At 52.5% G+C, this 53,061-nt stretch carries 42 protein-coding genes; 20 read left to right on the top strand and 22 right to left on the bottom strand.

The window, feature by feature from the left end; genetic code table 11:
- Positions 1 to 335: 335 nt before the first annotated feature.
- From C3F13_19380 to C3F13_19390, 3 genes are all read left to right on the top strand, one after another.
- Complete coding sequence (locus C3F13_19380) at positions 336 to 983, top strand: cupin (GenBank protein ID PWB49606.1); 648 nt, start codon at positions 336 to 338, stop codon at positions 981 to 983.
- Positions 984 to 1,286: 303 nt separating this feature from the next.
- Entirely contained in the window at positions 1,287 to 1,607 is a 321-nt protein-coding gene (locus tag C3F13_19385; GenBank protein PWB49559.1) for a hypothetical protein, read from the top strand.
- Between the two features lie 30 nt (positions 1,608 to 1,637).
- A complete protein-coding gene (locus C3F13_19390; protein ID PWB49560.1) occupies positions 1,638 to 2,033 on the top strand; it encodes a dinitrogenase iron-molybdenum cofactor biosynthesis protein in 396 nt (131 codons plus the stop codon).
- 344 nt (positions 2,034 to 2,377) lie between these two features.
- On the opposite strand, the gene C3F13_19395 is transcribed toward C3F13_19390, so the two are convergent.
- From C3F13_19395 to C3F13_19415, 5 genes are read right to left on the bottom strand one after another with little or no spacing between them, the layout of a single operon-like run.
- Entirely contained in the window at positions 2,378 to 3,127 is a 750-nt protein-coding gene (locus C3F13_19395) for a hypothetical protein (GenBank protein PWB49561.1), read from the bottom strand.
- A gap of 40 nt (positions 3,128 to 3,167) precedes the next feature.
- Positions 3,168 to 4,967, bottom strand: a complete 1,800-nt coding sequence (locus C3F13_19400; GenBank protein ID PWB49562.1) for an aldehyde ferredoxin oxidoreductase — start codon at positions 4,965 to 4,967, stop codon at positions 3,168 to 3,170.
- A gap of 6 nt (positions 4,968 to 4,973) precedes the next feature.
- A complete protein-coding gene (locus C3F13_19405) occupies positions 4,974 to 5,384 on the bottom strand; it encodes a sterol carrier protein (GenBank protein ID PWB49563.1) in 411 nt (136 codons plus the stop codon).
- A 53-nt stretch (positions 5,385 to 5,437) separates the two neighbouring features.
- Positions 5,438 to 6,853, bottom strand: a complete 1,416-nt coding sequence (locus C3F13_19410; protein PWB49564.1) for an aspartate aminotransferase family protein — start codon at positions 6,851 to 6,853, stop codon at positions 5,438 to 5,440.
- 29 nt (positions 6,854 to 6,882) lie between these two features.
- Positions 6,883 to 8,469, bottom strand: a complete 1,587-nt coding sequence (locus C3F13_19415) for a hypothetical protein (GenBank protein ID PWB49565.1) — start codon at positions 8,467 to 8,469, stop codon at positions 6,883 to 6,885.
- Positions 8,470 to 8,820: 351 nt separating this feature from the next.
- Here C3F13_19415 and C3F13_19420 point away from each other — a divergent pair, with 351 nt between their 5' ends.
- A complete protein-coding gene (locus C3F13_19420) occupies positions 8,821 to 9,441 on the top strand; it encodes a DUF47 domain-containing protein (GenBank protein PWB49566.1) in 621 nt (206 codons plus the stop codon).
- A 21-nt stretch (positions 9,442 to 9,462) separates the two neighbouring features.
- Positions 9,463 to 10,446, top strand: a complete 984-nt coding sequence (locus C3F13_19425) for an anion permease (protein PWB49567.1) — start codon at positions 9,463 to 9,465, stop codon at positions 10,444 to 10,446.
- 19 nt (positions 10,447 to 10,465) lie between these two features.
- On the opposite strand, the gene C3F13_19430 is transcribed toward C3F13_19425, so the two are convergent.
- The 7 genes from C3F13_19430 to C3F13_19460 all read right to left on the bottom strand — a co-directional run bounded on the left by C3F13_19430 (position 10,466) and on the right by C3F13_19460 (position 18,385).
- Positions 10,466 to 11,041 (bottom strand): hypothetical protein, encoded by a 576-nt coding sequence (locus C3F13_19430; GenBank protein ID PWB49568.1) that lies wholly within the window; start codon positions 11,039 to 11,041, stop codon positions 10,466 to 10,468.
- A gap of 72 nt (positions 11,042 to 11,113) precedes the next feature.
- Complete coding sequence (locus C3F13_19435) at positions 11,114 to 11,893, bottom strand: phosphatase (protein ID PWB49569.1); 780 nt, start codon at positions 11,891 to 11,893, stop codon at positions 11,114 to 11,116.
- A 45-nt stretch (positions 11,894 to 11,938) separates the two neighbouring features.
- Positions 11,939 to 13,039 carry a hypothetical protein gene (locus C3F13_19440; GenBank protein PWB49570.1) on the bottom strand — a complete coding sequence of 367 codons (1,101 nt, stop codon included), beginning with the start codon at positions 13,037 to 13,039 and terminating at the stop codon, positions 11,939 to 11,941.
- Positions 13,040 to 13,130: 91 nt separating this feature from the next.
- A complete protein-coding gene (kbaY, locus tag C3F13_19445) occupies positions 13,131 to 14,006 on the bottom strand; it encodes a tagatose-bisphosphate aldolase (GenBank protein ID PWB49571.1) in 876 nt (291 codons plus the stop codon).
- Positions 14,007 to 14,220: 214 nt separating this feature from the next.
- On the bottom strand, positions 14,221 to 16,656 hold the full coding sequence (locus C3F13_19450) for a hypothetical protein (GenBank protein PWB49572.1): 2,436 nt from the start codon (positions 16,654 to 16,656) through the stop codon (positions 14,221 to 14,223).
- A gap of 115 nt (positions 16,657 to 16,771) precedes the next feature.
- Positions 16,772 to 17,581, bottom strand: a complete 810-nt coding sequence (locus tag C3F13_19455) for a hypothetical protein (protein ID PWB49573.1) — start codon at positions 17,579 to 17,581, stop codon at positions 16,772 to 16,774.
- A gap of 3 nt (positions 17,582 to 17,584) precedes the next feature.
- The gene (locus C3F13_19460) at positions 17,585 to 18,385 is read right to left on the bottom strand and encodes a hypothetical protein (GenBank protein ID PWB49574.1); all 801 of its coding nucleotides are present in this window, start codon (positions 18,383 to 18,385) and stop codon (positions 17,585 to 17,587) included.
- A gap of 193 nt (positions 18,386 to 18,578) precedes the next feature.
- Between C3F13_19460 and C3F13_19465 the strand changes: the two genes are divergently transcribed.
- The 11 genes from C3F13_19465 to C3F13_19515 all read left to right on the top strand — a co-directional run bounded on the left by C3F13_19465 (position 18,579) and on the right by C3F13_19515 (position 32,741).
- Positions 18,579 to 19,391: a DeoR/GlpR transcriptional regulator gene (locus C3F13_19465; GenBank protein ID PWB49575.1), complete on the top strand. Its 813-nt coding sequence runs from the start codon at positions 18,579 to 18,581 to the stop codon at positions 19,389 to 19,391.
- 3 nt (positions 19,392 to 19,394) lie between these two features.
- Positions 19,395 to 21,821: an FAD-dependent oxidoreductase gene (locus tag C3F13_19470; GenBank protein PWB49576.1), complete on the top strand. Its 2,427-nt coding sequence runs from the start codon at positions 19,395 to 19,397 to the stop codon at positions 21,819 to 21,821.
- A gap of 44 nt (positions 21,822 to 21,865) precedes the next feature.
- Positions 21,866 to 23,116 carry a hypothetical protein gene (locus tag C3F13_19475; protein PWB49577.1) on the top strand — a complete coding sequence of 417 codons (1,251 nt, stop codon included), beginning with the start codon at positions 21,866 to 21,868 and terminating at the stop codon, positions 23,114 to 23,116.
- Positions 23,113 to 24,066 carry a carbohydrate kinase family protein gene (locus C3F13_19480; GenBank protein ID PWB49578.1) on the top strand — a complete coding sequence of 318 codons (954 nt, stop codon included), beginning with the start codon at positions 23,113 to 23,115 and terminating at the stop codon, positions 24,064 to 24,066. Before C3F13_19475 ends, C3F13_19480 begins: the two co-directional genes overlap by 4 nt.
- A complete protein-coding gene (locus C3F13_19485) occupies positions 24,063 to 25,520 on the top strand; it encodes a trimethylamine methyltransferase (protein PWB49579.1) in 1,458 nt (485 codons plus the stop codon). Before C3F13_19480 ends, C3F13_19485 begins: the two co-directional genes overlap by 4 nt.
- 45 nt (positions 25,521 to 25,565) lie before the next feature.
- On the top strand, positions 25,566 to 26,504 hold the full coding sequence (locus C3F13_19490; protein ID PWB49580.1) for a metallophosphoesterase: 939 nt from the start codon (positions 25,566 to 25,568) through the stop codon (positions 26,502 to 26,504).
- A 136-nt stretch (positions 26,505 to 26,640) separates the two neighbouring features.
- Complete coding sequence (locus C3F13_19495; protein PWB49581.1) at positions 26,641 to 28,512, top strand: hypothetical protein; 1,872 nt, start codon at positions 26,641 to 26,643, stop codon at positions 28,510 to 28,512.
- A gap of 278 nt (positions 28,513 to 28,790) precedes the next feature.
- Positions 28,791 to 29,975, top strand: a complete 1,185-nt coding sequence (locus C3F13_19500; protein PWB49582.1) for an iron ABC transporter substrate-binding protein — start codon at positions 28,791 to 28,793, stop codon at positions 29,973 to 29,975.
- A gap of 7 nt (positions 29,976 to 29,982) precedes the next feature.
- Entirely contained in the window at positions 29,983 to 30,885 is a 903-nt protein-coding gene (locus C3F13_19505; protein PWB49607.1) for an acriflavin resistance protein, read from the top strand.
- Positions 30,882 to 31,658 (top strand): spermidine/putrescine ABC transporter permease, encoded by a 777-nt coding sequence (locus tag C3F13_19510; protein ID PWB49583.1) that lies wholly within the window; start codon positions 30,882 to 30,884, stop codon positions 31,656 to 31,658. Before C3F13_19505 ends, C3F13_19510 begins: the two co-directional genes overlap by 4 nt.
- Before the next feature lie 21 nt (positions 31,659 to 31,679).
- The gene (locus C3F13_19515; GenBank protein PWB49584.1) at positions 31,680 to 32,741 is read left to right on the top strand and encodes a spermidine/putrescine ABC transporter ATP-binding protein; all 1,062 of its coding nucleotides are present in this window, start codon (positions 31,680 to 31,682) and stop codon (positions 32,739 to 32,741) included.
- 88 nt (positions 32,742 to 32,829) lie between these two features.
- On the opposite strand, the gene C3F13_19520 is transcribed toward C3F13_19515, so the two are convergent.
- A complete protein-coding gene (locus tag C3F13_19520; protein ID PWB49585.1) occupies positions 32,830 to 33,684 on the bottom strand; it encodes a hypothetical protein in 855 nt (284 codons plus the stop codon).
- A 168-nt stretch (positions 33,685 to 33,852) separates the two neighbouring features.
- Here C3F13_19520 and C3F13_19525 point away from each other — a divergent pair, with 168 nt between their 5' ends.
- Genes C3F13_19525 through C3F13_19535 form a run of 3 tightly spaced genes read left to right on the top strand, consistent with a single transcriptional unit; the run spans position 33,853 to position 38,740 of the window.
- Positions 33,853 to 36,351, top strand: a complete 2,499-nt coding sequence (locus tag C3F13_19525) for a dihydropyrimidine dehydrogenase (GenBank protein PWB49586.1) — start codon at positions 33,853 to 33,855, stop codon at positions 36,349 to 36,351.
- A 16-nt stretch (positions 36,352 to 36,367) separates the two neighbouring features.
- Complete coding sequence (locus C3F13_19530; GenBank protein PWB49587.1) at positions 36,368 to 37,696, top strand: chlorohydrolase; 1,329 nt, start codon at positions 36,368 to 36,370, stop codon at positions 37,694 to 37,696.
- Positions 37,697 to 37,747: 51 nt separating this feature from the next.
- Positions 37,748 to 38,740, top strand: a complete 993-nt coding sequence (locus C3F13_19535) for an LLM class flavin-dependent oxidoreductase (GenBank protein PWB49588.1) — start codon at positions 37,748 to 37,750, stop codon at positions 38,738 to 38,740.
- Positions 38,741 to 38,860: 120 nt separating this feature from the next.
- Here the strand turns inward: C3F13_19535 and C3F13_19540 are convergent, their stop codons facing one another.
- The 9 genes from C3F13_19540 to C3F13_19580 all read right to left on the bottom strand — a co-directional run bounded on the left by C3F13_19540 (position 38,861) and on the right by C3F13_19580 (position 50,684).
- Positions 38,861 to 39,748 (bottom strand): hypothetical protein, encoded by an 888-nt coding sequence (locus C3F13_19540; GenBank protein PWB49589.1) that lies wholly within the window; start codon positions 39,746 to 39,748, stop codon positions 38,861 to 38,863.
- Positions 39,749 to 39,839: 91 nt separating this feature from the next.
- Positions 39,840 to 40,769 carry a cation-efflux pump gene (locus tag C3F13_19545; protein PWB49590.1) on the bottom strand — a complete coding sequence of 310 codons (930 nt, stop codon included), beginning with the start codon at positions 40,767 to 40,769 and terminating at the stop codon, positions 39,840 to 39,842.
- Between the two features lie 55 nt (positions 40,770 to 40,824).
- Positions 40,825 to 43,452: a hypothetical protein gene (locus tag C3F13_19550; protein ID PWB49591.1), complete on the bottom strand. Its 2,628-nt coding sequence runs from the start codon at positions 43,450 to 43,452 to the stop codon at positions 40,825 to 40,827.
- Positions 43,453 to 43,747: 295 nt separating this feature from the next.
- Positions 43,748 to 45,181 (bottom strand): hypothetical protein, encoded by a 1,434-nt coding sequence (locus C3F13_19555; protein PWB49592.1) that lies wholly within the window; start codon positions 45,179 to 45,181, stop codon positions 43,748 to 43,750.
- 87 nt (positions 45,182 to 45,268) lie between these two features.
- Complete coding sequence (locus C3F13_19560) at positions 45,269 to 45,700, bottom strand: hypothetical protein (protein PWB49593.1); 432 nt, start codon at positions 45,698 to 45,700, stop codon at positions 45,269 to 45,271.
- 48 nt (positions 45,701 to 45,748) lie between these two features.
- A complete protein-coding gene (locus C3F13_19565; protein ID PWB49594.1) occupies positions 45,749 to 46,603 on the bottom strand; it encodes a hypothetical protein in 855 nt (284 codons plus the stop codon).
- A gap of 285 nt (positions 46,604 to 46,888) precedes the next feature.
- Positions 46,889 to 47,386, bottom strand: coding sequence for a hypothetical protein (locus tag C3F13_19570; protein ID PWB49595.1), 498 nt, complete (start codon positions 47,384 to 47,386; stop codon positions 46,889 to 46,891).
- Between the two features lie 210 nt (positions 47,387 to 47,596).
- The gene (locus tag C3F13_19575; GenBank protein ID PWB49596.1) at positions 47,597 to 49,309 is read right to left on the bottom strand and encodes a hypothetical protein; all 1,713 of its coding nucleotides are present in this window, start codon (positions 49,307 to 49,309) and stop codon (positions 47,597 to 47,599) included.
- 40 nt (positions 49,310 to 49,349) lie between these two features.
- On the bottom strand, positions 49,350 to 50,684 hold the full coding sequence (locus tag C3F13_19580; protein ID PWB49597.1) for a hypothetical protein: 1,335 nt from the start codon (positions 50,682 to 50,684) through the stop codon (positions 49,350 to 49,352).
- Between the two features lie 437 nt (positions 50,685 to 51,121).
- Here C3F13_19580 and C3F13_19585 point away from each other — a divergent pair.
- Positions 51,122 to 53,061: hypothetical protein (locus C3F13_19585; GenBank protein PWB49598.1), on the top strand; the 1,940-nt coding region annotated here is incomplete at its 3' end.

Genomic DNA, 53,061 nt, shown 5'->3' on the forward strand with positions numbered 1-53,061 from the left:
GATCTACCGCATGCTTTCAACGCGATTAGCAGATATTTTTGTAAAGAAATCAGTCGACATGTAAAATAAAAATCCTCATTGACTGGGTTGGGTAAGCATCACAAATAGGGATGCGAATATCATAGTTTGTTTTCATCTTCAGACGGCTAAGAACTGCCGTCTGATTTTTTACCTTTGAATAGTTTTATCGTAGACACACACATTAAAATGGTACATACTATTGAAAAAATTACGAAATTGTACTATAATATTAGTTGTCACACTTGATTTAAGGAGAAATATTAATGGCAAACCATAGTAATACAAATGCGACTCCTTCTATAAGTAATCGGCAAATGCATCAACGTCGAAAAAGGAAAACTCAGCTTCCAGAATTAAATTCTAGCCATTCGACACCTCCTTTGATTGATGTAGGTCGTAATTTGCACAACCTTCGAAACAATCGTGGTTTGTCGATGCGCACACTGGCAGGGTTGAGTGGGCTAAACGTCAATACGCTAAGTTTGATTGAAAACGGGAAAACCTCTCCGAGTGTCAGCACGTTGCAACAACTTGCGAGTGCGCTTGCTGTTCCCATCACAGCTTTTTTCGAAACTGTTGTCACCAAGAATAACATTTCCTATCAGAAAACAGGGCAACGTCCACAAGCAGCATTTACTTATGGGACCGTAGCAGATTTAGGAGCGGGTCTGACACTGCGTGGTGGGCAGCCGTTGCTAGTCACACTCGAACCAAAGGCAAACAGTGGCTCAACCCCTATCGTTCACACTGGACATGAATTTGTTTTCTGCCTTGAAGGGAAGCTTGCTTATACCATTGAAGATCATACTTTTATGCTTGATCCAGGCGACAGCTTGCTTTTTGAAGCTCAACTACCTCACCTTTGGCAAAATGTAGGCGAAACCATCTCTAAATCATTGCTGATCATGTGTCCGGCAGACGAAAGTGATCACCCGGAAGATCGTCATTTTAAAGCTGAGTAACCTGCCTCATCAGCAATCGCTCCAGCCACAGGAAATTACGGCATCGTAAGGAGGTTACCAATGTCTCAGAAAAGTTTTTTTGTAATAATCTGTGTAGGAATGCTTTTTTTAGGAATAGGCTTTCTTATTTGGGTTATGACACCTTCGCCTGTGTTCGCTCAATGTGGCAGTAACCCACCACCTGACTCATCCTGTTACACCTGTCATGTCCAAGAAGACCCAGTTGCAGCGAATGGTGAATGGCATGGCGTTCATGCAAGGAAGGATTGCTGTGCAAAATGTCACGGGGGAAACTGCTCAACCATGGACAAAGACTTAGCTCATCAGGGTATAGTCGCCAACCCGGTGAGTGATATCTATACCAATTGCCATAGCTGCCATCCGGATGATTACCAAACGAGGGCTGATATTTTTGCAAATAAACTGGATATCATACCCGGTAGTATTGCGACACCTACGCCTGCCCCATCCGGAAAGGTATTGGCAGCTCCTCTGGTTATCCTTCCATCACCTGTATCGACGACATCATTTGCTTTGCCGCTACCGCTTATATTGGGCGGTTCATCAATTATCATTTTATTTATTTTGGGCATCATTATACTAATCACACGTTTACGTGGTTAATAAAATATATAGATAGACAGGAGTATCCTCATGAAAATTGCTGCAATCACTGATGATGGTCAGACTATCAGCCAGCACTTTGGACGTGCAAACTATTATTTAGTTGTAACGGTTGAAAATGGTCAGCTCGTAACTCGCGAAATGCGTGACAAATTGAGTCACACCCATTTTGCGAATGAGCCTCATACTTCATCACCAAGCCACGCGCATGGATTTGGTGCAGAGGAGCAAGGCCGCCATGCTCGTATGGCACAGGCTATTACCGACTGCCAAGTCTTGTTATGCCGTGGGATGGGCATGGGCGCTTACGAGAGCATGAAGGAGTATGGTATCAAGCCCATTGTCACCAGTATTGTAACCATTGACGAAGCAATAAAGGCTTACCTTGATGGTAGCATTGTAGATCACGTCGATCGCTTGCACTAAATGATTGGTGATTCAACAATCACTATTCAATCATCATGTCTCGCAATTGTTTGTTGGGCGTTCGATTCACCCTTGGACCACCAAAATGGCCTTGAGAAGCTTGACCGGACTGCTGTCAAGCTTCTTGTGTTTAATAGAGGATGAGGACAAATAAGCCCTTGACGCTCTCCAGCTGAGCAATATAAGGGCGGACACGTCAGTAATGGGAACTATCCACCCACACAGAACGCTGTTTATCAGGAAATTCTACGTTTCAATCTGAAATAATGCAATGGGGCTGCCCCAATTCCTATAGGACAGCCCCAAACATTTCAGGCTTATTTGCCTTGTTAACCCACGGTTGGTTATCCTTCCGTGCGGTGCATGCGTGCCACCAGTTGGTAGCGCCCCGCATGGAACACGATGCGGGTATATTCCACAGGTTGGCCCTCCCGGTCAGTTGAGGTGCGCACCACGCGCATCACCGGGGCAGCGGTGTTGATACCCAGCAGGCGGGCTTCATCTCTGGAAGCCGAATCGGCTGAGATCAGATCGAGGGATTCCTGCGGGTAGGCATGATAGTCCTTTTCAAGGACGGTATATAAGGAGTGGTTATTCATATTTAAGCTCGCCAGGGCAGGGAAGCGGTCGTGCGACAGATAAATTTCCTCGATGGCGAAGGGCAGACCTTTAGCCAGGCGCAGGTTCTTCAAGTGGATCACCGTCGCCGCGGGGGGCAAGTGAAGCCCTTGCCTGACCTCCTCGCTTGTAGGGATCACTTCTTGAAGCAGGACCTGGTTCGTAGGCTCAAGGGCTTCAATGGACAAGTCTTCGGTAGTGCTGAACAGCGGCCCGGTGACCATGAAGCGGTGTTTCATCACTGGCGCAACAAAGGTACCCTTGGCGCGCATACGGATCAACAGGCCTTCGGTAACAAGCTCGCGCATTGCGCGGTGCACCACCAGCCGGCTGATCCCCAATTGCTCGCTCAGGCTATACTCGCCGGGCAGACAATCGCCTGGCTTCAGCTCACCTGAGGCGATCAGGGCTTTCACCTTTTCCTTGAGCTGGTGATAATATGGAACCGCGGATTGCTTGTCTATGGTGATGTTCACCTTTTACCTCACCTGATGATCATTACTACCAATAATCGGGCTAGAGAACTTCGCCAAGCGGACGCCCGGTAAGTGGGTCCCAGCCCAGCTCTTCATAGGCACCAGCCAGCAGGGTGGGCATGTCTGGGACAATGCCTTGTGTGCCACCTTCATTGAGCGGCTGTAGAAGAAGCTCCGGCAGGCGGTCATTGGCTTTGGTCAACCCCAGCTTAAAATTCAGCAGGCGTTTGATATTGACGATGCGCTTGCCGAGGGGGATCAAATCCAACAAATCCAGGTTCCAACCCGTAGCAGCGTTGATAAGCTCAGTGAGCAGGCTGGCTGGTGGGTTTTCAAACTGGCACAGGATGAGTGAATTGTACAGGTTGCGCCAGGCCTGGGTACGGGCAGCCATGCGCCCCTTTTCAACCGAATTCTCCTGGCGGTCCCCGGGAGGCAAGCCGATTTCAATGCCTCCCTCTTGGCCCAGGTCGAGGGTGAACATGTCGCCTTCCATATGGCAGGCGCCTCGGGGCGAGAGGGCATAAGTGACGGCCATGCCCACATAGGCGCGCGGGTCGTGCATGGGCACCTCAAGCCGGTTGACGGTGGCCGAAAGCTCCGGAACACCTACCCAGTCTGCCAGGGCGGCATTGCCATCTGCCAGCACATCACCAAAACCCTCCCGGCGGGCAGTCATCTCGATCAGGCGGAAGACCAGCTCGGGGTCACCATAATGGATTTCCAGTCCTTCCGTGTCTTTGGCAGTCAGCAGGCCACGGGTAAATAGCTCGCAAGCCAGGCCAATCGTTACACCCATGCTGATGACATCCAACCCGTAGCGATTACACAGGTGACCGGCATGGATGACCGCCGGCAAATCGAAGATCATGAGCAATGAGCCAAGCGCTGCTACGGTTTCGTATTCGGGCCCATCCACCTTTGGGTCATTATAGAGGTCTGTGTGAGTCTCCCGGCCGCAAGCGATGACACACTTGTGGCAGGCAGTATTGCGGTTAAGGTACTTATCGGCTAGATCTACCCCGGAGAGATCATCGGCTTGAGAGTATTCTCCCAGCTGGAAATACAGAATGGGCATATCACCCAACATATGGCTCAGGTTTACACCACCGGCAGTGCCATACTGGCGCAGCGATTGGGCAAAGAAATCGTCTTTATATAACCCAAGGATGCGCTGGGTGAGGGCCTTGTAGTCCTTGGGTGCATAAAGCGGCACTTCCTCATGGCCACGTACTGCGATGGCTTTCAGGTTCTTGGAGCCCATCACCGCACCCAATCCGGTACGGGCGGCAAAACGACCGTGATCATTCGCAATCCCGGCCAGCCTGACCCGATTTTCACCTGCCAGGCCGATACAGCTCACCCGCACTCGCTCATCACCGAGCTCTTGACGTAGGTTTGCCTGGGTGGTGTACGGATCACTGCCCCATAAGTCGTTCGCCGGGTGCAAAGTTGCCTGGCCATCGATGATCGCCAGCCAGACAGGTTGATCGGCCCGGCCAGTGATGAGCACCCCATCGTAGCCAGCATAACGCAGCTCGGGTCCAAAAAAGCCGCCGCTATTGGCTTCTCCCCAAATACCCGTCAGTGGTGAGCGGGCACAAGCGCAATAACGACCGGCGGAAGTCAGGGAAGTGCCCACCAGAGGACCAGTAAGGAAGAGCAGGGGATTCTCAGAGCCAAGTGGATCGATGGTAACATCTAGGCGATCATAGAGATAGCGCGCCCCCAGGCCACTCCCGCCTACGAATCCACGGGTGTAGCCTTCGTCAAGAGCTTCATCCCACAGCCTGGAGTCTGTAAGATCCACCCGCAGGATCCTACCCATAAAACCGTTCATAAGTGATCAGGATCCAAAATCCGTATCGATCTGCGAGGCGATCTTGGTCAGCATGTAAGTGGCCTTGGGATTGCGCTGGACCTGGGCCATGCTGCCAACCAGCTTGAGCTTACCCGAGAATATCCCTTGTAAGGGGTCGAGCCTGCCTTCCATTACCTTCCGCCAGGTGCCAAACGGCGCAGAGGTGGTAAACAGGGCTTTTTTCTCGTCAGGGCTCTTGAGTAAGCGAGGATCTGAAGCCTTACCGTGTTGGAGGTTGATGTAAAAGTAGGTTGTAGCCTGATAATCCGCGTCGGGAAGGATAACGAAGATGTTATCACCCTCCCAGTTGGCAGCAGCCTGTGCATATTCTTGGCTGGCATTGAGTCGGTCGCATAATTCTTTGATCCATTCTTCTGTAGCAAATTTGATGGGCATCAGAGTTGATCCTTTCTGTTTATTCACCAGTGATTAGCTGTAATCTCGGCAAGTTATTCGATTTCATAACTGGCATCCAGGTATCCACTTAAGCCCAGGCGCATCATTTCGCGTCCATCGGGTGAGGCACCCATGCCGTATAGGAAGCCTGTTTTGGAAACCTCATAAGGTGGGTGCTTGGCAAACTCGACTCCGTTTTTGAGGTCATGGATGAACTTTTCGGCGATCCCAGGTTGAGTCTGCGGCAGCGTGATGCAAAAATGGAAACCGAGTGGGTCCTGACAGCCATTCATCCGCCAGCCTTTTTTGTACAGGTAGTCGTTCACAAAGTACGGATCGACCACATCGGAGGTTAATGCTATGAGGAAGGTCGACTTACCCATAATACGCATCTCGGGGATATCGGCAATTCCTTCGCGGATACGCATGGATGTGTCCATGATGGCTTTGGCGGCTTTCAGGTAGCCTTCTTCGCCCATGCACACCATGGCCGCCCACATCGCTGCTGCCAGACCTCCCGACCGGCTGCCCTGGTTGGTGGGGGAACAGTAAGCACCGCCCGGCCAGTCTTCCTGGGCAAAGTAAATATAGCGGCGGAGGTCCTTATTCCTGAAGTTGATGGTGGATGTGCCTTTAAGCGAATAGCCGTATTTATGTGTGTCGCAGGATATCGAGGTGACACCCGGCAGGCGGAAATCGAAGACCGGCACATCGTAACCGAGTTTTTCGATCCAGGGCAGGAGGAAGCCACCCAGGCAGCCGTCCACGTGCAAACCCAGACCATATTCCAACGCCAGGTCAGACATCCTGCTGATCGGATCAACTACCCCGTGCGGATACGTGCCAGCTGTTCCAGCCAGGGCAACCGTGTTGGCATTGATCTTGGCGTGCATTGCATCGACATCCGCTTCAAAGTCCGAGGTAACCGGCACGTGTACGATCTTCATCCCCAGGTAGTGAGCTGCTTTAACATGGGCGGGGTGAATGCTTGTCGGCGCGATGACCTCCGGTGAGCTGATCCCCTTGGTGTCCCTCCCCCATTCACGGTACGCGTATATGGCATTGAAGATGCTTTCCGTACCACCTGAAGTCACTGCGCCTGCTTCTTCATCCATCGGGTTGACCTTTGTCACCTCATCAGCATGCAGCATTTTCCCGACCATCGACAGCACTTCGGCTTCAAACTTGGTCATGCTGGGGCACAGGTCGCGCTGAAGCATGTTTACATAAGAGAACATGCTGAAGACTTTGTTCAGGAATTCATAATGCTCCATACCTCCGTGATACATCGTCCCAGAGCACTGCCCGGTTTGCCACTTCTTGTTTTCTTCGGTAGACATATACGCCAGCTCTTCCAAGACTTCCTCCTCGCTTGAGCCCTTCTCAGGGAGCCGGGAGTAAACCTCGAAAAGCTTGTTGTAAGGGTGCATCTCACCGAATAAGTCGAATGAATCTTGTTCGTCAGACACGGTATCTATCCTTTTAAATGGTCGTTAGTTTACAGATTATTGTTCAGCTTATGGTAGACCGGTTTCAAGCGATCCTTGGCTTCCAGTAACCGGTCGAATAAGTCGTCGTAAAGAGCTATTGTCTTGGTGTTTGGCTCGAAGATGCGGTCGAATTTGACCATGGCGGGGATGTCCTCCAGTTTCACCAGCCCCAGACGGTTGTAGGCTAGCAACCCCATCCCAAGCACATTGTGCAGGCGGGGATTGGCCTGGCGGTGCATGGGGATGCCCACCACATCTGCCATGACTTGCGCCCATACGTCAGATAGTGCCCCACCGCCGGTGAGCCGCCAGTATCTGAAGGTACGGCCAGAGAGTTTTTCTGCTGGCCCACGCAGCCAGCGCCAGTTCATGGACAGGCCTTCATACACAGCCCGCATGAGGTGACTGCGGGTGGTGCTGTGCGAGATGTTCAAGAAGCCGCCGCGGACAGCGACGTCTTCGCCGGGTGACAGGATGCCGTTGAACCAGGGCATAAAGAGCACACCTCCACTGCCAGGAGGAGCTTGCAAGGCTGCCTGGTCGGCGTGGGCGAACACTTCAGCGGGAACTGCGCCTGGGTTTAGCGTGTCCTGCGTGCAGAACAAGTTCTTTAAGCTGGTCTCAAGCACCTTGCCGTTATTCCCCAGGTCGGCCCAGAACAGGTAGCTGTCTTTGATCCCGGATGGTATGGTGCAAATGGTGTGGGTCAAATCACCTTTTTTGAAGGGTAAATGGAAGGCCATGTGCCCCGAATTTCCCATGCAGGCGGCTGGTTCGGCATCACCGATCGAACCGGCACCCACAGCCGAGGTGCTGTTGTCATTTACACCGCACACAACTACCGTCTCTGGGGAGAGGCCAAGCTCTGCCGCGGCTGCTGGGGTAAGATTTCCCAGGATGCCATCAATGGGGTGCAGGTCGGGAAGTTTCTCACGGTCGATGGTGCTCATCTTGATTAGCCAGGGGTCGTAATCCTGCTGATCGAGACGACGATTGTCGACGACCAGCATGGGCAGCACGGTATTCTGGGTGGCGGCAAACTTACCAGTCAGGCGCATGTTGATGTAATCGGTGGGTTCAAAGAACTTATAGGTGCGCTGGTAAATCTCTGGCCGCTCGTGCTTGATATATAGCATGTGGCCCAGCGCATCGGTAGGCGAGGGAGGAAAGCCGTGTTTATCAAGGTATTTAAGCAGGGTGGTCAGCTTGTATCCTTGAATGCTCGGGAAGCCTTTCACCAGCTCGTGGTTATGAGGCGCACCCCGTAGATCCATCCAAGACATAACATTCATCAGGGGTTGCCCCTGCTCGTCCACCGGCAGGGTGACAGACCACATACTGGTAACTGCCACGGCGATGATAGATTTCGGCGATACTCCCGAGGATTGCATCACCTTCTTCACACAGGTGGTGATGCTCGTCCACCACTCGGCCGGGTCATGCTCGGCGCCCCCACCTGGGAGAAAAAACAGCTGCACAGGGGCCGAGGTCCAGGCAGCGACACCACCTTCCCGGTCGACCAGACCAACTTTCGGGCCACCTGTCCCCAGGTCGATAACGAGGACAACCTCATCTGGATGTTTGCCTTCCATCATCGTTGAATCCTCCTGTCTGGTTATGTTAAACGGCTGGACGAACCTGTCTCTGGCGATTATATATCATATATGTATAAATGTATATACAAAGCACAGGGAACTGACTAATCAAGCGTATCCTGTCGTCAACATTGCCATCCTTCCTTGTGTGCTCATGAAGAATCTGACCGACGATTTGATAGGCTTTCCCACAAGTTTGTTCATGCCAACGATCTGGTCTGCGTCACCGACGCGCTAATGGAAAATCAAGGCAAGTTTGGAGCCTTCCTGTGCTATACTCTTTGAAATCTCATTTCAGCCGTTACATCAGGGTTACTCAAGCTAGTGCACCCCCGTTATTTGGAGAAAGTCATGAAACGATTTTTCAAGAAACGCCCGAACTTATTTATTGAGCACATCAGTAACCAGGCAAAGCTCACCCTGGAGGGACTGGATGCCCTGAAGGCTTACATGGAAACCCAGGATACAGCCGCGGCAGAATTATTGAAGGTGAAGGAGAAAGCTGCTGATGAAGCCCGGCGTATCTTGATCGACGACCTGAATAGGACCTTCGTCACACCCTTCGACCGGGAGGATATCTTTGCTCTCTCGCGAACCATTGACGATGTATTGGATTATGCCTACAGCACCGTGAGCGAGATGGAGATATTGAAGGTGGCGCCGACAGAGTATATGATAACCATTGCCTCACTGCTACGCGATGCCGCCAACGAGCTATACCTGGCGGTGTGCTGCCTGGAAGAGCACCCCGCAGTGGCCAACAACCATGCCCAGGGTGCCAAAGCCATGGAGAACCGGGTGGAGGGGGTGTACCGGGAAGCCCTGGCTGATTTGTTCAGGGGAGCCGAGGATATCAAGCATGTGGTCAAGATGATGAAATCGCGCGAGGTGTATCGCCACCTCAGCAACGCAGCCGACCGAGGCGATGAGGCTGCCAACGTGATCGCGGATATTGTAGTAAAGATCGCCTAAAAATACATATTCCAACTAATAATGTCTCCTATCCTCCTGGCTGTCATTGGGCTGGCGCTGGTGGCTAGCTTCATAACAGGCATTCACGATTCAAGCAACATTGCAACGATGATCTCATCCCGGGCGTATCCTCCTCGGCTTGCTTTATTCATTACGGCTGTGGCGGAGTTCCTGGGGCCGTTGGTGTTTGGCGTGCAAGTGGCTAAAACCATTGGTCGGAATATCGTCACACCCAATTCGATCACCATTCAGGTCATCCTGGCTGCTTTGACTAGTGCCATCCTGTGGATCTTGTTGACCTGGTTCCTGCGCCTACCGAGCAGTTATTCGCATGCCCTGGTGGGAGGCTTTGTGGGAGCGGTGCTGGTGGAGGCAGGCTGGCAGGCGATTCAGATGAATGGCCTGGTGACAGTCCTGATCAGCTTGTTTGTGTCTCCGATGATTGGATTCGCCATGGGCTGGTTGCTGCTCACCCTGTTGCTGCGGCTGAGCTGGAATGCCTCCCCCAAGGTTAATAACCTGTTCAAACGCAGCCAGCTGGTGAGCGTGATCGCCCTGGCACTTGGCCAGGGAGCCAATGATAGTGCCAAATCGATGGGCATGATCACGCTGGCCTTCATGATCGAAGGCTATTTGCACGTCTTCTTGGTCCTGCCGTGGGTACAGGTAATTTGCGCCCTGGCCTTGGCCCTTGGCACAGCGTTTGGGGGTATGCGCCTGATCCGCACTGTGGGAGGTAAGTTTTATAAGATCCGGCCTGTGGATGGTTTTGCCAGCCAGCTGGCATCAGCAGGGGTGATCATCGGTGCCTCGCTGCTGGGGGGGCCAGTCAGCACCACTCAAGTCGTCAGTTCAAGCATCATGGGCGCGGGAGCTTCGGAACGGATCAACAAGGTCCGCTGGGGGATCGGACGAAATATCGCCACTGCCTGGTTGCTTACTATCCCATCGTCTGCATTACTGTCGGCTGGTCTCTATTCGCTCTTTTCCCGCCTGATTCAGTAAACCGTCCTTCACTTCAAACCTATTGCCCAAGCCATGTATTCAGGGCGAGGCGATACCTGGGAGAATAAGCTTTTATCTGCTGCATGTCATTTGGGCGGCTCTGGAGCCAGGCAATGATGTGGATGAACCAGCTGCTTGATGGAATCTCGTGGCGTGAAATTAACCCATCAAGTTCTGCCAGCCGATAGTAAGCAATCCGCTCCACTTCCCCACGATCGAAATTCACCGTAGCCGGATTCACCTTGCCCCAGTAAAGCGAACAAATCTCAAGGTCGTTAATGCCGTACTGCATCGAGAACTTGACCATGGGATACAGACGTATGCGCTGAAGACCTAACTCCTCCCACAAGCCACGCCGAGCAGCCTGGAGGTAACTCTCACCAGCTTTTACATGCTCAGATACAGAACAATCCAAGGCCAAGGGGAACGCTTGCTGGAGCCTGCCACGCACCTGCACCAATAGTTCACCGTCGGGGGTGAAGAGTAAAACGTGGATACCCCGGTGGCGAAGACCCTGGCGGTGAACAACCGAACGCGTCTCCTGGGTAATTACCTGATCATTATTATTGACTACATCAAGCAGCTCATCAGACATAAGGATATTGTATTCGTTAAATACAAGGGCGCAAAATGAACTTTTGCGCCCTTTAGTTTTTTTAGGTCCTGACTACTTTGAGAAGTAATCCACCACCTGGCTCACATGCAAGACACCATCAAAGTTCAGAGTCTTGTCACCCTTGCTCAGCTTGCCTTTCTCACCATCGGGGTCACCCAGGCAGGTGACGATGATATCTCCAGAAGAGACATCCTCCTTCTCCGTGTAAGAATTGGTGGTCACCAGTACTTTTGCACCGGCAGCTTTGCCTGCCAGAACGCCATTCTTCGAATCTTCAACGATAAAAATCTCTTCCGGCTTCAATCCCAGGCGGCTGAGGGCCAGGTTGTAGATCTCAGGATCGGGCTTCTTCTTGCTGACCACATCTCCAGCCAGCACGATATCGAACTTGATATCTGAAAGAATCTTCTCAGTGACGGCTTTTGCGGCTTGCTCGTTGGAGGTGGTGCAAACGCCGATCTTCAAACCAGCTGCCATGGCTTCCTTCATGAAGCGATGGATGCCCGGGCGTAAAGGGAGCTTCTCCGATTCGATCAGCTCAACGAAAATGGCGGTCTTGCGCTTGTGCATCGCCTTGATCAGGTCATCCACCTGTTCAGGCGGAATGGGCTTACTGAAACCCTTGGTCTGCAGGTGATGCTTCATGCGTTCCTTACCACCCGCAACCTGCAGCAGCTCGTGGTAGTACTCCACCGACCACTCGTCGGTAAAACCAAACTCATTGAAGGTCATATTGAAGGACACCCGGTGACCATCACGCTCGGTGTCGATGATCACTCCGTCCTGGTCGAAGAACACAGCTTTAATCTTTCCCATAATCGCTCTCCTCATTTGTGTTGACCTGCAGGTTGGGGACTCTGCCGGTTTGTATAACACCTAGCTGGTCAAAAATTCGCGGACGACCTCGACAGCCATGCGGTTCTCTTCCTTGGTGCCAATGGTGATGCGGAACCAGCCGTCTGAGCCGTATTTTTCGGTTTCGGGGCGGAAGATGAGACCCTTCGATTCAGCAAAAGCCACCATATCTTTCCCCTTCTTGCCAGTTGCCCCACAGTCAAACAGGATGTAGTTGGCCTTGGACGGGAAGATGACCAGGTTGGGGACTTCACTGAGAGCTTCGGTGATGTAATCCACCTCGGCGTTGTTGAACTTCACGCGGAAAGCCAGCGCTTCTGTATCTTCCAGGGCAGCCAGGGCAGCCCACATGGGGATGGTGCCCACATTCCACGGGAGCAAGGCAGCTGAAATCTGACCGATCACATCCTTGTCACCCATGGCATAGCCAAAGCGCAAGCCTGCCAGGCCGTAAGCCTTGGAAAGCGTGCGGGTGACAAGCACGTTCTTATACTTCTTGGTCAACTCCACCTGTGACAGCTTCAACCCGGCATACTCGACATAAGCTTCGTCGACGATGAAGGGGATACCGGTCTCGGCAATGCGCACGAAGTCCTTGGCATCCATGAAATTCCCGGTGGGATTGTTAGGATTGGCGATCACGATGATCTTGGTTTTATCGGTGATAGCCTTGAGGATCCCATCGGCATCGTAGTGCATGTATTTATCCTTGTAAACCATGGGGACACTGACCATCTTGCCACCCAGGATGGTGCCGCGCAGCTTGTAAATGCCGAAGCAGGGTGTGTGCTGGATGACCTCTTCCCCAGGTGCCAGGAAACAGCGGAAGATATTGTCATAAACCTCGCTGGAGCCATTGCCAAGCATCACATTTTCGGGGCCAGCCAGGTTGTTGATCTCGGCAATCTTACCGCGCACCACCAAGCCCTGGTCAGGATAGCGGTTGGCCATCTTGGCATACTTGATCAGCGTCTCCAAAACTTTCTCGGACGGTGGGTTAGGGTTCTCATTGGACATCATGCGGTGTAGCTCGGGTTTTCGCCAGGCCAGCTCAATGTGACCTGAGACGTACATGGGGATGCCTTTCACCCAGGGAACATAATATTCGTCGATATTCTTCATTGCTATCTTTATACTCCTAGATAATTTTAATTTAAACTATCAAGCGTGGGTCGCTGTTGATCCATGCCTTATGTTCATTATTTTTGAATGGTTAAGCTTTACCCGCACTGCCAAGCATGTCAATCCAGTGGCTGACTGCCCCACGGATCGCATTCCTGACGGCTGCATCGACCTTGCCGGGATCGTATTCCTCGCGGTGCGTGTTGATGTAATCATACTGGGCATCGATCATGGTGCGTTTCAGTTCGGTCGACACATTGAATTTCGCCCCACCCATCTCGATCAGCTTCTTGATGTAATCTTCGGGTAAACCCGTACCTCCGTGCACCACCAGGGGGGTCTTGATCGTCTTGCCGTTGAGTAGCTGGTTGATCTCGCCCAGGCGCTCAAAATCGACCTTGGGGTTCTTGGTCTTGTATACACCATGGGCGGTGCCAATGGCAGGGGCAAAGATATCCAACCCGGTGCGCTCGACGAACTCAACTGCCTGGATGGGATTAGCCAGCTGGGTCTCATCTTCAGCTACCTTGATCTGGTCTTCAACACCGCTGACGGTGCCCAGCTCGCCCTCGACAGAAATGTTCCCAAGCTTGTGGCAATAATCGACCACCTCCTTGGTCTGCTGGATGTTCTCGTCAAAGGATTTCTTGGAAGCATCGATCATGATATTCGTATAGCCGGCATCCGCGCATATCTTGCAGTGTTCGACTTCCGTACAGTGGTCGAGGTGCAGGCAAATGGGGATCGGCGCAGATGAAGCGATGGTCTTATAGACTGCCACCAGCACATCAACCCCCAAGAACTTGGAAGGCTTGACCGAAGTCTGGATGATGAGTGGCGCTTTTTTGGCAACAGCTGCCTCGATCACCCCTTCCATCTGGTTGATATCGGTGATATTGAAGGCGCCAACGGCGTATTTCCCCTTGGCAGCTTCCACCATGATTTCTTTCGCGTTGACAATCGACATATTTACCTCCTTAGTAAATGGATGTCATGGATATTGGATAATAATGATTCCTACCTTATTGGCGCAGGTTCATTCTATCATGAATAAATCCTTCAAGACCAGTGAAACCCTTGGGGAAGGTTTCCACAGTGCTGAGCGTAGAAGGATGGTCGTTAAACTGCTCCACTGGGCTACTGGTGCGTCGAGACGTAGTGTTGAGCCCACCACTAACTGATTACGCTTTGATTCTTTCTCCCTTTGGATCCCACAAGGGTGACTGGACAACAACTGCACCCACCTGTTCTCCAAAGAATTCAACCTTAAATTCAGTGCGTGCTTTGGCATACTCAACGGGCAAGTAGGCATAGATGATGCTTTTTTCTACTGAATAGCCATATCCACCGGCAGCTACCCAGCTGATAGCCTTACCCTCCTTGGTGCGGATGGGTTCCTTACCAAGGGCAATGGTGCGGCTGTCATCGAGTGTCAGACAGCACAATTTACGAGTGACCCCGCTTTTCTTCTGGTCCAGCAGGGCTTCCTTGCCAATGAACTCCGCTTTGTCCAGCTTGACAGCAAAACCCAGGCCGGCTTCCAGGGGAGTGTAATCGGGGCTGATCTCGCTGCTCCAATATCGATAACCTTTTTCCAGCCTGAGTGTGTCGATGGCTTTGTATCCGGCAGCCACCAGTCCTTCGGGTTGGCCGGCTTCCCATAGAGTATCCCATAGGCGCAAGCCGAATTCCATGGGGCCGTAAAACTCCCAGCCGAGCTCACCCACATAGGTCACGCGGCTGGCCAGCACGGGTACATCCCCGACCATGATGTGTTTGGCGGTCATATAGGGGAAACCCTCGTTGGAGACGTCTGCGCTGGTCACCTTCTCGAGGATCTTGCGTGCCTTGGGCCCCCACAAACCGAGGCAGACGTAAGACGAGCTGACATCTTCAATGGATACTGATCCATCCTCGGGCATGTTCAAGCGTAGCCAGGAAAGGTCGTGTTGACCGAAGGCGGTGCCGGTGATGATGAAGAAGCGATCCTCAGCCAGGCGGGTAACAGTGAAGTCGCACTCGATGCCGCCGCGTTTGTTCAGGCACTGGGTATAGACGATGGTACCCACCGGTTGGTCAATATCGTTGGCGCACAGGTGGTTGAGGAAAGCCAGGGCACCTGGACCGCGCACCTCAAATTTGTTGAAGGATGTCTCGTCGAATAAGCCGGCATTTGCACGAGTCATCAGGTGCTCATAGCCGATGGCACGCGACCAGTTGTGGTGTGACCAGCCTTTCGGCTCGTGCCCATGGCGAGCCTTTTCTTCATAGGGCTTGAACCAGTTGGGTCGCTCCCAGCCGGTCTTCTCACCGAAATGGCAACCCAGGGCCTGCAGGCGGGTGTAGGTCGGCGATAAGCGCAAGCCACGCCTGGACAAGCGTTCTTCGCTAGGGTAATGGATGTCGTAATATTGGGTGTAGGTCTCGATCGTACGCGCCACCGTGTAATCCTGGCTGTTGTAGTTGGAACCGAAACGGCGGACATCCAGGCGCCAGACATCCCACTCGGGGTGGCCGTCGATGATCCACTCAGCCATGGTCTTTCCAATTCCGCCCGCGCCAGCCAGCCCATGGGCACAAAAGGCGCAAGCCACCCAGAAGCCTTTGACAGAGGTTGGACCCAGTAAGAATTCGCCATCAGGGGTGAAGCCTTCCGGCCCGTTTAACAGCTGGATTACCTCAGCCGTCTCAACGGCGGGGACGCGTTTAATGGAGTTTTCCATGAGTGGGGTGAAACGCTCCCAATCGGGGGGGAGCAGCTTGTATTTAAAATCACGCGGGATACCTTTCAAGCCAAAGGGAGCCGGGTTGCGTTCGTAACCGCCGGTCACCAAACCGCCCACCTCCTCACGCCAGTAAACGAGCAAATCGGGGTCACGCAGGGTGGGAAAATCATGCCCCACGCCCTCGATCGGGCGCGTGATGATATACAGATGGGCCATGGGGACCACGGGCAGATTGAGGCCGACCATTTTCCCGACCTCACCACCCCACTGACCTGCCGCATTCACCACGACTTCGGTCTGGATGGTTCCCTGATCGGTTACCACGGCGTTGACCCGTCCGTTCTTCAGGGTGATCTTTTCTACGTTGGTATCGGTGAAGAATCGTGCCCCGCGCTTCTTTGCACCCATGGCTAGGGCATTGGTGAGCCCGGTCGGATCAATCACCCCATCATTGGGGGTATAGGCGGCGCCGACCACGCCTTCCATATTCATGAGAGGGAACAGGTCATATGCTTCCTTGGGGGAGACGAGCTGCATGGGGACGCCAAAGGATTGGGCCATGCCCACCAGCCGCTTGATATCCTCTAATCGTTCGGGAGACGAGGCCAGGCGTAGGCCACCCACCTCACGCCAGCCGGTATCCTGCTCAGTTTCCTGTTTCAGGCGCCTGTACAGGTCGGTGCTGTAGTGCATCATGCGGGTCAGGTTGGCATCCGAGCGCATCTGACCAACCAGACCAGCTGAATGCCAGGTGGAACCGCTGGTGAGCTCGTGCCGTTCGAGGACGACGACATCCTTCCAGCCCATCAAGGTGAGATGGTAAGCGATACTGCAGCCGCCGACACCACCACCGATGATGACGACCTGGGCATGAGTGGGAAGATTAGACATAATCAACTACCTCCTTGAAGAAATAAGTGCAGATTGGATTGGATAAGCAGAAATTTCATTAATGTTCATCAAGGTCATGTTCACTATGACGGATTTCCGACAATGATCAATGTTTCTATTTCTGCCAGATTGAATCGGGTTTGGCCATTTCGGCCACAATATCGAAAGACGAGATGATACCCAATGGAAAAGCCTGCGGATTCTCTCTGTCGATCACCACCAGACGGTGGTAGTGTTTCTGGATCATCAAGCTGGCTGCTTCCTGCAAGGGAGCATGCATATCTATGGTGAGGGGCGGGTGCATAATGTCGCGCACGGTCAGGTGCTCATCGACACCGCTCACCACATAGGGCAGCAAATCCTTTCCGCTGACCACACCCTCCGGTTTGCCCTGAGCATTCACCACCAGCACGGAACGCCATCCCGCCTGGGTCATGGTGCGCGCCGCCGAGATAATTGGAGTCTTATCCCGGCAGACCAGGATGGAATCGGACATTACATCCGCCACGATCTCGCGGCGGTGTTTTTCTTCCTGGGCAATGCTGGCCACGAAGTCTGATAATGAAACGACTCCTACCGGCACAGAATCCTCGGTGACTAACAGGCGCTGGATGTCCTTATCGACCAGCATACGGGCAGCGTCGTCCACAGGCACGTCAGCATCGACGGTTTCAATGGGGGTTGACATCAGCTCACCGGCGGTCAGCTTACGCATGGTCTTTAACCCTTGGGCATCGGTTGCCAGCCATTCGCCGGCCAGTAAGTCATAATCGGATATGATGCCCTGGGGGATGTTGACCAGATCGACCACGATCAGGGCATGGATATGCTCCTGGGTAAGCAACACTGCCACCTGGCCAAGGGTTGCATCAGGCCGGCAGGTGTGCAACCCGCGGTGCATGAGATCACGGACACGTTTTTTCATGGCTTACTCCTGCGTATGAACTTCATCAACGTCTTTGTACCACTTCACCCGATCGCCAACCCTGGCGCGTAAGCGCCAGGCCATGGATTTAGGTTCCTTTTCAATGCGGGCCAGGGCGCTACTAACCTGTGAAGCGACCTTCTCTTTTTGGTCTGGCATGAGCTGGTCGTACCCCTGGGCTAATTTAGATACTTTCTCAAGGTTCATGGTAGTGGTTCGCCACAACCCCCAGTCGTTACTGCACAGGCTGGCAATGTGTTTAATGTTGATCGTCTCTTTATCCTGATCACCAAAGGGATGCTCAAGTAACAGCATGATGGTATCGATCACATCTTTTTCGTTAATCTGCACGATCTGCATTTTTTCGAGCAGCATCTCTGCCAGGGGTATGCTCGGGTTATCAACTTCCAGGCGGTTGTTCCAATAGATCACATGGCTGAAAGACAGCTTATCAAAGAACACATCGATGTGGATGCCGATTTCTGGCCGCTCAAAGATAGCTCGATCGCCTGTTGAGACGATGAACACCTCGCGGTTCTCCTGGTAACCCAGGCCGGCCATTAACACGCGGGTTTCCTTGGTCTGCTTGCGATACGCCGCAAAATCAATATCAGTATAGCGGCGACCCATGGCAGCCTGAAGATAACCGAACTGTGGGCAGTGCATCTGGAAGGCCAGGGAGCCGATCACGCGCATGACAATGCCGGCCGCACTGCTGGCGGTGAGAATGCGTTTTAACTCATTCTCGAACTTTTCCCGTTCTGCACGATCCTGCTCACCCATCCCGACAGAACTGTTTAACATACCTTGCTCCTATGCTGAGAAACTGGCGTTGAGCTTGCGTTGAACTTGGTGGTAAATTGCTGTACGATGGGAAAATATGATAGCTATTATAATAAAAAAGCCAAAATCTTGCAAATTTCTTCAGATTCTAATATAATCTACCATGCGAAATTTCAATTCCCTTCACAGAACAACCGAATGAATATGTAACACAATGAGTAAATCTCTCATTCCAGCTCAGCGGCGAGAGCGTATCCAGGGGTATCTAGCTATCCACAAGATCGTCCGGATGGACGAATTGTCTCGGATGCTGAAGGCCTCCGAAGCGACGGTGCGGCGCGATCTGGAATGGTTGGAGCGTGAAGGTGTGCTGGAGAGAACCCATGGGGGAGCCATCCTCAGCCAGCGCATGACCTTGGAGCCTGAATATCTCCAACGGGCATCCATTAATCCAGACGAAAAACGGCAAATCGGTGAGCTGGCAGCCTCGCTCATTAATGATGGTGAAATGGTATTTATCAATAGCGGGACGACCACCGCCCAGGTGATTCGTAATATCCGCGCGAATGGCGGAATCAGTGTGTTCACCAATAATCTGGTGGCGGTGCTGGAGGGTGGCGGGACGGGCTGCAAGCCGTATTTGCTGGGAGGCGAATTCCAGCCGCATTCCAACTCGGTGGCGGGGCGATTCGCCCTGGAGAATCTGCGCCAGGTGTATGCCGACAAGGCGTTCCTGGGGGTGGATGGGATCAGCCTGATCCACGGCTGCACTGTGCCATCCAGCGCGGAAGCAGAGATCATCCGGCTGATGATCGAGCGGACCAAGGGGGAGATCTTTATCGTGGCTGACCATACCAAGTGGGGCGTCGTGTCAAATTTCCAGATCGCCACCATCGATGAGGTTGATCATCTTGTCACCGATGCCGAGATCGATCCTACCACGCTTGAATCGTTGGATGCACATTTAGTTAAAATTCACATTGCGAATGGGAAGGACAACCATAATTCCATGGAAAGGCGGAAGTAGTAGATGAAAGATCAAGCACGTGTCGTCGTTATCGGTGGGGGGATCGTGGGAGCAAATATTGCCTATCACCTGGCGAAAATGGGCTGGACAGACCTGGTGTTATTGGACAAGGGCGAGATTGCCAGTGGGGAATCCTCGCACGCCGCAGGGCTGGTGACCCAATTTGCCACATCGCAGACCCTGATGCAGTTCCGTAAATACAGCATCGAGCTCTACAGCGGGCTGAAGCTGTTTGACCACGTCGGCAGCCTGCGGGTGGCTTCCTCGCCCGACCAGCTGGTTGAGTTGCGCCGTAGTGTGAGCCGCGCCAAGGCAATCGGCATGGATGTGGAGATCATCTCACCTGAAGAGGCGCTTAAGATCATGCCCCAGCTGAGCAGGGAAAACCTGTATGGGGCGATCTATTTGCCCAGGGATGGCCAGCTCGACCCCTACATCACGACGACCACCATGGTGCGGTTGGCGCGCGAGATGGGCGTGGAGGTAAAAACCTGTACGCGTGTGACCGGGTTTGAGCTCTCACCTAAAGGCGAGATCCAACGTGTGCTCACCACCCAGGGAGCCATTCGCACGGAGATTGTGGTCAACGCCGCGGGCATGTGGGCACCCCAGGTAGCTGCTATGGCGGGGTTGCACATCCCCACCACCCCGGTTGACCACCAGCACATTGCACTGAAGGCAGTCAGTGGTCATGAATTTGCAGCCAGCACACCCTGCCTGAGGGATCCGGATAACCTGGTCTACATGCGCCAGGAAGCAGGAGGCCTGGTGATCGGAGGCTACGAACCCGACCCACTGGCACGCTGGATCGATGGGGTGCCCTGGGAGCATGGCGATGCAACCCTGCCGGCCGATTACAACCGCTTTGAGCAACTACTGGAAGGCGCCATCCGGCGTATCCCCTTCCTGGAGCAAGCGGGCATCATCACCCTGGTGTGCCATCCTGGTGCCTACACCCCCGATTGCCAGCCCATGCTTGGCCCGATGGCTGGGGTACGCGGCATGTGGATCGCAGCGGGCATGTCACTTAATGGTTACGGTGGGGCTGGTGGGATTGGCAAGCTGATAGCGGAATGGATCATAGGTGGCGAAGCGACCCAGGATGTGTATGCCTACCGGGCAACGCGCTTTGCCAATTATTATTCAGACCCCGAATATGCCTGCGAGCGAACGCGGGAGTGCGTAAAATATTACTACCGCCTGAGATTTCCAAATGATGAATATGAGTGGGTACGCCCGCACCGGGTGAGCCCCGTCCATTACCGCCTGCAGGAGATGGGAGCAGTCTTCGGCGAAAAATTTGGTTGGGAACGCGTGAATTACTTTGAATCAGATAAACCCTGGCGACGGATGGGTGAAGATCAGCGCAAGTGGGGTTGGAAGCAGCCGCCGTATTTTGAGTGGGTTGGTAAAGAGCATCAAGCGGCGCGTGAAGGGGTTGCCTTGTTCGACCTGACCTCCTTCGGCAAGATCGAGGTAAGCGGTGCCGGTGCGCTGAGCCTACTGCAGCGGGTGGCAGATAGCAACATTGACAAACCTGTGGGCTCAGCGATCTATACCCAATTCCTGAATTCACGCGGTGGGGTCGAAGCGGATGTCACCATCTCACGCCTGGCGGAGGATTGCTTCTGGGTCATCACGGGCTCGGCTTTCATCGGGAATGACCTGGCCTGGCTGCAGATGTACCAGCAGGAAGGTGATGGACCAATTAGCATTCGCGACATCACCCAGGAGTACGCCTGCTTGGCATTATGGGGGCCTAATGCACGCTTGGTCTTACAAAATCTCACCAGCGACGACATCTCTAACGAGGGGATGCCCTACCTGCACGCCGGCATGATCCAGATCAATGGGGTCAGCATCTGGGCACAGCGGGTGAGCTATATCGGCGAATTGGGCTGGGAGCTGTACATCCCCAATAACCGGGCCACGCCGGTGTGGGATGCTTTAATGAGCGTCGGTCAGGAATACGGCATACAACCAGGTGGTTATAAGGTGCTCGACACTCTCAGGCTGGAAAAGGGTTATCGTTATTACACCGCCGATGTGACCCAGCTTGAAACACCGTTTGAGGCAGGATTGGGCTTCTGTGTCGATCTCTCCAAGGAAAGCTTTATCGGCAAGGATGCACTGGTCAGGCAAAAACTGGCTGGCCTGCAACGCAAGCTGTGCACCCTGGTGCTAGATGCGAATACATATACCCAGATTTATGGAGGGGAGGCGGTATATTACCAGGGTAAGGTCATTGCCCGGGTACGCAGCGGTGGGTATGGGTATACACTTAAGCAGAATATCCTGTATGCTTACCTGCCCGTGGAGCTAGCTAAAACCGGCACCGCCTTGGAGCTTGACCTGGTCGAAGGCCGCTACCCGGGAAAGGTGACCCCCATGGTGCTATTCGATCCCAAGGGAGAGCGCGTAAGGGCTTGATCCATTCTTAATAATTAGTATCTGTACCCGTGCGAGGTGTTCCTATGGAGACACAAGAAGCACAGAAAATAAAAGCACTGTTGGAAAGCCGCCAGCCAAACCATGGCCTGCCAAGACCGTTCTACCACGATGAGCTGCTTTACCAGGCGGAAATGGAAGCGATTTGGCGGCAAGGCTGGCTCTTCGCCGGGCATTCCTGCCAGATCCCCAACCCGGGTGATTATTTCCTTTACAACGTGGAAGGCGATTCGGTCATCGTCGTACGGGGGAATGACGGGCAGGTTAACGCCCTCTACAATGTATGCCGTCATCGTGGCAGCGTGATCTGCCAGGAAGCTGAAGGAAGTCTCAAGCGCTTCATCTGCCCTTACCACCAGTGGACCTACGACCTCAGCGGAAACCTGCTGCTCCAACGCGGCATGCAGGAGGACCTGGATAAATCGCAGCTTGGCCTGCACCAGGCCTATGCCAGGGAAGTGGAAGGGATGATCTTCATCAGCCTGGCTGAGACTCCGGTTGATTTCAACCCAGTAGAAAAGGCCATTGGCCCGGTTGCCAAACCTCAAGGTTTGGCACGTGGGAAAGTAGCTAAGATCATGGATTTTGATGTGAAGGCTAATTGGAAGCTGGTGTGGGAAAACAACCGCGAGTGCTATCACTGCAATGTAAACCACCCCCAGTACATCAAAGCCAACTTTGACCACTATAACGCCGATAATGCCATCCCACGCGTGGTTGAGCACCTGAAAAGGGTTACCACCCGCCTTGAATTCAAGCTGGCCGCCCAGGGCATGTCTCTTCGGGAGGAGACAGGGATGACTGAGTTCCCTGACCCCGAGCGTGGAATCTGGTATGCTGCCAACCGCACGCCATTAGTGGAAGGCTACGTCAGCGAATCGATGGATGGCAAGCAGGTTGCGCCCCTGATGGGTGATTACACCGATCCGGAGGTAGGCACCCTGCGCATCCGCTCCTTGCCGAATTTCTGGATTCACGCCAGCTGTGACCATAGCGTGGCGGTGCGCCTCACCCCGCGCGGCCTTGCCAATACCGATATCCGCATGATCTGGCTGGTGGACGGAAAAGCTCAGGAAGGCAAGGATTACGAGCTGGATAAACTATTGCCCTTCTGGTTATTAACTGCTCAGCAGGATTGGCACATCTGCACCAACCAGCAGGCGGGCGTCAACTCGCATGCCTATTCGCCTGGACCGCTCTCGAAGTATAAAGAGTACAACCTCGACCGGTTTCTCCGCTGGTATCTTCAGGAGATGAGGAATCACATCGAGAAATGAGTGAGCAAAAGCCCGTTTACGTCGGTTTTGGTATGCTTACCCCGGTGGCTATCATGGTGGTGGAGCAGCTGCCAGCACACAATTGCGGGGCGCTGGTCAAAGAGGTCAGCGAGTTCGTCTTTGATGATGCTGCCATTGTGGCCTGCCTGCTGCGCCAGTGGGATCTGCCGACCGCCATGATTGGGACCACCGTCGGCGACGACCCGCGTGGTCACCTGCTGGCGAAGCAACTCCATGACTGGGGCGTAAGCGGGGAAGTGCGTTTCTCCACCGAGATCAGCACCCCATGGGAAGTGGATGTCTCGGATGAGACTGGGGCACGAACCTACTTCTGGCAGCGGCCTGAAAAAGTACTGGATACACTGGATAGCGCAGACCTGTCGTTGATCGAAGGGGCGCGCATGCTGTATGTGGACTGGTACGATGGAGAGCACATCGTGCGCGCTATGGATGAAGCCAGACGGGTAAACGTGCCGGTGTTTTTAAATTTTGAGTACGGCCATTTTGACCTTGATCTTCTGAAGCGCTACGCGGGGCGAGCTACGATCTGCCAGGCGGTGACCGATGAAGCCCAACACGGCAACGTGCCTGCCATGGAAATTGCCCACAAGCTGCTGGCAGCCGGCGTGCAGACGGTGCTGATCACCATGGCCGAGGAAGGCTGCCTGGGCGTTCAGGGGGAGCAGGCGGCACGCATTTATGCCCCCAAGATGCATGTGGTGGATGGCTGCGGGGCCGGAGCGACTTTCTCTGCTGGGTATATTTTTGGTTATTTACGGGGGTGGAGCCTGTTGGAGTCTTTGCGCTTTGCCACCGCAGCTGCCTCCCTGAAAGTCACTCGCCCTGGGCTGAAGATGTTCCCCGTAGCACAAATTCAAGAATTGGCTGCCCAGCTGCGCGCCGAGCAGACGGTACCCACTGACGATGCACCCAAAAGGAGCGACGATTGATCAATTTTGCCACCCTACTTACCCCGGAACAAGTTAAGCGTACCCACACCGCCTCACTGGAGATCCTTGAGAATGTTGGTCTGCTGGTGCGGAACGAGGAGGCGCGCGCAATCTTCAAACGCTGCGGCTGCCAGGTGGATGGGGAGAGCCAAATCGTGCGCTTCTCACCGGCAGTGGTTGAGAAGTTTGTGCGTATGCTGCCACCTACCTTCACTTTTTACGGCCGCGATCCGCAGTTTGACCGCACTTTGCCTCAAGACGGACCGGTGATTGTCACCGGTAGCTCAGCACCCGAAGTGATTGACCCGCTGAGCGGAAAAGCCCGCCGGGCGCGTTCGGATGATATTGCCCGTATCGCTCACCTGATCAACGCTTTACCCGCCTACGATGTATTCTCAGTCTCAACCCTGGCCGATGATGCTCCACCGGGTCAATTTACCCTGGCCCGCCTGTACCCGGCCTTGAAGTACTGCACCAAGCCGGTACGCAGTACCACCAAGGATATGGAGGATATCCAGGCAATTATGCGCCTGCTGTATGCCATCGCGGGGAGCGAAGCTGCCTACCGTGAGCATCCCTTTGTGACCCATCATTACTGCCCGGTGGTGTCACCCCTGACGATGGACCACTTATCCACGCAGGCGATGATTTACTTTTGCAGGCAGGGCCTGCCGGTTTATCCAAGTATCGTGCCCAATGCCGGTCTCACTTCACCGATGTCAATGGCGGGTACTCTGGCCCAGGGCAACGCAGAATTCCTGGCAATTTCAGTGTTGTTGCAGATGGTGAAGGAAGGCAGCCCGACGATCTACGCCACCCTGCCGACGGTTGCCGACATGCGCACCGGAGCCTACGCTTCGGGCGGGATTGAATGCGGCATGCTGCACATAGCATTTGCCCAGATGGCCCGCTTTTACAACGTGCCCTGCGGAGGGTATATTGGCCTGTCCAATTCCAAGATCAACGATGCCCAGTCGGGTTATGAGACCGGCATGTCGACCGTGGCAGGTGTGTTAGGAGGGGCTGATATGCTCAATATGGGCGGCCTGTTGGATGCCCTCAAGGCCTTCGATTTCGCCAAAGCGGTCATCGACGATGAGATCGCCCAGATGCTCAAACGCCTGAAGCGGGGCATCCAGTTTGACGAGGAGGAGCTGGGGCTGGAGGTGATTGCCCAGGTGAAACCGAGCGGGTCGTTCATGCTCAGCCAGCACACCAAAAAACGCATGAAAACCGAAGCCCTGCTTACCAAACTAGCCGATCGAGATGCGCGCGAAACCTGGGAGAAGAAAGGCTCACTCGATACGCATGCACATGCCATGGGGCGTATGCGCGAAATCCTGACCACTGGAAGTACGGTGGTATTTCCCGAAGATGTCGAGCGGCGTATCCGCTTCGAGTTCAGAGACCTAGTCTCGGGAAACCTGGAGATGCCCATGGGGTTTCAGGATTAAAATATGTGCAGTACAACCTGCACACTGGCAGGAGAGGAATAACCGATGAAATTATATTTCGCTACCGACGTACACGGCTCGGAGGTTTGTTGGAAGAAATTCCTGGCCGCCAGTAAATTTTATGAGGTGGACACCCTGGTGTTGGGGGGTGACATGACCGGGAAAGCCATCATCCCGATTATCTCCCAGGGCGGTGACGATTATAAGGTAACCCTGCTGGAGCAGGTGACGATCCTGCACGGGAAAGAAGAAGTAGATCGGATGGTGCAAACCATCCAGAACCGGGGTTACTACCCGTATGTGACCGATCCCGACGAAGTTCAGGCGCTCGTATCCACCCCTGGCAGGCAGGATGCACTGTTCATGGAGCAGGTGCTCAAAACCATCCAGCGCTGGATGGACTATGCTGACGCCAAACTTGCTGGAACGGGCATCCAATGTTTCGTCTGCCCGGGCAACGACGATGTGTTTGAGATTGACCCTGTCATTGCAGCTTCAAAGTACGTGCGCAGCCTGGAGGGCGAGGTGGTGACGTTGGATGAGCACCACGAAATGGCCAATTCGGGCTGGTCAAACCCAACCCCGTGGAACACACACCGAGAAGAACCTGAGGAAGCCTTACTTAAACGGCTGGAAGACATCATCAGCAAGGTTAAGAATCCTTCCCAGGCAATCTTCAACTTTCATGCTCCCCCTTTCGGCAGTGGATTGGATGAAGCCCCTGAGCTTACCAAGGATCTCCGCCCGGCCTATGCAGGCCGTTCAATGATCCCGGTTGGAAGCCATGCGGTGATGAAAATGATCGACAAATATCAACCACTATTGGGTTTGCATGGCCATATCCACGAGGGCAAGGGTACACGAAAATACAAGAAGACCCTGTGTGTCAACCCTGGCAGCATGTATGAACAGGGTATGTTGAATGGTTTAGTCATCGAATTAAAACCCCAAAAGGTGGGTAACTATTTACTTACCACGGGATAGGTTCGTGGAGGGTGCTTGGAAAGGAGGCAATTATCCGGGATTGATGTTTGTATAAGCAGAAGGTCAGGTCCGAAGGTTTTTCTCGTCCAAAGCTTCCAGGTAGTTCGGAAGCTACATAACCAAAAAGGAGAATGCAATGAGTGACGTTTCTCTATTCGTTCGCAAAGCAAGCGGCCTGGTAAGGGCCTGGTCGGTGTTTGATGCGTTCATTTACTCCACTTTCTCTATCAATCTGATCACTCTCGGGCTTTTTATCTTCTCTTATTGTTATTATTTTGGGGGCAGTTTGATCAGTGGGGTGGTGATTGGAGCCATCTTCACCATATTTGAAGTGATTGTATATGCCAGCCTGATCTCAGCCATGCCGCGTGCTGGTGGTGATTACGTTTGGCAGAGCCGTATCCTGAACCGGGCGATCGGCTTCATCCTGGCTGTCACAGGTTGGTGGTTCATCCTGTGGCTGTGGACCCCTCTCTATGGCCAGATGCTGACCTACGAGGTTTATACACCGCTGCTTGCCATTGCAGGTTTCAAGGATGCTGCCCTCTGGTTCTTAACAAACACAGGGCAGTTTGTCGGCATGGCTTCCGTATGCTTGATCGTGTTTATTTATATTGCCATAGGTATGAAATGGTATGCCCGTATCCAGAAGTTCTGCTTCTGGGGTGGGCTGGTCGGCCTGGCGATCGTTTTCGGTCTGCTACTGTTTGGCAACCATGACACTTTCGTGGCTAATTACAATTCCATGGCCCCCATGTTCGGTGCGCAAGGTGGAGATGTGTACGCAGCCACCATGCAGGCGGGTGCAGACGCAGGGACGGTCGCTGGACCTTTATTCCCACTCGCTATCGGTGCCAGCATGTTGTTAGTGCCCATGCTCACTTTCTTCAACCTGTGGCCAAACTGGGGTTCCACCCTATATGGTGAGGTGCGCGGCGCTTCAGATTACAAGCGTAATTTTATGGGCATGTTCATGGCCATTGTGGTCACTACGGTAGGTGCGGTTATCTTCTTCCTGCTGATCGGCAAGACCATCGGCTGGGATTTCTATAACAATTCCAATGGCGCCTTCTGGAATTGGGGTTTTGGCTACACCACTACCCCACCACCATTACCCATCTGGCCTTACCCGGCTCTGTTTGCCACCTTCCTGGTCAAGAGCCCGGCGATCATGTTCATCGTGGTGCTATTGATGAGCCTGTGGTGGTTCGGCTGGTCCGGAACACTCTTTCTGAGCTCAACCAGGGTGATCTTTGCGGCTGCCATCGACCGCATGCTACCTGAGTGGGTCTCAAAAATTGAACCTCGCACCAAGACACCCCTCTTTGCCTTGCTGCTCATGGTGATCCCAGCGCTGATCATCTCATACTTGTATGCCTTTAAGATATTTAATTTCAATACCCTGGCGCTGGACGCCACGGTGGTCATCGCCATCACCTTCTTCGGTTCAACAGTTGCCGGGATCATCATGCCCTGGAGAGCCAAGGATGTGTTTGACGGATCTCCTATCGCTAAGTATAAGGTACCCATCTGGCTAGGTTGGATCGTAACGATCGCTTATGGATTGTTCTCGATCTACCTCATTTATATTTCGTTCAAGTACGGTTGGTCGGTGCTAAGTGGCTTAAGCGCGGTTGCTGCAGGTGGCACCACCTGGTTTGTGGTGCTTATGCTGGCGATACTTACCATTATCAACGCGGTAATATTGATATGGATCTTCTTCCACGTAGTCAAGGGCATCACCGCGAGTCAAGCCATGCCTGTTATTACCCTGGCAGGTTTGATCTTCCTGGGCTTTCTCGACTGGTTGCTGGTTATGTGGTTTTGGGATCCACAGACTGCAGATGGAATAGCAAGTTATGCCATTGGTTGGTCAAACGTTAATTCGATGATCTTCATGCTGATAAACTACATCGTTGCGGCTGCGATCTATTTCGGCTTCAGCGCTTACCGGCGGAGACAGGGTATTCAGATCGAGAAAGTTTACAAGGAAATCCCGGTTGAGTAGAAAACAGGTAAGAGGCGTTGTGGAGAAATATGAGAAACAGGCAATTCGCTGTAAAAACACTCTCCAAACTAGATTAATTGTGGTTTAATTATGGAATTCACAATTAGAACGCCTCTTACCCAAAAAAGCATCACCTGTCTCTATCTCGTTGCTTAATAAAAATATGTTTGAAAATAAAGGCAAGATGGGAGGTGGATCCGACAAATATTGCCCATGTTCCTGTTCAACCATAGATGTTTGATCTATTCATAACAATATTACGAGGAGAGAATAAGAATATGCTACACAGAAAGCTCGCATTATCAGTAATTTCGATTCTTTTAATTATCACCTTTGTGCTGTCCGGATGCGGTGGTGCTGCAGCCCCAGATGTCGCTGAAGGATATACTGGCACTGTGGTAAAAAGTGTTCCACAGGACCTGGTGGATGCCTGCAAAAAAGAAGGCGGGATGACCATCATCGCCACCCCTCCCGACTGGGCGAACTATGGCGAGATTTTTGCTGACTTCCAGACTACTACCGGTGTCAAGATTAACTCCCTCGACCCGAATGCCGGCTCGGCCGATGAATTAGCCGCCATCGAAGCCAACAAGAACAACAAAGGTCCACAGGCTCCGGATATCGTCGATGTCGGTTACGCCTATGGGGCGACCGGTATGGCATCAGGCTATTACATGCCATATAGGGTTACCACCTGGGACAAAATCCCCGACACTTTGCTAGGCATTCCTGCAAAGGACCCCAATGGTTTCTGGACCGGTGGCTACTATGGCGTGATGGTCTTCTTGGTGAACACTGCAGTCGTGCAGAACGTCCCCCAAAATTGGGCAGACCTGCTTAAACCCGAGTATAAAGGACAGGTTGCATTATCCGGCCCTGCCACCACCTCCAACCAAGCGATCCAGATCATTTATGCTGCTGGCTTGGCCAACGGCGGTACGCTGGATAACGCTCAGCCCGGTCTCGATTTCTTCAACGAATTAAACAAGGTTGGTAACTTTGTTCCGGTGGTTGCTAAGGTAGGAACTGTTGCCCAAGGCGCCACTCCCATCACTCCATTCTGGGACTATCTGGCCTTTGGTTACCGCGATTCATTCGCTGGTAATCCTCCAGTGCAGGTTGTTTATCCCTCCCCAACCATTGCCAGTATGTACGTGCAGGCCATCAGCGCCTATGCGCCCCACCCCAACTGTGCTAAAGTCTGGATGGAGATCCTCCACTCTGATGAGGGTCAGCTGGCCTGGATGAAGGGCTATGCTCATGGCGTGCAGCAGGCGGATCTGGAAGCCCGCGGAGTGATCCCAGCTGACTTAGCAGCCAAATTACCCGCTTCAAGTTCTTATGCCTCAGCAGTAGCTCCCAGCCCTGCCCAGCTTGAAGCAGCCACTACGCTGATCAAATCAGGCTGGATGACAACCGTTGGTGTGGCTCAATCCACTGCCACGCCCGAACCAACTCCGTAAATCGGTCATGACCGTTTCAGATGCAGTAAAGCGGGACGCGCCACAGGCGCGTCCCGCTCGAACCAAAGTATCCTGGGCGTGGCTGGGAGTCCTGCCTTTCTTCATATTTACCTTCCTTTTCCTTATCTATCCATCTTCGACCATCGTTATCCGAAGTTTTCAAGATTCGGTCACCAAAGCCTTTACCTTTGAAAATATCAATAAATTACTCCATTCTCAGTATTTGATCCAATCGTATTGGATTAGCATCAAGCTGAGTCTGATTACAGCTCTGGGCGGCGGTTTTTTTGGCTTCCTGCTGGCCTATGCAGCCATCCGGGGTGGGCTGCCAAAATCGATGTATGCGGCATTGATGACATTTTCAGGGGTGGCCTCCAACTTTGCCGGTGTGCCCCTGGCATTCGCCTTCATTGCCCTGTTGAGCCCTACCGGGTTATTAATTGGCTGGATGAGGGCACTTGGGTATAACCCTTATTTCCATGGTTTCACCCTGTACACATTCACCGGATTAGCCATTGTCTATATGTATTTCCAATTCCCCCTGATGGTGCTGGTGATTGCCCCTGCCATAGAAGGCATGCGCCGTGAGTGGCTGGAAGCTTCCGAAAACCTGGGAGCCAGTTCATTTCAATACTGGCGTTATGTGGCTTTACCCATTTTAGGGCCAGCTCTTTTAGGAACCATGATCTTGCTGTTTGGAAATGCCTTTGGGGCATATGCCACCGCCCAGGCCCTTACCGGTGGGCAGATCAACCTGGTAACGATTGTGATCGGCTCGGAGCTGCGTGGGGATGTATTGGGCAATGCCGGAGTAGGCTATGCCTTATCCCTGGGAATGGTGGTTATCATGGCTTTAGCAATTGTTGGGTATACCGCCCTGCAGAGGCGGACAGAGAGGTGGCTGCGATGAAGCGGGGCAAATTCTGGGCCTGGTTCATCATGTTCCTGGGTATCCTTTATTTCTTCCTGCCCCTGGTTGCAACCTTTATCTTTTCATTGAAAGCCAGGTTGGGTGAGCTGAGTTTTCAAGCTTATTTCAATATCTTCAAAAGCCCTCAGTTTTTATACAATTTTGGAGCATCAGTAGTTTGGGCAACTTTTACGATCATCGTTGGGATCTTGATATTCGTTCCAACTGCGTTCGTAATCCGCCTCCGGGTGCCAAAAGCGCGTAGTCCGGTTGAGTTTATCACCTTGCTGCCCTTCGTAATTCCTCCAATTGTGTATGTCTTCGGTCTCGTGCGGACTTACAGCCAACCGCCACTCTTGATTGTGGATAATCCCGCGTTGCTTGTTGCAGCATACACGATACTGTCCATGCCCTACATGTATCGCTCTGTGGATACGGGAATACGAGCAATCGATGTACGTACATTGACTGAAGCAGCCCAAAGCCTTGGTGCCAGTTGGCCCACGATAATATTGCGAGTGATTCTGCCGAATATCCGCACCGCCATCTTGAGTGGAGCTTTTCTTAGTTTTGCCATTGTAATCGGTGAGTTAATTCTCGCCGGTTACCTTGTCAAACCTGCCTTTGCCCCGTACATGGCTTATGTGATGCAGCAAAAGGCCTTTGAGCCAGCCGCCATGGCTATCGTCAGCTTTGCCCTCACCTGGATTGCCATGGGCATCATCCAGCTTATTGGCCGTGGTCGAGGTGTTCAGGTTGGTGCTGGACATTAAATCTACAAAGAATGGTATCGAATGACACACTTATCACTTCACAACATTTCTAAGCAATTTGCCACGACCACTGTGGTTCAAGACTTCAACCTCGATGTGGATAAAGGGGAGTTTGTCTCCTTCCTGGGTCCTTCAGGCTGCGGTAAGACCACCACCTTGCGTATGATCGCTGGTTTCGAAATTCCCACCACAGGCACGGTGATGGTGGAGGGTAATGACATCACCCATAAAGCTCCCAACCAGCGGGATGTTGGCATGGTCTTCCAGGCTTACGCCTTGTTCCCCAACATGACTGTTGCCGGGAACATCGGCTTTGGTCTAAAGATACGTGGAGAAAAGAAAGAAAAAATCGCTGCTACTGTAAAGGAAATGTTGGCTTTGATCCACCTTGAGCAGCGCGGTGATAGTTATCCCAACCAGCTCTCTGGTGGGCAGCAGCAGCGCGTGGCCCTGGCGCGTGCCCTGGCCATTCACCCCGAGGTGCTGTTGCTGGATGAGCCGCTCTCCGCCCTGGATGCCAAAATCCGCGTCCAGCTGCGCGCCGAGATCCGTGCCATTCAGCGCAAATTGGGCATCACAACCGTCTATGTTACCCATGACCAGGAAGAGGCTCTGTCGATTTCCGACCGCATCGTGGTGATGTATGAGGGGAAGATCGAACAGGTCGGGTCGCCCTTCCAGATCTATAACTTCCCGCAAACGGCTTTCGTGGCTGGCTTCGTAGGCACGTTGAACACCACCTCAGCAGAAGTGGTCGACCCCGCTGCTCACTTGCTAAGGATCGATGGAGTTCAGCTTGAGACCTCTGATGACCTGGAAGGTAAGCAGAGAGGCGACAAGGTTACGATTGCCATCCGCCCCGAGCGCTTTAATTTCCTGGCAGTGGAAAAGAAAGCCAACATCCTGGACTGCACGATCGAGAACATCACCTTCCTCGGTTCAGTCGTCCGCATCCAGGTGGCAGTCGGCAGCAATCGTTTCTATATGGATACGTTCAACAACCCGTTCCTTGAGCTACCGAAGATTGGCGATAAAGACCAGGTGACCTGCTCGCGTGAAGCCGTCTTGGTACTCAGGCAGTGAAAACTTCTCGCTGACAACAGTTATTACTTTTCGTTGTACTGAATCAAACTCCTCGACGCACCAATTGGCCGGGGAGTTTTTGTTAAGATTAACCAAACAGTGCGATGAGGACGATCCCAGCGAAGATCACTGCAGCACCCAGGATGCGGATCTTGCCCATTTGCTCGCCTAAAAAGTACCAGCCTGCAAATGCGCCCAGCACCACACTGACCTCGCGGATGGCTTCTGAATAATTCACCGGGGCGATCGAATAGGCAAACAGGGCTGATAAATAGGCGACCACCGCCAGGACTCCCACCATGATCAGCCTGCCTGGCTGGGCGGTGAATGCTTTTATGCTTTCCTGCCAGCCATAGTGGCGTACGATCAGCGGGGAGGTAAACAGCGGCATCAGGATGAACAGGCTCAACCCATAGGGCAGAGCTGGGCCGTGCTTGACTGCAAAGCCATCCACCAGGGTGTAGATCGATATGACCAGAGCCACCGAAAGCGCCAGGGCAATGCCTCGCAGGTGAGGCTTGCCAGTGTGCTCCTGCATCAAGCTCGTGGTACCGATGATCACCAGGCCACCCACGATCATCAGAATGCCCACCAATCCCCCGAGGCTGGGAATTTCGTTGAGGAATAATGCGCTCCAGATCAGCACCAGTGCCGGAGCTGTCCCGCGTGCTACCGGGTAAACCAATGAGAAATCATGGTCGTTGTAGGCAAAGGTGAGGATGGCAAAATAGATAGATTCCAGGATAGTGCTGATTAGCACGAAGAGCCACATGCTGCGCGCAGGCAGACCAGTAAAGAGGATGGCAACAATCGAAACGATACTGCCAATCACCACTTGCCAGCCCATGGCCAGGTATTTTTGCTCAGATTTTTTAAGAAGCAGATTCCACAGGGCATGCAAGACAGCGGAAGTGAGCAACAAGGCAATGGCTAGGGCAGGCATGGCTTGTATTAAATCATAAACCTCCCTTGTATGCCAGTGAAACGCTCCCCTTTTGATAAAATTCTCTTATCTTCAGCGTGGATATATATCAACAGCCGGCGGAGCAGTAAGATAGCAAGACCGGGTATAATTATTTTTAAATGATAGTCTTTTTCTGCGAGGTGCTCCATGTTCACTGAAAAAACCGATCCACGCGTGATGACCAAAGCCCAGCTCCAGGCAGAGCTGCTGCGCTGTGAGTTTTGCGAGGAAAAGCCCTGCCGGGAGGCTTGCCCGGCGCATTGCTCACCGGCTGATTTCATCATGGCAGCTCGCCTGGTTCATCCATCGGATATCCGGCGTTCAGCAGCCGAGATCATGCATGCCAACCCACTGGGTGGTGTGTGCGGGATGGTCTGCCCCGATACATTATGTATGGCAGCCTGTACCCGGAAGAAATTTGATGGGGCCATAAATATCCCGCTGGTCCAAGCGACCATTGTTGAAACAGCCAAACACCTGGGAGGCATCCCAGAGTTCTCAAAACCGAGGTTGAACGGGAAGAAAGTAGCTGTCATTGGCGGGGGCCCGGCAGGCTTGGGAGCTGCGGCAGTCCTGGCTCAGCTGGGTTATGCGGTTGATATCTTCGAGAGCCGCAACCGCTTGGGGGGGATGATGGGATTAATCCCGCATCAACGGCTGGATAAAAAAGTTGTCGAAAGCGATATTCAATTTCTCTTATCTCTGGGTAACATCACTGCCAAGACCGGAAGCAAGATAGAAGATCCTGTCAAACTGCTGAGAAGCGGCTATCAGGCTGTATGCGTCACTGCAGGGTTATGGAAACCGATCGAGTTGGGGATACCCAATGAAGAGCTGGCCACCCGGATGGTTGATTTACTGGCCAAACCATATGCGCATCATTTTCAAGGTAGGGTGGCGGTCATCGGTGGTGGGGCAACAGCCCTGGATTGCGCAGTTACCGCCAAGGAGTTAGGTGCTGAGCATGTGGAATTCTTCATGCTGGAAAAATATTCGGAGATGCCCCTGACTGCCAGGGAACGTAAGGAATTAATCGAATATGACCTTGAAGTGAATGGCCGTATTCGTGTGAGCAAGCTTATCAAGGAGGGGAAACGCCTCACCGGTCTCGAGATGATCAAGGTTGAGCTTCCGGAAGGGAAGCCCTTCAGCCCGGCCAACATGCGTGAGGTACCCGGCTCTGAGGGCGTTCGCACTGGCTTTAGCGCGGTGATCATTGCCATCGGAATGCGCCCTACCTTGCCTCGCCAGCAGGAAGAAGGACTGTTTTACGCGGGCGACCTGCTCACCGGGCCAAAAACCGTCGTCCAGGCAGTGGCTTCGGGGAAGAACACCGCCCTGGAGATCGATGCGTATCTGACTGGAAAAAAGAAACCTGAGATTGAGAAACCAGTCAAGTCTTACTACCTGCTGCCTGGTTACCGCCCGCTTCCCGTACCACTCAGCACTGAGTTTTTCGGCAAGCCGATCCGCTCACCATTTTTGATCTCGGCTTCACCATCTACCGATGGACTGGAGCAAATGAATCGCGCTTATCAGGCGGGCTGGGCAGGCGGGATCATGAAGACTGCCTTTGATAATGTCCCCATCCACATCCCAGGCGAGTACATGGTAACATACACTCCCTATACCTACGGCAACGCCGATAACGTCTCCGGTCACCCATTGGACCGGGTGTGCCGGGAAGTCGAACAGCTCGTAAAGCAATGGCCTGACCGGCTGACCATGGCTTCCACTGGGGGGCCGGTCTCCGGCAACGATGAATGCGATGCGGCTGGATGGCAATCCAACACTAAAAAACTGGAATCAGCTGGTGCCATGGGGATCGAATATTCTCTCTCATGCCCGCAGGGCGGTGACGGTACGGAGGGTGCCATCGTTTCACAAAATGCTGCCCTGACGGCCCGCATCATTGATTGGATCATGCAAGTCAGCGACCCCGGGATTCCCAAGCTGTTCAAGCTGAGCGCGGCTGTCACCTCCATCGTGCCCATCTTGAGGGCAATCCGAAAGGTGCTCGACCGCTACCCCGATAAAAAAGCCGGTATCACCTTGGCAAATTCCTTCCCCACTCTGGCATTTCGCCCGGCAGATGGTCGCTCCTGGGAGGAAGGGGTGGTCGTAGGGATGAGCGGTGAAGGCGTTACCCCCATTTCCTACCTGACCTTAGCCCAGGCAGTACCGGAAGGGATCGAAATCTCAGGCAATGGTGGCCCGATGAATTACAAGGCTGCCATGGATTTCCTTGCCCTGGGTGTCAAGACGGTCCAGTTCTGCACGATCGTCATGAAGGAAGGTTACGGGATCATCAGCGATCTTGAGTCAGGCACCTCTCACATGATGCTGCAACGGGGCATACGCTCCATGCAGGAGTTGATCGGGATCGCACAGCCAAATCCCATCACCGATTTCATGGCACTCAGCCCGGTGAAAAAGATTTCTGAAGCAAATTATGATTACTGCGTCTCCTGTGGAAATTGCGCTCGCTGCCCATACCTGGCAATAACGCTGGACGAGCAGGGGCACCCCCACACGGATGCCACCCTGTGCATCGGCTGCTCAATCTGTGCTAAGAAGTGCTTCGTGGGTGCCATTAACATGCGCACGCGCACGCCTGAAGAGCTGGCTGTCTTGAGAGAGAATTAGATACGAAAGGACCCCTATGGCTACTCGCTTTGAAAACGGAATCGTGGTGACTTTAGGAGCGGTGAATCGCGTGATATGGAACGGCGCGGTGGTGACAGAAGGCGAAACCATCGCCGCAGTGGGAGATGCAGCCATCCTGAAAAAACAGTTTCCCGATGCACAGGCGGTGGATTGCTCCGGAAAGCTCATCCTGCCAGGTTTCATCTGCACGCACCATCACTTTTATTCCACCATGGCGCGCGGCATGGGCATCCCCGGGGAACCGGCGGCGAACTTCGTTGAGATCCTGGAGCGCCTGTGGTGGAAAGTTGACCGAGCACTCAGCGAGGAGGATATCCTCCTTTCAGCCCAGATGCCCCTGATCGATTGTATTCGCAATGGAACAACTACAGTCATCGACCATCATGCTTCACCAGCGATGAGGGAGGGTTCGCTGGACTTGATAGAGCAAGCTGTGAGGCAGGCGGGCTTGCGCGCCTCGTTGTGCTATGAGGTATCCGACCGCAACGTCTCCCAGGGTGGGGTCGAGGAAAATCATCGCTTTATCAAGAAGGTAGGCAAGGGTGATGGTCAGATTGCCGCTATGATGGGTATGCATGCCTCGTTTACTCTCTCAGATGCGACGATTGAAGAGTGTGTATCCATCGCAAATGAAGCAGGGGTGGGCTGCCATATCCATGTCGCGGAAGATGCTGCCGACCGAGACGATGCACTCGCCAAGTATAAAGTACCCACGGTGAAACGCCTGCAGAAACTGGGCGTGACCGGCAAGCAGTCCATTTTCGTGCATTGTGTGCATGTGGATGAAGCGGAGATGGACATTTTGGCGGCATCAGGAACAAGCGTGGTGCACAACCCCGAATCAAACATGAACAATGCCGTGGGGGTCACACCACTGCTCGCACTGTTGAAGAAAGGTGTGCTGGTTGGGCTGGGAACCGATGGGATGGGTTCCGACATGCTGGCACAAATGCGTTGTGCTTACCTGCTGCACAGGCTGGCTAACCACGACCCGCGGGTGGCCTTTATGGAAGCTCCCCAGCTTTTGCTGGGGAATAATGCTGACATTGCAGAACGGCAATTTGGTCTCAAGCTGGGTGAGCTGGCCGAGGGCCGTCCAGCCGACCTGGCTATCATCGATTACCAACCACCGACACCGCTCAGTGAGGCGAATTTCCTAGGGCATCTCATCTTCGGACTGGTGGATGCCACCGTTGATACCACGGTTTGCAAGGGGAAAATATTGATGAGAGACAAGCAAATCCTGAGCATGGATGAGGAACGACTAGCAGCCCGTTCGCGCCAGCTGGCTCCAGAGATGTGGGCACGACTGAACGCTTTATAAGAACTCAATAATCAATAAGGATATGAATTTGGGGGGAGAGAGGTAAATATAATGGAACGTATCGCGTTATACCTGCAGGATGCGCATGACTTGCGCGATGGCCTGGATTATGTCCGTTATGCGGAGAGCAAGGGTTTTGAAGCCGTCTGGCAGGCTGAAAGCCGCCTGGTGAGGGATGCCATCGTACCCATGGCTGCCTACGCCGCCGTGACTGAGCGCATTAAGATCGGCTCAGGGGTGATCAACAACTGGTCGCGCAACATCGGGCTTCTGGCAGCTACCTTTCTCACCCTGGATGACCTGGCTCCTGGGCGGATCATCTGCGGGATCGGGGCCTGGTGGGATCCATTGGCGCGGAATGTGGGCATCGAGCGCAAGAAGCCCTTGACGGCTATGCGGGAGACTGTTGATGTCCTGCGTCGCCTGTTGAGCATGGAACGGGTCTCCTATGATGGGGAATTCATTCACGTGAATGGGATTGAGTTGGATGTGGTACATGGGCGACGTGAGCCGCGCAAGGTGCCGATCATGATTGGCGCCACCGGTGACCAGATGATGGAGCTGGCAGGTGAGATCGCCGACGGGGTTGTGTTGAATTATTGCGCACCCCCAGAGCACAACGACCAGGCCCTGGAGCTGCTCGAGAAGGGTGCCAAAAAGCGTGGCCGAGGCCTGGAGGATATCGACCGCCCACAGCTGGTGGTGTGCTCGGTCGACCTTGACCACGATAAGGCTTTCGATTCTGCCAGGGGATTATTGTGCCAGTACCTGGCCCAACAACCGCATATTGCCAGGTCATCGGGCGTCTCAGAGGAAGTCGTCAGGCAGATTCAATCCATTCTGGGCTGGCCTGCCACCGAGGAGCAGATCGAGCAAGCCAAGCACCTCGTGCCGGACGAATTGATAGATCGCATCACTGCCTCTGGTACACCCGATGAAGCCCGCTGCTGCGTCAATGAATACCGAAAACACGGCTGTACCTGCCCGATCCTCTACCCGGTCTGTGGGGATGTGAAACTGCTGGTAGATACTTTTGCCCAATGAGGGATTTCACCAGATCAATTAGTGCTCGACGGATTGATACTTAAAGTACCACCATCCCCTGGATATGTAGCCTCCGGGGGATGGTTGGATGGATAGACAAGAGAAATCGCGGATAGTGCTTTATTTATTATCTTGATTTTCAAGAGGCGCACTACCAGAATCAATTGCCGGGGGCTGCTGGAAGGCAGCTTCTTGTGGCGAGGTGGTTTCTGCCAGGGCGACTACCCGGGTTGCCTTCCAACGCAAGGCATACACCCGGATCACTTCTATCTGGGTGTAGCTCACCCAGACCAGGAACAGCGTGCCAAACAAGGCCGACATAAACAAGGCCACCACAGCAATTTGCTTTAATTGCAAGAGCAGCTCCTGGATATTTGCCAGGCGGGTATCCAAGCCTGCCAGGTTGCTACGCGATTCACCCAAGCGATTGGTGAACTGGTCAGCTGCCAGCTTCACTCTGCCGATTTGCTCGCTGGCACCGGCCCGAAAAGCGGTGATAGCGGTGGTTACTTCATCCAAAGCAGTTTGGACCGTATTGACCGACCCAGTGAATTTATCAATCTGGTCCTGGCTCAGGGCCGGCAGATTGACAAATGGCAATGAGTCGATGGTCTGATAAATGGTCTTCACCGAGGTCAGCATGTCTCGTAAAGTGCTGACGGCTTCTTTTACTGAAGCGAAAGTACTGGTTAGCTTTTGCACCTGCTCCTCGGGCAGCAGCAGCTTGATCAAGCCTTCGTCAGCCACTTGCTGGCTAAGTGTGGTTGAAGCTGAGGCTATCGAGCTGGAAATATCCTGCAAGTCAGACAGCTTTTGATCGACTGCCTGGGCAGTCGACCGCATGTTTCCGGTGATATTGCTCAGCGAGTCCAGCAGCTGGACAGCGGAGTTCGACACGGCGCTTTGCGTGAGCCAGACGCCAACGATGCCGGCCAGGCTCATCAGGATCGCCAAACCGCTCAGGAATATCGCGATGCCATACCAAATTCTTCGACCAGTTTTTCCCATCTCTCACCCTCTCCTTCTCACATTTTGATTAAGATAGTTAATATTTTATGCATGGTTTATAAGAGCTTCCCGTAGGCAGTAATCATACCTTTTACAAATTCCGGTCTATACTGGTGTCTTTCATAGATAATGGATCTTCGATTGGCTCGACATGCGTGACGATATTAGCATTTTCGACGGCCGTCATGACCTGATTTTCGATCTTTTCAGCCAGGGAGTGGGCCCTGGTTACTGACCAATTACCGGGCACGAGCAGATGGACCACCATAAATTTACGCGCCGCAGCTTGCCTTGAGCGTAAAGCGTGGTAGGCCACTCCCTGTTCCTTGTACGAATCCAGGATCGATTTTACCGAGCCAATCTCTTCCTGCGGTATGGAAACATCCAATAGACCACGCCCGGAACGGACGAGTAAGCGGTAACCTGTAAAAATAATATTAGCTGCCACGATCAAGGCGATGATTGGATCCAGGCGTACAAAGCCAGTTAGCCATACCAGGGCGATTCCCACCAACACTCCCCCGGTAGTCCACACGTCGGTCATCAAATGCTTGGCATCTGCCTCCAGGGTGATGGAATTATGGCGCCGTGCCGCGCGCATCAGGATCAGAGAGACTGCCAGGTTTATCAGCGAGGCAGTGACTGAGACCAACAAACCCCAGCCAAGATTCTCCAGAGGTACCGGGTTGATCAGGCGCGGGATAGCGGTGATAATGATGCCTACTGCTGCCACAAGGATCATGCCGCCTTCGAAGCCGCTGGCAAAATATTCTGCTTTCGAAAAACCGAAAGTGAATTCGTCATTGGCCGGGTGGCTTACAAGCCTGAGGACCAGCAAAGCAACGATCGCAGCGGCAAGATTGACCACTGATTCAAGTGCGTCAGACAGCAGCCCAACCGAGCCTGTCAGATAATAAGCGGTGGCTTTCATCGTGATGGTCACTACGGCAGCGGCGATCGATAACCAGGCATAGCGGGTGAGGGGGACGGAGTGATCAGTGTTATTGTTAGTAGTCTTCATATATTTCCTTGGTCACAATGAGCGATTATCGATGTGAATCCTTTACCCGGCATGGCTAGCGCCAATCGGACACCTGATCTGGGTTGGGGTTATTGGTCAGGTTGTACAGCTCGGGATTGCCAGATTTGGTAATGTACACTTCATTGTTCCCATCCCGGTCTGTTGTGAAAGCCACCCAGGCCTGGCTTGGTGCCCAACACGGTCCATAGTCGTTTGCAGGATTATTGGTCAGGTTGGTTGCCCCTTTTCCATCGATCCTCATCGAGTAAATATCCTGGTTACCATCGCGATTGGATGTAAAGACCACCAGAGCTCCATCCGGCGAACCCTTAGCCATCTGGTCGTTGGCTGGGTTGGCAGTCAGGTTAACCTGTTCCGAGCGATCCGTCTTTATGCGGTAGATTTCCTGGTTCCCATCCCGATCGGAAGTGAACAGGATCGATTCACCTTCCAGGTCGAACGTGGTGCTGTTCACCCAATCTGGCTGGGTATCATTGGCAGGGTTGTTGGTCAGGTTTTGAGTTTCAAATGTGTTCACATTGAGCAGGTAGATCTCGTAGTTGCCATCCCGGTTACTTGAAAATGCGATCCAGTTCCCGTCGACCGACCAGGTTGGGTATTGATCATCGGCTGGGTTGGTAGTCAGGTTGACCAGGCCTGTTCCATCGGCATTCATCAGATAAATTTCATTCTGACCGTCACGATTGGAGGTGAAAGCGAAGCGCTGTAGATTAGGTGCCCATACAGCTTGGATATCTGCAGCCTGGTTATCGGTCATCCTGCGAATATGACCGGCATCATCCAGGGTATAGACTTCGGGGTTGCCATCTCGGCTCGAGACGAACAGGATCACCCCGCCAAATTTCGGCAACGGGACAGAAGTGGGGATGGGCGTGGACGTTGGGGAAACTGTCGCGGTGGGTAACAGGCTGGCAGCCGTGGCGGTCAACGCGGGGTTGTTCGGATCGCACGGATTTAGATCTTTGCCGTCGATAATTCCATCTCCATCTGTATCGGGGTTCAGGAAATTAGGGCAATTTTGATTTTCAGCACCGTCGACCAGTCCATCACTATCCGTGTCAGGCTTGAGTGGATCGGTGCCAAGGCTGAGCTCATCCCCATCCCTGAGCCCATCCCCGTCGGTATCTGGGTTAAGTGGGTTTAGCTTTAGCTGGACTTCCTTTCCATCGATTAGCGCGTCACCGTCGGAATCAGGGTTAAGCGGGTTGGTGCCCAGTTGGTACACTTCTATTCCATCCAGCAGCCCGTCGTTGTCGCTATCGGCATTCTTGGGATCGGTACCCAGCTCAAGCTCGCGCTGGTTGATGAGGCCATCCCCATCGGTGTCCTGCTGGCCAGCGATGGCTGCGGCTGTCTGGTTGGCTACAATGGTTTGAGTTGCACCGGCCACCATGGCGGTCCCGGCGGCTGCCGAGGTCTGAGTAGCGCTGCCAGCCCTCGAGCCAGTCCGGTTGCCGAGGATAATTGCCCCCAAGAAGACGATTGCACAGAGTGCCATGGCGACAGGCAGGATCCAGATCGGGATCATCCCATGACCAACCACCTGACCTTGTAGCAGGGGGCCCTCCTTCTGCTGGGTTTTAACGGAAGCTGCGTAAGCGTAGGAAACAGTCCCCGTGCTTATAAGCGGCTGTTGGCGAGGCCGGGCAGAAAATCTAAATGAGGCAGTTTCACCTGCGGCTATTGTGAGCGCTGCGGGGTTGCCTCCAGGGACCTGTGGGGTTGATCCAGGCGCATGCAGCTGGGTGACCGCAGTTGACAAGGGTTGTGGGGAGGTTTCAGGCGGTAGGTGCTCGAACAGTAACCGGTCATCCAGGCTGTGTAACTTCAGCTGGAAGACCTGGGGGAAATTGCCCTCATTTTTCACGCTCACCGTCACCGGTTGCCCAGCATTGATCTGCTTCGGCTGCAGGGTTGCGCTGAAGCGGGTGACGGCTGCCAGGGTCAGTATACAATCCACCTTCACCAGCTGGTCGGGGGCACTCTGGCTGGTAACGCTGAGGCTGAATTTATTACGCCCAGCCTGGCTGGTTGGTGAATGGACAGGTTGGATCAGCAGGCTGATCTCTTTTTGTTCGCCAGGCTCAAGCGAGGTCAGTGGGGCGGCGGTGGATACCCAGCTCAAGGGTATGCCTTCCACTCCTAGGCGAAACGTATCTTTTTGCAGCCCGCGGTTAACCAGAATTATCGGGATTGTGACCGTATCACCGGGTGCAGCCGAAAACTGGATCGAGCTCAAACTCACCCCGATGCGTCCCTGCGATTCAAAAGCACTACTGGCTGCCTTGATATTTCCAGCTGGCTGGAAGGTCAGCTTCACTTCCAGGTCTTGAGAAATGTCGGGTGCGTTTTGTCTGGCGACGTGCACGCGCCCGGTGTAAGTCTGCGCGGCTTCCCCCTGCGGGACCGGTGGTGTGATGGTGAAGAGCACCTTTTCCTGGGCTCCTGGGGCTAACCAAATGCTCGATGGGCCAGAAGGGGAGAGCCAGCCAGTTGGAAGATCCAGGATGCTGACCAGGTAGTACTCTCCCGTGGTACCTGTGTTCGAGAGCGAGACCACAATCTGGGTGCTTTTACCAGTTGTCAACGTGAACTCGGAAGCCTGTAAATTAATCGCTACCGGATTGGGTAGCTTGCTATTCGAAGAACTATCCATAAACATCAACCTTTATCCACGAGAAATTTAAGATCAGATGAACCGGGAAATCTGAAAATAATGATTTCAATGATACCAAGATACATGCCAGAATTCAAATTGTAATCCGTTAATTGTTGATTCTTCCATCAACAATGCAATCATGTCGGCATTCTGAACATTCACACCGACGGATGCTTGACCCAAATCTTAATTGGGGAGCCGATCGCTTCCCATGCTATCGTCCTGCACCAGGTATATAAAAAGGCTGGTCGGAATTATTATCCAGCCAGCCTTTTTCCGTGAAAATTATCCTTTTATATTATTTGACGTCAACGATGATCCAGAAGGTGCACACGGTCGCGCCGTTACTCACCAATGACCAGGCCTCCCCGTATTGTCCAGGAGTGGCTGGGGTGATTAGCGAGCCGCTAACCGTGTAGTTGGCACCAGCCTGTACGGTTTCGGTAATGTCATACAGGTCGTAGTTCTGGTGTAGACGCTGTCCATTCATTGCTCCTAGATATACCAGGTCGGTAGAATCCTGGTTCCAGGGCTGGTTACTGGTGTTCTGCAGCACCCAGGTCATTCCGAAGCCAGTGCTGGTCGGGAAGGTCGTATAATCAGCCGGATTCTGCGATACCAAGACGCACTGGTTGGCAGGGGGTGGGGTCGTAGAGACATCACTTGGAGGCGGGGGAGGAGCGTCAACCACAGGCACACTACCAGTATTGGCGGTAGTGACCCAGTCTGCCGATACCCAGGCTGCGCCAGGGGTATAAAAGCTGGTAGGTACCTTCACCTGCCACCATAGCCCATCCTGGCTTTTGCCGGTCACTTCACCGGTTGCACCTGGGGCAACGGTTCCGAGAAGCAGGTAATTGGTCCCCGGACCACTGCGCAGGTTGACAAAATCGATGGCGGTAGCTGTTGCCGCGCCAGCTGGTGGAGTTGCTACAACCACAGGTGGCGATTGAGTCGGGGCTGCAATCACAGGTACATTATCGATGTTGGCTGGCTGGGTGAAAGCAGTTTCAATCCAACCATAACCAACCCCAACTCTTTGAGGGTCGAGCCGAATTGTTAGCCACGCGCCGTCCTGACTCTTACCGATCACACGTGCTGTTCTACCCGTTTGAGCAATACCATAAGCGGGATATGAAGCTCCAGGTCCTGTGCGTACAAAAGTTTGAGCTAAAGTGGTCGCCTGGGGATCGCCAGCAGCAGGTGAAACCAGCGCAACAGTAGGCGGTACAGGTGGTGTTGGGAGTACGGGTAATCCGGAAGTCCCGGTCGCAATGACATAAATACCGGAAACCCAGCCAATGCCATTTGGGGCAACTGGTACACTGATTGCGAACCAATTTCCATTCTGGCTCACTCCGGTAGCGATGGCTGTATTACCACCCAGGAAGGCCCCATAGGTCACATAGTTGGTTCCAGGGCCACCCATGATGACAGTGTTGACAGCAGCTTCAACCATGGGTAGACCTGCTTGCCCGGCCGGCACGACTGCAACCGGCTCATTCGCATAATACATCGGGTCAGGAGCCACGGTAGGTGCCACAGTCGGTGGAACCTCGGTGGGAACCGCTGTGGGTGGGACTGCTGTGGGTGGGACAGAGGTCGGCGGTACCTGGGTTGGCGCCTCTGGGGTAGCTGCCGGAGCACAGCTGCTCAAAACGAGCGCGATCATCATGGTGATCACAACTACTTTGAAAAGCTGCATCTGAAATTTCTTGGGTTTTTTTTTCATAACGATTGTTAAATTCTCCTTTTCCTATATTTGATTGAACCAATAACTAACGTTAACTTTATTTTGTTTCGTTTTGGGCCTGGCCAGTTATTTAAATAGCTTTTGTTTATTCTGCAGGCTGATGACATAACCCAGGATACCTACCGGGATGAATTGGTACAAGCTGGCCCACACGTTGCCTGTAACAACAATCGATAGTGTAGCTACCGCCACAGTGGCGAGGATATACACATAGATTCCCCATTGTTTCCAATACCATATTGCAATTGCCGCTACGATGTTCGCAACTGCAACTGCGATTAAAACTGCCAGAATACCGGGTCGCTGCGAAATGTATGCCTGTTTGATACTGGAATAAATTAGATAGATACCTGCAAGACCGTGCAAGCCGATCAGGGCAATCAGGATGGTCAGTAGCGTGCCATGGGTCTTTTTAACCGGTTTTTTTACAGGTGCTTTACTTTTCGATGATGACTTTACTTGTTGCTTGTTTTTATTAGCTTTTTTTGAGGTTGCCACGTCTTCTCTCTCGCTCAATGATGTATTTTGTTTATATATACTTTAGCGTTATTTGCTTTTCTCTTTAAGGGTTTCAGCTATTTCGTCCATGGCAAGGGCTGCACCCATGACAGCTGCTCCAGAGCTGATTTCCGAAGCGCCTTCAACCGCCGTAAGCTTTGCAGTTTCGCGAACTTCATTGCCAATCACCAGCTCAGTGATACCCTGCACCGCCAGCTCATCGCTGGCTTCTGACAGCCTGGCACTCTCAACGGAGACTGCCTCTGACGTGGACATTCGCAAGATGCCTTCCTCGACCTCATTCTGGCCCAGAGCGTTGATTTTTTGACCGGTAGCTGCTAGAGCTTTCGATATCCCATCGGTGCTCATGGCAATACGGATCTGTTCCACCGACATCTCATGCAGACGGGCAGCCCGGTTGCCCAGGAATAGTGACAGGACGGGCATCTTCAAAGCCTCGATGATTTCCCCGGCGGTGTAAAGTTCGCCGGATAAGCGGGCGAGTTCCATGCCATGCTCAAGATCACCCAGGCTCATCATACCCACCAGGGCACTGACCACACCCACATCTTCCGAGGCAGCCAGCATTTCGGCACCTTCGGCGACATCCACCACACCTGCCGTGGCAACTACTTCACTGAGCACAGCCATGCGTTCAGACATGATCCTTTCATAGGCTGCCCGGGTAAGATCACTGGCACCCTGGGCAATAAAATCTGTCCCGACAGCCCCGATCTGGGCGGCCTCTTTTAACTTGTTTGCACCCTGGATGGCTTCTTGCTCACCTGAAATTGCTGCAGCGATCGCTGCATCTTCAATGTCGTTTGCTGTGGCAGCCAGCTTGTTCTTGCTGACTGTGACACGCTGACGCTTGGTACTCTTGATTGCTTTCTTTTCGACCATATTTGTACTCCTTATTTGATCATTTATGTATCGGATGGTTTACACAGCCGGTGGAATTTCCCAGAAAAATGGCCTGGTCTATTCTAACTTCCGACTCGCCGTGCAATAAATTCCCGTGATGAATTGTATGTGGCAATAAATTTCTCGCAATGCACAAAAAACACGTATACAATACCCTCAATTAAGCAGCCTGTCTACATACCCATGTGGAAATTGTGGTCAACAAAAACATCGGCCGCGTTGAGCATCATTCAACATAAGTTGAGACACATCCTGCAAGGCTGGTTACAGCTCCTGATCAGATGCCGCAAATGTTTCCCTTAATGCACATTCATCAGTGTCGCTTAGGTTTCTTCGCAGCAGAGTAGCCTTGTGTCGCGATAAGATATTAATTAATTTTCCTTCTATCAGGTCTGCCACAATCAGGAAAAGCGCTGAATACCCAGGCATGATCGCCGCCCCAACTTCCTTGGCAAAACTGCTGCTGATTCCAAAACCGGTAAATTTTCCTTGCAGTGCATGGGTTACGATATTTACATCAACCCCAAGCCAGGGCAGGTACAATAATTGGCCAATCAATGCCCCCCAAAACGGTCCACCTAAAGCACCTGCGCAAGCCAGGCAACTAACCTGATTGATTTTAAGCCTATCGTTTGTTTTGCGAATGACCGTGGCTGCATCGATGATGGTGATGGATTTTTGCTCTTGTAATGACTGGATCTCTCCAACAACCTGGTCGGCGCCACTTTCATTGGTGAAAACAAATACCAAAAAACTACTCATTAATATTCTCCAGCAACTGAACAGGATTTACCAACCAGTCACTCAGTGGCTGGCTCAATCATTGGGCACACCTGGCAACCTCGTTTGTATATTTACTTAAGTTGTTTATGTGTTAAGTCCAGCGTGGAATATCCAGGGGTTTCACCAAATAAATTTTGATGAAACCCCTGGAAAAATATCTTTCCGGTAATCACCGCCGGTGCGAGCGCTTTAATAGGACATGAGCGGCTCTGATTCCTGGGCTTCTTTAACCCAGCTTTCAACATCAGCTAAAGTCGGCGGCCGCCTAACCAGCTTATGCGTTTCGTTGTATTGCATCATGGCATCGTGCAGGTTTTTCGGATTACGGTTGCGCAGCTCTTTGATCGTGTCCACACCCGTGCGTTCGAGCAGCTCACTATATTCTTCCCCGACGCCCTTGATGCGCATCAGGTCAGCCATATTTACCCATTTTAAAATCAGTAATGAGGATATACCAGTCTGTTCAACCAGATCTTCACGCCCTTTGCGGCTTTTACCGTGCTCTAGCAGATCATCTGTGGTTTTGATGCCCACATCCAGCAATTTGAGGGCGTAGACCGGCCCAATTCCTTCAATGTCTTCTACAGGGATTAACCGCCTGCTTGCAGCAGGGGTGGGGGAAGGTTCTTCAACAACCGGTTCCGGCTCAGGTAGGGGTTGTTCTTCCTCCACGGCTGGCTCCGGCTCAGGTAGGGTTTGCTCTTCCTCCACGGGCTCTTCAACAGGTGTCTCGGGTTCGACGATTTCTTCCTCAACCGGCTCTTCGACGGGTACTGCAACGCGGGTGCGGACAAGATTTGATATATCGTGGTACAAGCCCAGAGAACCAACCTGCTTACCACCCAATACAACTGGGATCCCATATACTTCCACATCAACTAGCGAGCCATCCTTCCGGCCCCGCTGCGTGATGCTTTGAACCTTAATGCCTTTCCGGACTGCATCAGTTAACCCATTGGCTTCGACAACCAGGTCTTGGGGTATGATGAGCTCATCCACTTTGGAGCCAATCACCTCGCGCTTGTCAAATTGGAATAGGTGCTCGAAGGCCGGGTTACAATCAATGATGCGATCTTCCTGATTGAGGGTCACAATCGCCACCGGGCTGTTGTTCACCAATAGTTCGTAATACTGGGTCAAGCGCTGCTGGTCACGGTAGGCCTGTTTGAGCGGTGTGACATTGCGGAAGATATAAACCCATCCCTCTTGTTTACCGTCAAGCAGAAGGTAATTCTTGGAGATCTGGTACCAAACATCCGCTCTGGGCAGCTTAAGGTCCTTTTTCTCTCCTGGGTTCATCCCCATGATGCTGACCGTATCATTGGCGAATAATTCATCAATCCCCCGGCCAATGATCTGGTTATATCCAAGTTGGAAGATTTCCGCTGTGGCCCGGTTGCAGCGGATGATGCTGCCATTCTCATCGGTTAGCACGATCAAGTCATCTACAGCATCGAAGGTGGCTTCCCATTGCTGCTTACCTCGCTGGATGATCACTTCCAGGTCCTGGAAACTGGTCTTCTGGTTGGTCAGCTGCTCATTGAGACGGGCGATCTCAACCTGGTGTTTTTTATCGAGCTGAGTTTGGTTTTCCTGAGCCTGCACCATGTCGCGCTGCTTGTTCAGCTCGACCCACTCTGAATAACGGCGAGAGTCCTCAGCTTTATCCTTCTGATATCCGACCAGGCCCCAGATGATCGCACTGTAAAACGCAAGGACATCGATGTATCGGAACAAGAGATTTGTGGTTGTCAGTTTGAGAATACTCTCAAGCGTAACTGCCTGACCCTGGAAAACCAGGAAGAGGACAGCAAGCAAAGCAATCACGATTACCGCTATCAGGATTCCCAGGAAGAAATAGGGAAACGCATAGTGTTTTCTGTTTTTCGGTTTTTGTTCCATGTGAGACCTTCCTTTCGGATATCGGTTCGATATAAGTTAATTAACCTTCTTCTGCAGGGACTACTTCCGGATTTATGTCCTCTGGTTCCGCCTGGGTAACTTCTTCAATTTCAGGTAAGCGGTTTTTCGTCAAGAACATCCACAGCCCACCCAGTCCAATCAATGTAGCAACAGCGGAGATCAACACACCCAGATACGGAATGGATGCCAGCAATGCATACAGGATTACTCCAATCACTAGCGGTAAAATCCGATTCTGGGCTAAAGAAGGGATCCAGCGTTTGAACACCAACACAACAACGAGGTAGGCAACAATGATCTTGCTGAAATAGGCGATGGACAACCAGAAGATTGTCAGTGCCAGGCCTAACGATATCAGGCCGAGTGATCCGGTGAGAAATCCTAAATTGGGGAGGGAAGCCCAATAGAAGAAAAAGGCGAGGGCCAGTACCAGAACAAGTATTAGCACTGCTGCCAGCCAGCCAATCACAAATACCAGCAGCCCGTACAATAAGGAGCGCCATGGTTGTAGGTGAACATGCTCGCTGGCGACATGCAGCTGGGCAGGGACCAGCCAGACAAGCAATAATCCAATCAGCAGCAAGCCAACCAGAGTTCTGAGCATGGGCACCGCCCATGATTTCAAACGCTCGGTATCGATTGCATTGGCCGGCTGTAGGGATTGCACGCGGTTAAGCGAGTTCGTGGTTATTCTATTGTCGCTTGTCAATGAAGCAGGGATAAGCGGTTGGAAGGTGGTCAGTCCGAATGCGACCGGATGTACAGCCAAATCGATTTGCCTGGCTTGTGGAGTACCTGGTGCCTTCTGCCAGGTTTGTGGCAACCAGCCCTGGCTGATCATAAACTCATATATCTTTTGGGCCAGGACGACCGGACCAACCAGGCTATTTACTTTACGATTCACTTCACCAGCCAGATTGCTTTCAAGCCCGACGATGTTTAGATCGCGGTCGATTTTTGAGCCTGCTTCGGTGGTACCCCGACCACCCAGGAAATACACGTCGCGCCCAACGCTGGCTTGCGGACCCAGCACCAATAACCCGGCACCAATATAGGCACTACCGGATACTGGGCCATTAAGCACCACGTTTCCACCCATGACAACCAGGTCTCCATTCACTTCACCGTTGATCTTGATATTATTGCCCACTGCCAGCAGGTCACCATTGATCACACCGTCCATGACTACACTGGTGCCGTTAAGAAAGGCATTGTGATCCAAGACCTCCCCCTCGTTGACTGTATCACCTGCAATAATCCCTTGGGCTGAGGCTTTGGTGGGAAACATCAAGGCCAGTGCCATGAACAAGGTTATGAACAGCATCGTTTTTTTCCAGCTTTGACCGATCTTCATATCCACCATCCTCCGTTGTGGGTTTAATCTCATCATAAAGATACCGGCAAGTGCTTCTCTTGTCTACATTATGATGTTGGTTTTTAAAGACCAATTCTTGTTAGAACGAAAGGCGTAGCTCAACAATTGCTTCTTGACACTTCAACAAAAAACGATTAAGGTCACAACAAATTTACATACCTCGAGCGATTTGTTATAATGCCTGAGCGTGCGTAAAAACATTGGTGAGTAGTAGCGGAATTAACCAGCCTGGTCACGGGAGGTCTGCTATAACTTCTCCCTGGAAGATCTACGATCAAATTGCTAGAAACCCTACCACTCGCTGCCTGATTTTACCTGGAAATTATGGAACTCCCTATTATTATATATCGTCTTTGTTCAAGCAATCATCAAAGAATAGATGGATGCAGTGAATATCGCGGCGCTAGATTATATAAATGCCAGGCGTCCTTTACTGCATTGGTAGCAAGCATGAGCAGCGATTCTTTATGAGCAATAAGATTAGCTCGAAAAAACTGGCTTATCTGCGGCTGGTTATTCTTATCATACTTGTTGCAGCGGTTTGTCAGGCGGTGGAGGTATTGGCAAAACCGTTAGCAGGACTACAGTCAGCATCCGCAACTCGACCTCTCATATTAACGGATGAGGTACAAAAATATCCCCTTGGACTGAATCTGGATATCCTTGAGGATCCGACGGGCGACCTTAATATTGGAGAGGTCAGTTCGCCAGCATATGATTCTCAGTTTGTCCCAAACGAGGCAAGTGTGCCGAATTACGGTTTTACACACAGTGCCTATTGGATACGCTTTAGCCTGGATAACCAAACCACTCAGATTACAGAATGGCTGCTGGAACAAGGCTTTGCCAACACGCAGTATATTGACCTTTACTTGCCCAGATCCGATGGCCAAGGTTTTGATGTAAAACAAACAGGTGCGCTTCGTCCAGTTTCTACCCGTGATATCCTTTATCCAAAAATTGTTTTTTCCATAGATCTTTCTCCTCAGAGTAGCCAAACCTACTACCTGCGAATATCCGGTGGCGCATCGATGACCATCCCGCTAACCCTGTGGACGAAAGATGCGTTTATCGTTTCATCTGGTCGGATCCTGATACTGCAGGGGTTGTTTTTTGGTGCTTTGCTTGCTCTGCTGGGATACCATCTGTTTTTTTTAATCACCTTGAGAGAAACAGTCTATCTTTATTTTATGCTGCTGGTTGTCAGCACACTAGCCGTCTTACTGGAATATACAGGTTATCTAGGAGCATATGTTTTTCCTAACCTGTATTTCATAAAACCATATTCTTTTCCCGTTTTTTATGTTGCTTTCGGAATATCGATCGCCCTTTTCTCTGATAATTTTTTACAATTAAAAGCACGCCATCCGAAACTTCACCAAATTAACCTATCCATTGCGATTATCTGGGGTGTAGGTTTATTGATAATACCCTTTGCCCATTATTTGACACTGGCTCGTTTGATGAACCCTGTTCTGGTCATTACGTTCGCTACCACCTTTATGATTGGTTTGTACTCCTGGCAGAAGGGCTTCAGGCCAATGGGATTCTTCTTGCTTGCCTGGCTAGGAATGAGTGCCAGCTTCATCGTGGTGTTATTAGTTCGGCTTACTATCCTACCCAGTACCTACTTCACTGAAAATCTTTATGAGCTTGGCTTTATTTTCATGGCGGTAAGCTGGTCCATCGCCCTTGCTGATCGCATAAACCTGTTCAAAACACAGACGGACCAGGCAAACCGCAATTTACTTCAGAGCGAAAGCAGGTTGAGCCAAATCCTGGAGGGTTTACCCCTTGGTGTGGTAGTGTATGGTAAAGATCAAAAAGCCCAATACATCAATAAACGCACCGCCGAGATTCTCACCAATCCTGATAAAGGCATCCATCCAGATGTTGATGCAGGTCGCACATTAGCCCAGTCCATCGAGCATTTTTCGTTTCACGTAGCTGGGACAGAGCGAATTTATCCGGTTGAAAAATTCCCGGTTTTTCAAGCATTGAAAGGTGCCCCAGTCTTTGCAGATGATATTGAAATTAATGATGGTGAGCGCAATATTCCCCTGGAGATGTGGGCTAGCCCAGTCAGGGATGATCTAGGGAATGTGGAATCTGCCATCGCGGCATTTCAGGATATCACCACCCGTAAGGAGGCCGATAACGAGCTCGATCGATATCGGAAAAACCTTGAGGAGCTGGTGAGAAAGCGGACTGCTGAGCTTCGTGCTATAAATACCCAACTCGACCGAGAGGTTGAAGAACGCAAGAATCTTGAACAATCGATGCTCCAGCGGATTGAGTGGCTTTCGGCGATGAATGAGATCCATCAGAGTCTCATTGGTAAAGAGAGCATTCATGC

This window comes from Anaerolineales bacterium (assembly GCA_003105035.1).
Lineage (GTDB): Bacteria > Chloroflexota > Anaerolineae > Anaerolineales > UBA4823 > FEB-25.

Coding starts and splice junctions, on each gene's coding strand:
- C3F13_19380 (PWB49606.1), top strand. CDS start 336: ATGCATCAACGTCGAAAAAGGAAAACTCAGCTTCCAGAATTAAATTCT.
- C3F13_19385 (PWB49559.1), top strand. CDS start 1,287: ATGGACAAAGACTTAGCTCATCAGGGTATAGTCGCCAACCCGGTGAGT.
- C3F13_19390 (PWB49560.1), top strand. CDS start 1,638: ATGAAAATTGCTGCAATCACTGATGATGGTCAGACTATCAGCCAGCAC.
- C3F13_19400 (PWB49562.1), bottom strand. CDS start 4,967: ATGAACGGTTTTATGGGTAGGATCCTGCGGGTGGATCTTACAGACTCC.
- C3F13_19405 (PWB49563.1), bottom strand. CDS start 5,384: ATGCCCATCAAATTTGCTACAGAAGAATGGATCAAAGAATTATGCGAC.
- C3F13_19415 (PWB49565.1), bottom strand. CDS start 8,469: ATGATGGAAGGCAAACATCCAGATGAGGTTGTCCTCGTTATCGACCTG.
- C3F13_19420 (PWB49566.1), top strand. CDS start 8,821: ATGAAACGATTTTTCAAGAAACGCCCGAACTTATTTATTGAGCACATC.
- C3F13_19425 (PWB49567.1), top strand. CDS start 9,463: ATGTCTCCTATCCTCCTGGCTGTCATTGGGCTGGCGCTGGTGGCTAGC.
- C3F13_19430 (PWB49568.1), bottom strand. CDS start 11,041: ATGTCTGATGAGCTGCTTGATGTAGTCAATAATAATGATCAGGTAATT.
- C3F13_19435 (PWB49569.1), bottom strand. CDS start 11,893: ATGAGGAGAGCGATTATGGGAAAGATTAAAGCTGTGTTCTTCGACCAG.
- C3F13_19440 (PWB49570.1), bottom strand. CDS start 13,039: ATGAAGAATATCGACGAATATTATGTTCCCTGGGTGAAAGGCATCCCC.
- kbaY (PWB49571.1), bottom strand. CDS start 14,006: ATGTCGATTGTCAACGCGAAAGAAATCATGGTGGAAGCTGCCAAGGGG.
- C3F13_19450 (PWB49572.1), bottom strand. CDS start 16,656: ATGTCTAATCTTCCCACTCATGCCCAGGTCGTCATCATCGGTGGTGGT.
- C3F13_19455 (PWB49573.1), bottom strand. CDS start 17,581: ATGAAAAAACGTGTCCGTGATCTCATGCACCGCGGGTTGCACACCTGC.
- C3F13_19460 (PWB49574.1), bottom strand. CDS start 18,385: ATGTTAAACAGTTCTGTCGGGATGGGTGAGCAGGATCGTGCAGAACGG.
- C3F13_19465 (PWB49575.1), top strand. CDS start 18,579: ATGAGTAAATCTCTCATTCCAGCTCAGCGGCGAGAGCGTATCCAGGGG.
- C3F13_19470 (PWB49576.1), top strand. CDS start 19,395: ATGAAAGATCAAGCACGTGTCGTCGTTATCGGTGGGGGGATCGTGGGA.
- C3F13_19475 (PWB49577.1), top strand. CDS start 21,866: ATGGAGACACAAGAAGCACAGAAAATAAAAGCACTGTTGGAAAGCCGC.
- C3F13_19480 (PWB49578.1), top strand. CDS start 23,113: ATGAGTGAGCAAAAGCCCGTTTACGTCGGTTTTGGTATGCTTACCCCG.
- C3F13_19490 (PWB49580.1), top strand. CDS start 25,566: ATGAAATTATATTTCGCTACCGACGTACACGGCTCGGAGGTTTGTTGG.
- C3F13_19495 (PWB49581.1), top strand. CDS start 26,641: ATGAGTGACGTTTCTCTATTCGTTCGCAAAGCAAGCGGCCTGGTAAGG.
- C3F13_19500 (PWB49582.1), top strand. CDS start 28,791: ATGCTACACAGAAAGCTCGCATTATCAGTAATTTCGATTCTTTTAATT.
- C3F13_19505 (PWB49607.1), top strand. CDS start 29,983: ATGACCGTTTCAGATGCAGTAAAGCGGGACGCGCCACAGGCGCGTCCC.
- C3F13_19510 (PWB49583.1), top strand. CDS start 30,882: ATGAAGCGGGGCAAATTCTGGGCCTGGTTCATCATGTTCCTGGGTATC.
- C3F13_19515 (PWB49584.1), top strand. CDS start 31,680: ATGACACACTTATCACTTCACAACATTTCTAAGCAATTTGCCACGACC.
- C3F13_19520 (PWB49585.1), bottom strand. CDS start 33,684: ATGCCTGCCCTAGCCATTGCCTTGTTGCTCACTTCCGCTGTCTTGCAT.
- C3F13_19525 (PWB49586.1), top strand. CDS start 33,853: ATGTTCACTGAAAAAACCGATCCACGCGTGATGACCAAAGCCCAGCTC.
- C3F13_19530 (PWB49587.1), top strand. CDS start 36,368: ATGGCTACTCGCTTTGAAAACGGAATCGTGGTGACTTTAGGAGCGGTG.
- C3F13_19535 (PWB49588.1), top strand. CDS start 37,748: ATGGAACGTATCGCGTTATACCTGCAGGATGCGCATGACTTGCGCGAT.
- C3F13_19540 (PWB49589.1), bottom strand. CDS start 39,748: ATGGGAAAAACTGGTCGAAGAATTTGGTATGGCATCGCGATATTCCTG.
- C3F13_19545 (PWB49590.1), bottom strand. CDS start 40,769: ATGAAGACTACTAACAATAACACTGATCACTCCGTCCCCCTCACCCGC.
- C3F13_19550 (PWB49591.1), bottom strand. CDS start 43,452: ATGTTTATGGATAGTTCTTCGAATAGCAAGCTACCCAATCCGGTAGCG.
- C3F13_19555 (PWB49592.1), bottom strand. CDS start 45,181: ATGAAAAAAAAACCCAAGAAATTTCAGATGCAGCTTTTCAAAGTAGTT.
- C3F13_19565 (PWB49594.1), bottom strand. CDS start 46,603: ATGGTCGAAAAGAAAGCAATCAAGAGTACCAAGCGTCAGCGTGTCACA.
- C3F13_19570 (PWB49595.1), bottom strand. CDS start 47,386: ATGAGTAGTTTTTTGGTATTTGTTTTCACCAATGAAAGTGGCGCCGAC.
- C3F13_19575 (PWB49596.1), bottom strand. CDS start 49,309: ATGGAACAAAAACCGAAAAACAGAAAACACTATGCGTTTCCCTATTTC.
- C3F13_19580 (PWB49597.1), bottom strand. CDS start 50,684: ATGAAGATCGGTCAAAGCTGGAAAAAAACGATGCTGTTCATAACCTTG.